Source organism: Phocaeicola coprocola DSM 17136 (assembly GCF_000154845.1).
Classification (GTDB): Bacteria; Bacteroidota; Bacteroidia; order Bacteroidales; family Bacteroidaceae; genus Phocaeicola; species Phocaeicola coprocola.
This window is the reverse complement of sequence record NZ_DS981457.1, coordinates 173,015-230,685: the sequence shown is the minus strand read 5'-3', so window position 1 is coordinate 230,685 and position 57,671 is coordinate 173,015. Positions and strand designations below refer to the sequence as shown.

Here is a 57,671-nt window from a genome sequence, read left to right as displayed (position 1 = left end):
GTAAGCACTGTTGGGATGAACGAGACCGTTTTTATTATAGTGTAGACTTAAATCTTCTTCTAGTAGAAAAACCGGATATCGAAGGATTGTACCCGGGAGATTTATACTTGCATGTGGGACAGCCCAGAACATACGACTGCTTGATCCAGCGATTTAGTGTATGGAGTGGTTTTATGGCAATGTGGGCTCAAGTAGCAACGCCGGAACAAGCCCGGCAAATGGTACAGATACATTTTTGTGATACAACTTCTTTTAATGCTCTTGCAGGTATTCGTACGCTTTCCCCGTTGGAAAAAATGTATAATGTGCGAGCGAGTGGTAATCCGTCTTCATGGGCAGGACCTATATGGATTAATGTAAATTATCTTGTTTTCAGAGGGTTGCTGCAATATGGCTATGAAAAGGAAGCCCGAGAAGTTGCTGAAAAAACAATACTTTTACTGGGACGTGACTTTGAGCGCTTCGGGGCGTTGCATGAATATTATCTGCCCGATAATGGAGAGCCTGTTCTGAATAGAGGATTTCAAAATTGGAATTTCCTGGTCTTGAATATGATTGCTTGGATGGAAGGTCGTCCAGTTGTGACAGAATTCTGACAAAATAATTAAATAATAAAACACATTACTGTCCCGTAAAAGTGGATAAATAGTTCTTTGAAATAACTGAAATATAGCTTATTATACTCTATTTGTAAAGCGCGACGATTTGAAATTGTACCTTTGAAACCAAATCAAATGGCTTCAAATGAATCAAGACAAATATGTTTTCGCTCAATTGGTAGAGTTTTTGAACAACAATAAATTCAGAAGAATCGTGGACAAATACGATGGAAATCGTTACGTCAAACATTTCACTTGCTGGAACCAGCTTCTTGCTATGATGTTCGGACAGCTAAGCAATCGTGAGAGCCTACGCGACCTGATTGTTGCATTGGAAGCACATCAAGCCAAGTGTTATCATTTGGGATTGGGTCGTGAACCCTTGGCCAAAACCACACTTGCATCAGCTAACCAAAATAGGGATTACAGAATCTTTGAAGATTTTGCATTCTTCATGATGAAAGAAGCCAGTGATAAACGAGCTACTCATATTCTGGATATCGAAGGAAAGAAGTACGCTTTTGATTCAACCACCATTCCGTTATGTTTGGCAACATTTCCTTGGGCTAAATTTCGAAGTAAAAAAGGTGGAGTCAAGGCACATGTCCTTTATGACATTGAGGCTCAGGTTCCGGCTTTTTTTACAGTAACCACAGCTTCAAAACATGACTCAACAGCAATGTCTGCAATTCATTATGAACCAAATGCATACTATATTTTTGATAGAGCGTATGATTCGTTTAAGGAACTATATCGGATTCATCTTACTGGCTCTTTCTTTGTCGTAAGAGCCAAGTCGAATCTTAAATTTAAGTTCTGCAAATGGAAACGCAGACTACCAAAGAATATACTATCTGATGCTGAAGTGAAATTATCAGGATATACCTCTGAAAAGAAGTATCCGGAATCATTCAGGATTATCAGGTTCTATGATGAAGAAGATGATCGTGAATTTACCTTCCTGACAAATGCCAAACATATATCTGCACTTGATGTAGCTAATCTCTATAAAAAGAGATGGCTTGTAGAACTGTTCTTCAAATGGTTGAAGCAGCACCTTAAAATCAAAAGGTTCTGGGGCACCACAGAAAACGCAGTCCGTATTCAGATAAGTGTGGCTATTATCACTTATTGTTTGGTAGCTATTATCCAACATGATTTGCACTTAAGCCGTTCGACCTATGAGGTCCTACAGATTTTGAGCATTTCATTAACGGATAAAACACCTTTACAAGAGTTGTTCAATAAGACTAATTTCAATGATGTCAAAGAGCAATTAAATCCCCTTTTCCCGGGGTTGTTTGATTAATATTTAATTCGTCCCGATTTTAACGGGACACTAATGAATAAAACACACAAAATGAAAAATAAATTTGTAACCTTGCTGGCTTCGGTTGGTATGTGTGCTTCATTAGGAGCACAGACTTGGATTTGGTATCCGGGGGATTATGAGATTTGGCTGGGTAACCAGATGAATAACCGTCGTACGGAAAGAGGAGCTTTTTTCCCTCCTTTCTGGAAAACGGATAGTCATTATGTCGTTGTTGAATTCAGTAAAGAAGTCGATTTGCCTGAAGCTGAAACGATACAGCTGAGTGTGGAAGGACGGTACAATGTTAAGTTGGATGGCAAATTACAGTTTGGCATGCCTGATAAACTGATTATTCCAGCGGGAAAGCACAAAATTAATATTAAGGTATGGAACCAGCTTACTCCTCCGGCTCTTTATGTCGACGGGTGGACGATAAAAAGTGATGCCAGTTGGAAGGTTACTTACGAAGATAAAGAATGGATAGATGAAAGCGGAAAAGCAAGTGATACTTCGGCTACTGTTTATATGGATGCTGGAAGCTGGAATTTTAATTCGAAAACAAGCCGTCCGTCTTTGTTTCGTTTACCCTGCAAACCTTTGCTGGCTGTTTCTTCAATTTCTGTAGAGAATGGTATTCTTTATGATTTTGGTCGGGAAACTTTCGGATATCTTGATTTTTCAGAAATGCGAGGAGAAGGAAAGGTATTGATTTATTATGGTGAAAGTAAAGAAGAAGCTTTGGACACCGAGCGTTGTGAAACTATGGATATCTTGTCTGTCCAGGATGGAAAAGTGACCGATCTTGCGCTGCGTACTGTTCATCCTCTGACAAATGATTGTTATATGATGGAGAGCAGTAAGGCTTTCCGTTATGTATATGTGGTATGCGATGAACAGATTTCTGTTGGAAAAGTTTCGATGCAATACGAATATATGCCTGAAACCTACCGTGGAAGTTTTCAGTGTGACAATGATCTGTTAAATAGAATTTGGGAGATAGGTGCTTATACGATGCATCTTACCACTCGGGAATTTTTCATTGATGGTATCAAACGTGATCGCTGGGTGTGGAGTGGAGACGCTATTCAAAGTTATCTGATGAACTATTATCTGTTCTTTGATTCGGAGACTGTAAAGCGTACCATCTGGCAACTGAGAGGAAAGGATCCGGTAACTTCTCATATTAACACCATCATGGATTATACTTTTTACTGGTTCCTGAGTGTGTACGACTATTATATGTATACGGGAGATGAGAAGTTTGTCAAGCAACTGTATCCGCGGATGAAATCGCTTATGGAGTATGTATTGGGACGGACTGACAGTGATGGCATGGTGCAGGGCATGACAGGCGACTGGGTATTTGTTGACTGGGCAGATGGTTATCTCGACAAAAAAGGACAGTTGGCATTCGAGCAAGTACTTTTCTGCAAGAGTTTGGAAACGATGGTGCTCTGTGCTCGCCTTGCCGGTGAGATGCAAGATGCCAGGGGGTATGAAAAACTGTCCTCTTCTTTACGAAAGAAACTGGAACCTGCATTCTGGAGTGAGGATGCAAAGGCCTTGGTGCACAATCGGATTGGAGGAAAGCAGAGTACTAGTGTGACACGTTATGCCAATATGTTTGCTGTATTTTATGATTATCTTTCAGAAGAAAAGCAGCAACTTATCAAGCAAAGTGTGTTGCTGAATGATAGTATCCTGAAAATTACAACTCCGTATATGCGTTTTTACGAACTGGAAGCTCTCTGTGCCATGGGCGAGCAAGAGCAAGTTATGGAAGAAATGCTGGCTTACTGGGGAGGTATGTTAAAAGAAGGAGCAACATCATTTTGGGAAAAATATAATCCGGATGAGAAAGGAGCGGAACATCTTGCCATGTATGGGCGTCCGTATGGAAAGAGTCTTTGCCACGCATGGGGAGCCAGTCCTATATATTTGTTAGGAAAATATTATTTAGGAGTGAAGCCGGTAAAACCTGGATATGAAGAATATGCAGTGACTCCCGCATTAGGCGGATTGAAATGGATGAAAGGCAGTGTCCCTGTCCCGGGAGGAGAAATAACCGTTTATATGGACCGCAAGACGATTCGCCTGAAAGCCGACAAAGGTAAAGGTTATCTGTATGTTGCAGCCAAGAAGCTACCCAAGGCATCTGTAGGAGAGTTTCAGAAAGTCGCTGAGGGAAAATATCGTCTTTGGATAGATACCAATCAGGAAGTAACGGTACATTATTGAAAACCATCATGTATATTTGCATGGATTATTTGTTTTAATCTTAAATGTATAATTTTTTAATTGCAGCAAAATGAAATATTTGACAAAACTGGCAGGAATTGTATTATCTTGTCTTGCCGTAGCATCAACTATGAATGCACAGTTGCCGTGGAAAAACGGCAAGTTGGAGGTGTCTGCCGAAGGGCGTTACCTGAAACATCAGAATGGACAGCCGTTTTTCTGGCTGGGAGATACCGGATGGCTGATGCCACAACGACTGAACCGTGAGGAGGTGGCTTTTTATCTGGACAACTGTAGCCGTGCCGGATTTAATGTAGTACAGGTGCAGACATTAAATGGAGTTCCCTCTATGAATGTCTATGGACAGTATTCCATGACGGACGGATTCGATTTCAGCCATATTGATAAAAAAGGAGTATATGGTTATTGGGACCATATGGATTATATCATCCGTACGGCTGAAAGCAAAGGTATATATATAGGTATGGTATGTATCTGGGGAGGACTGGTAAGAAGTGGGCAGATGGATGTAGAAGAAGCGAAAGCATACGGAACCTTCCTTGCCGAAAGATATAAGGACAATCCGAATATAGTGTGGATAATCGGAGGAGATACACGAGGCGATGTGAAAACAGAAGTTTGGGAAACCCTGGCACGTACAATTCGTTCCATCGATAAGAACCATTTGATGACTTTCCACCCATTTGGTAGAACCATGTCTGCAACCTGGTTCAATGATGCCGACTGGCTCGACTTTAATATGTTCCAGAGTGGACATCGCCGTTACGGGCAAACCAAAGGTGATGGAGATAATCTGGCCGATAGTAATGTAGCAGAAGACAACTGGCGCTATGTGGAAGCAAGCCTTTCCAAGAAGCCCTTGAAGCCGGTGCTGGATGCTGAACCCAGTTATGAAGGGATTCCGCACGGACTGCACAATCCGAAAGAATGTCGCTGGACAGCAGATGATGTACGACGTTATGCATATTGGTCGGTTTTTGCTGGTTCTTTCGGACATACTTATGGAAATAATTCTATTATGCAGTTTTATCGTGAAGGATATGCACCAGCATATGGAGCCCAGGAAACATGGCAGGAAGCATTGAAGGACAAAGGTTTTAACCAAATGAAATATTTAAAGGAGCTGATGCTTCGTTTCCCTTTCTTTGAACGTATTCCAGACCAGAGTGTGATAGCTGGAACTAATGGCGAACGTTACGATCGGGCAATTGCCACACGAGGCAATGACTATCTGCTGGTGTATAACTACAGTGCACGTCCCATGCAGATAGACTTGACCAAAATCAGTGGTGAAAAAAAGAAAGCTTGGTGGTTCAATCCACAGAATGGAAGTATGACGTATATCGGTAAATTTGAGAATAAGGTTGCTGATTTTCAATATGATGCACCGTATATGAGGGGAGAAGACCGGGTGCTTGTCGTTACTGATGCATTAAAAGACTACGTGAAAGAGTAAATTAATATAATAAACAGAGAGGCTGTCAAAATAGAAATACAAAAGTAAAAATCTTATAGATTGAAACTTTGTAACAAAAAACTCCTGCTTTAGCCCTTATTTATTACAATTATAGGACTAAAAGTAGGAGATTTTTATGTTGTGGCTTATCGATTGTAAGTAAACTTATCTCTGTTTTTATTTTGAGATAGCTTCTTCGTTTATCTTCTTCTATGTATGTAAAGAAAAACGTCGTGTTCTTTTCTAAAAAAATGTTTGTGACATTTTTCTTTGTACAAAAAATGTCACAAACATTATGACGTTATTTGGAAGACTCAGTATCTAGTTTTGATAAGAAACGTTTGTGGTCTACGATATAACGGATATGTATTCCTTCACCAATAATTCCTTTAGAATCGGAAGCGGAAACCTTAAACGTCAACTTTCTGCCTTCTTCCTCTTCCAGTATGGCTGTGGCTGAAATTACTTCACCAAGTCCTGAAGGTTTGATATGTGAAGTTTGAATCATTGCTCCTACCGTTGTGGAATCTTTCGGCAGATATGGTTTGACAGCATTCATGGCAGCATTCTCCATAAGTGCGACTAAAGCAGGAGTAGCAAACACTTCCATGTCGCCCGATCCTAAAGTTAGGGCAGTGTTTCCTTTGCAGACAGTTGTTTGGGAGGTATAAGTTAATCCTTTTTCCATAATTGCTTTTTTTATTTGATGGTTGTACTTAAGTCGTTTCCTGAAGGACGTTGGAATATTCGCAAGCCGAATTCGGGAATTACAGCAAGAATATGATCGAAGATTTCTCCTTGAATTTGTTCATACTCGGGCCATACAGTGGTGTTCGAGAAACAATATATTTCCAATGGAAGTCCTTCAGAAGTAGGTTGCATCTGACGTACCATGATCATTAATTCTTTATGTGTACGAGGGTGTTCTCGCAGGTAATTCTGGAGATAGCTGCGGAAAACATATAGGTTTACCACTTGTGTTTCAGGTTTAGCTTGTGCTTCATCTATCCATCCGCGAGAGGCAAACATTATCTTTTCTTTGTCGGAACAGAAATGTACGGTTGTCATGTCTATGAATATTGAACGTTTGATGCGTCGTCCTCCTGTTTCACGCATTCCTCGCCAATTCTGAAATGAATCGCTGACTAGTGCGTAGGGAGGTATGGTTGTAATCGTCTTGTCGAAGTTACGTACCTTGACGGTAGTCAGTGAAACTTCCAGTACATCACCGTCTGCTCCGTACTTGGGCATGGTAATCCAGTCTCCCGGGCGCAGCATATCGTTGGCCGAAAGCTGTACGCCTGCTACAAGTCCCAATATACTGTCTTTGAAAATCAACATCAGGACAGCGGCCGAAGCTCCCAGACCAGCTAGGATGGTTGCTGCATTTTGGTCGATCAGTATGCTGATGATTAATATGATTCCTATACCGATGGCAACCAAATTAATCATCTGATAGATTCCTTTCAGCGGGCGGTTGCGTAGCGTTTCATGCTCATTGGAAATTTCGTATAGTGAATTTAAGAACGAATTAACAAGCATGAGAGTTGTGATTACCAGATATATAAGACATCCTTTTAATAATATATCAAGGACTTGGGGTATATTGTTAAAGACGAATGGCAGTAACAAGTAAAACATGATAGGAGGAATCATGCGGCAAAAGCTGGTCATCATTCTTTCGTTGAACAAGTAGTCGTCCCATGTAGCTTTGGTGCGAGATGTTATTTTGTGAACTGCTGGTATGACCAAGTGTCTGAATAATTTGGTTATGATATATGAAATCAGCAGGATAAGTGCGATAAGTGTAAGACGGGTGCTCCAGCTTATATTCTCTTTGTCAATGCCCATATCTGATAATTGTTGGGCTATCTCTACATACAAATCTTCCATGATTATGCGTATTTTATATATGTTACGGGCAAATATACGAAGGTTTTTTTATATATTTATCGGCAAGTAATTATAGATTAGAAGAATGTTTCATGTTTATCGTTCGTTAATTTTTATACTTTGCAGCTTGCTATGTCTGCCGTCGTGTATTCGTGACGATTCGCCATCCGGTGCGGAAGAAGTTCGTCCTGGAAACAGACTGCCCGATTTTACAGTTTCTTTAAATGATAATACCCTTGTGGTTGCTTCCGACCTGCTTGGCAAGGTTGCTGTTTTAGTGTTTTTTCATACGGAATGTCCCGACTGCCAGAAAGAATTTCCTGTCGTACAACGGCTTTATGATTATTACAGAGATAATTCTACGGTAAAAATATATTGTATCAGCAGAGAAGAACCTGCTGACGAAGTTGCTGCATATTGGCAGGAAAACGGACTTACTATACCTTATTCTCCTCAGTCGGGCAGGGAGGTATATAACTTGTTTTCTGAACGAGGTATCCCTCGAATTTACGTTTCGGACAAGCACCTTGTGGTATATTCAGTCTATTCCGATAATCCGATTGCTACATTCGAACAGTTGAAATCGGATGTAGAATATTGCTTGAACGGAAATTAATTTGCATTGCACGAATATATGCTATATGTGCATTTTTTTATCATATCTTTTTGCAAAACAAATGGTTTCATTAAATTTGCCGTCAATTAAACTACTAATACTAATAAATATATTATCTAATGAGCTTGAAAATTGTTGTATTGGCAAAGCAAGTACCTGACACTCGCTGTGTAGGGAAAGATGCCATGAATGCCGACGGTACAATTAACCGTGCGGCTCTTCCGGCTATCTTCAATCCGGAAGACCTGAATGCTTTGGAACAAGCGCTCAGACTGAAAGACACACATCCGGGTTCTACCGTAACCATCTTGACGATGGGACCGGGACGTGCCGCTGAAATCATTCGTGAAGGATTATACAGAGGAGCTGATAATGGCTATTTGTTGACTGACCGCGCTTTTGCAGGTGCTGATACGCTGGCTACTTCGTATGCGCTGGCTACGGCTATCCGTAAGATTGGTGAATATGATATCATTGTGGGTGGTCGTCAGGCTATTGATGGTGATACTGCACAGGTAGGTCCTCAGGTAGCAGAAAAGTTGGGATTACCTCAGGTTACATACGTTGAAGAAATTCAAGAGGTAAAAGACGGGCGTATCCGTGTGAAACGTCATATCGACGGTGGTGTGGAAACAGTAGAAGCTCCACTTCCGATTGTCTTGACTGTAAACGGTAGCGCAGCTCCTTGTCGTCCGCGTAATGCAAAACTGGTTCAGAAATATAAACGTGCTTTGGGCGGACAGGAAAAAGCTGCCATTACAAAAGATGGAGCAGAGTTGCCTTATGCTTCTTTATACGAAAGCCGTCCTTATCTGAATATTATAGAGTGGAGTGTTGCCGATGTGAATGGTGATACGAAACAATGTGGTTTGTCGGGCTCACCTACTAAGGTGAAGAAGATTGAAAATATCATCTTCCAGGCTAAGGAAAGCAAAACTATTACAGGTAGCGATGCTGATGTAGAAAACTTGATTGTAGAACTGTTGGCTAACCACACTATTGGATAAAGACTATGAATAACGTATTTGTATATTGTGAGATGGAAGGCAAGCATGTTGCCGATGTCAGTCTCGAACTTTTAACCAAAGGTCGTAAGTTAGCCAATCAGTTGGGATGCCAGCTGGAAACAATCTGTGCCGGCAGCGACCTTGCCGATGTAGAAAAACAAGTTTTGCCATACGGAGTAGACCGTGTTCATGTATTCGATGCTCCGGGCTTGTTCCCTTATACTTCACTTCCTCATACTTCTATTCTTGTCAACTTGTTTAAGGAAGAAAAACCACAAATCTGTCTGATGGGAGCTACCGTTATCGGTCGTGACCTGGGACCGCGTGTTTCTTCAGCTCTGACAAGTGGTTTGACTGCCGACTGTACTCAGTTGGAAATCGGTAATCATGAAGATAAGAAGAATGGGGTTACTTATGAGAATCTGTTGTATCAGATTCGTCCAGCTTTTGGTGGTAACATTGTAGCTACTATCATCAATCCGGAACACCGTCCGCAGATGGCGACTGTTCGTGAAGGCGTGATGAAGAAAGAAATTGTTGATGCTAACTACCAGGGTGAGGTTATTCGTCACGACGTTGCGAAATATGTACCCGAAACAGATTATGTGGTAAAGGTTATCGACCGTCATGTTGAGAAAGCTAAACATAACCTGAAAGGTGCTCCTATTGTGATTGCAGGTGGTTACGGTATGGGAAGTAAGGAAGGATTCGACATGCTGTTCGAACTTGCTAAGGAACTTCATGCAGAAGTAGGCGCGAGCCGTGCTGCTGTAGATGCTGGTTTCTGCGAACACGACCGTCAGATTGGTCAGACAGGTGTAACAGTACATCCGAAACTGTATATCGCATGTGGTATTTCTGGTCAGATTCAGCACATTGCTGGTATGCAGGATGCAGGTATCATTATATCAGTGAACAATGATCCTAATGCACCAATTAACACCATCGCTGATTATGTAATCAACGGAACAGTGGAAGAAGTGATTCCGAAAATGATTAAGTATTATAAAAAGAACAGTAAATAATGGCAAACTTTTATACAGAACATCCGGAACTCAAGTTTCACTTGAATAATCCGATGATGGAGCGTATCTGTCAGTTGAAAGAACGCAATTACAGAGATAAAGACGAGTACGATTATGCACCGCTGGATTATGCGGATGCAATCGACTCTTATGATAAAGTATTGGAAATTACCGGTGAAATTACCGGTGAGGTGATTGCTGCAAATGCAGAAGGAGTAGACGAAGAAGGTCCGCATTGTGCAAACGGTCGTGTGGAATATGCTTCTGGTACAAAGGCTAACCTGGATGCAATGGTAAAGGCTGGTCTGAATGGTATGACAATGCCTCGCCGATTTGGTGGCTTGAACTTCCCGATCACTCCGTATACCATGTGTGCGGAAATCGTGGCTCAGGCTGATGCTGGTTTCGGTAATATCTGGTCACTTCAGGACTGTATCGAAACACTTTATGAATTTGGAAACGAAGATCAGCACAGTCGTTTTATTCCACGTATCTGCGCAGGTGAGACCATGTCTATGGACTTGACTGAACCGGATGCAGGTTCTGACCTTCAGAGCGTAATGTTGAAGGCTACTTACGATGAGGCTAATAACTGCTGGCGTCTGAATGGTGTGAAACGTTTTATTACAAACGGTGATGCCAACTTGCACTTGGTATTGGCTCGTTCGGAAGAAGGTACACACGACGGTCGTGGATTGTCTATGTTTATTTACGACAAGAATGACGGTGGTGTAGATGTACGCCGCATCGAAAACAAACTGGGTATTCATGGTTCTCCAACTTGTGAATTGGTTTACAAGAATGCAAAGGCTGAACTTTGTGGTGAACGCAAGCTTGGTTTGATTAAATATGTCATGGCTTTGATGAACGGTGCTCGTTTGGGTATCGCTGCTCAGTCAGTTGGTTTGAGCCAGGCTGCATACGATGAGGCTTTGGCTTATGCAAAAGACCGTAAGCAGTTTGGTAAAGCCATTATCGAGTTCCCGGCTGTATACGATATGCTGGCTACCATCAAGGCAAAACTTGATGCTGGTCGTGCTTTGTTGTATCAGACTTCTCGCTATGTAGATATCTATAAAGCTTTGGATGATATCGCTCGTGAACGCAAGCTGACTCCGGAAGAACGTCAGGAACAGAAACGCTATGCAAAACTGGCCGACAGCTTTACTCCACTGGCAAAAGGTATGAACTCTGAATATGCTAACCAGAATGCATACGATTGTATTCAGGTACATGGTGGTTCTGGTTTCATGATGGAATATGCTTGTCAGCGTATTTACCGTGATGCTCGTATCACAAGCATTTACGAAGGTACTACTCAGTTGCAGACTGTTGCTGCTATCCGTTATGTAACTAACGGAGCTTATGCTGCTACTTTGCACGAATACGAACTGATTCCTTGTGCGCCAGAATTTGAAGGCTACCTGAATCGTATTAAAGATATGACTCGTAAATTGGAAGCTTGTACAAATGCAGTAAAAGAGGCTCAGAATCAGGAACTGCTCGACTTCGTAGCACGTCGTCTGTATGAAATGGCAGCTGTCTGTGTAATGAGTCATTTGTTGCTTCAGGATGCAACGAAAGCTCCAGAACTGTTTGCTCAGTCATTGAATGTATATGTAAATTATGCAGAATCGGAAGTTGAAAAGCATTTCAACTTTATCCGTAAGTTCAATGCTGAAGAACTTGCTAGTTATCGGAAATAATTAACAGCTCCTTTTTACATAGAGAAAGCCCGGTGTGTAGCCGGGCTTTTTTAATGACACTTCTTGAAGGCATATTGCAATTATCAGTTTATCTCTATAATAGATGCTTGAACTTACGTCTTAACCAGCGGTCGAAAATTCTCAGTAAAGGTAGTGCAATCAGCATCGGAAGATAAAAAAGGAGTGATGAAGGCTCTGGCAGATTGTTGACCGACGCATGTAATCCTTCGGATATTTCTTTTCCATACATCCATATAATCATACCCAGACATCCTCCTGTCATCAGCATGACAGTGATAATCATTAATATAAATAAGCGTTTTTCTTGTCGTTTTTCACGCAGATACATTTCTTCTCCGATTCGTTTCATCATGCGATAGGTGAAATTACTAGGAAGCTGGGGAGTCTTACTTTGTTTGGCAGCTTTCTTTAGCCCTTGGTCTTTATATTCTGTCATTTTTAGTCCTCCTTTTGCATTAATACATATAATTTCTTGCGTAAGCGGTGTAGCTTGACTTTAATATTTCCTTCGTTCAAATTCAGAATCTGTGCAAGTTCTTGAATGGAATGTTCTTCTTCATAAAACAAAGTGACCAGTGCCCGTTCTTCGGCTGTTAGCTTGGTTAATGCCTGTTGCAGTTTTTCTATTTGTTCTTCCGATTCATTGTTTAATGCGTCATCTATTTGTGTATCCGATATTCGATTCCACTGATTATCATCTATAACTGTTTGCTCTACATTCTTTTTTCTAAGAAAAGATAGGGCGGTATTATAGGCGATACGGTAAATCCACGTAGAAAAACTACTTTTCCCATTGAATGAAGATAAATGTTCAAAGGCTTTCATTAATGTATCCTGAGTCAACTCTTCAGCATCTTCTTCGGAATTGACCATACGGACAATCAGTGAAAAAACCGGTTGCCCATAAGTATCGAGGAAGTAAGCATACTCTTCTGTTTTTCCTGCCAGGATACGCGTGATGATATATGATTCGTCTTTTTCCATTTGTTCTTTTAGACGCTTCTTCAAAAGGAAGGTTACAGCAGTTTAAGAAAAAATTTTTTCTTTATTTTTATGTAACCTTTTGGACCTTTTCTTCGTCTAAACGGACAAAGAAACAAAATTATTCACTTTAAAGAAAAACGATATGGATGAATTGACAATTGTTGCTAATGTAGCGATAGTTTTTGGAGTTATTTACAAGTTGTTCGAACTGTTTGTCGGTAGAAAAGAACGTATGATGCTGATAGAAAAACTTCCAGCAGAAGCTCTTGCTGACGGGAAATTGAAAAATGGGTATTTATCCTCTTTATTTAACTGCATGGGAGGTGGACTGGTTTCATCTGTATCTCTCCGTTTTGGTTGTTTATTGGTAGGACTTGGGTTAGGTTTGTTAATAGGATATTGTATTGTAGTAGAAACTCAGCCTGGATATTTTATGGAAAATGTTGGGTATGCTGTACGTGAAACAGTATCTATTATTTATGGAGCAAGCGTGTTGCTCGGAGGAGGGCTTGGACTGATTGTTGCATTTGTTATTGAGGTTATGCGTGCTTCACGAAATAAATGATATAAATTCAATGTGAAATCAGATAATAGTAAGCAGCCCGCCATTGATGAAAATTGCATTGATGGTGGGCTGCTTTTTTTGAAAAAATAGTGACTGTAAGCTTGCTTATGTTGAATTTCAGTCATAAATAAAAGTTTATATCCTGAGCTTTTATAAAGTCTTTGTATCTTTGTCTGTATAATCAAATTGAATTTATGGCAAAGAAAGAGGAATATAAACAGCGGAATATTGATTTTCTAAAAGAAATTTCGCAAAAAGAAGGAGTGCAAAGACATCCTTCCGGCATTATGTATCAGATTGTTCAGCAGGGAACTGGTACGCAATCGCCTAATTTGAGAAGCATTGTTTCTGTACATTATCGGGGTACGCTGATAAATGGTCGTGAGTTTGATAATTCGTGGAAGAGAGGATGTCCTGAAGCATTGAGAGTTTCTGATGTAATAGAAGGTTGGCAGATTGCTTTGCAACAAATGCATGTTGGGGACCGTTGGGTGATTTATATTCCTTCAGAACTTGGGTATGGTAGTCGGACTTCAGGCCCTATCCCAGCTTGCTCTACATTGATATTCGAAATAGAATTGTTGAATGTTTTTTAATGTTGAAGATGCTTGATAAGGTGATTCTATAATTTGTTACCTCTTATTTTTTATAAGAAATTCTTCTGTTCAAGTGTCTTTCTCATAATTGGCATTTTGTAAAGATCTCCAATTGATTGATTCTGGCTTAGATTTGAACAAGCAACTTCTGTTGGTGAAGTTAATGTGAAAATACTTATATTTTAGGTAATTATAGATGCTTGAAAGAAAGCTTGTCAGATGACGGCATTTTTCTGATAACTCGCAGATAATATCTGATAAAATAAAAGCCATAGCAGCTTGCCGATTTAACTGGTGAATGCTATGGCTCTTATTTTTATAAATCAATTCTATCTTCTTATATCATTATAACTTTCAGTAAGTATATAGAATTTTGAATATGAAGATAGACTCTTATTTTACTGTTTTTCCATTTATCTGAAGATTTTTCATTGTGATATCCGTTACATTTTCTATCCGGTTACCACCTTTCTTTACATTGTTAAATTGTGAATCTTCAACAGATATATTATATACACAATCTTTGTTTGGTAGTCCTACTGCATAAATTCCATATTGGCTGTTTTCGCAAGTGATGTTTTTTAAATGTACATTTCGTACAATAGGAGGGAAGGCTCGGTTGCAGTTTTCTTTACTTTCATATAGCAAATTAATTTTTAAAACAGCTTCATGACATTGGCCTACTTTGATGTTTCTTACAAAAACGTTTTCTACGATACCTCCACGGCAGTCATTTGTTTTAATTCGGATAACTCTGTCCAGTTGTGGGCTATCCATTACGCAGTTTTCAACATATAGGTTACGGTAACCTCCAGAAATCTCACTGCCAATAACAACACCTCCATGTCCGTTTTTCATTTCGCAGTTGCGTACAATGATGTTTTCACTTGGTCGATTCCATTTTCTTCCGTCTTCATTTCGTCCGGACTTGATGGCAATGCAGTCATCTCCTGTATCGAAACGACAGTTCTCGATTAATACATTCTTACAAGATTCCGGGTCACATCCGTCTCCGTTGGGACCACGATTGTAGATTTTAACTCCACGCACAATCAGACTTTCGCAAAGAAGGGGATGAATTACCCAGAACGGTGAATTGAGCAAAGTAACATCTTCTATTAAAATAGTATTGCAAAGGTAGAAGTTGATGAGTTGTGGGCGTAAAGCATCTTCAGGTGTCATAGCTCGTTCATAAATAGGGCGTTTTAACTCAGCATAACCCATAAGGCGTTCGCGGCTTCCTAGTTTTTGACTGTGCATGCCTTCTTTCCATCCGTAGTGTGCAGCACCACACATTGGCCACCAGGTTTCATTCGACCCTTGTCCGTCGATAGTTCCTTTTCCTGTAATAGCGATGTTTGATTCTCCGTAGGCATAAATCAATGGGCGTGCATTGTAGCAGTCTAAACCTTCCCAGCGTGTAATAACTCCCGGAAAATATAGTTTCTGATCTGTTGAAAACTTCAATGTAGCCCCTTCTTCAAGATGCAGGTTTACATTACTTTTCATTGTAATAGGACCTGTATAAAAAGTTCCTTTAGGGATAACGACGGTACCTCCTCCTTCCTGATTGCAGGTTGTAATTGCCAAATTGATCTGTTCATGACATGGCTGATCGGGGGTATCTGTCGTGGCTCCAAAGTCTTTAATGTTGTAAGCTTTCCCCGGGAAACTGGTTCGTTTAATTTGTTGTTCGATTTTTACACTTTCTTTAAATGCTTTATCAAAATTGATTGGCTCGGAAGCAAATAAAGAAATACATAGAAATACCATCAGGCTAGTCACCCCTAATTTTTTCCAGTTAGATGGAAAACGTAGTTTTGTACAAATGTTTTCTTTCATGGTAATAAATTTTTTGTTTTAAATTTGTTAGTGTTCTCAAAGATACAATTTTTTAATATTGTGGTCGTTCACGGAATACTTATTTCTTTCGATTTGTTTCAAAAGTAATGAAATTGGTAAAAAATACGTTGTTTTCGGCTCCTACGAGAGAGGCTATCAGGTCTGAGCATTTGTAAACATATACTCGCTTTTTGATTTTGGGGAGGATACTGCTTGTTTTGCGTACTTTGATTCTGCATTGCCTAGTATGTGAGGTTTTTCGTTTGTTTTTTTATTTGGTAATGAATGGTGAAAAATATTTTCTGATGATACATTCTGTTTTTAAGTTATATAAATATGCTGGGCAGATTATTGGGTATGCGTATGGTTTTTAATATACAATGGGCTAGACTTGCTTTTTCGAAATACCTATTATTTTTATCCTTCATTTATGCTGCTGTTTTTCTTTTTATTAGTTGCTGATAATCAGTCTGTTCATTATGCTGAAAAAAATATGCTGTAATTTTTAAAAAAGAAGGTGTATTTTAGGTGAAAACATGCCGTTGTTTTAATGAAGAGAAGGCGTTGTTTTTCCATTGTGCCGCTTTTGCGGATAATGCGGTGTGTTTTCCTTCGCGCACATGCGCCCGCCCGCGCAATAAATATTATTGTGCATGTTTTCCTCCTCCTTCTGCGTCCGGTAAAAAAATATGCCGCGTAACATACCTGTTTTCCAGTGTCTTACGAAAAAACTTTCAGGAAAAGTCAAAAAAAAGTCGTGTAAAAGTTGGAGTTTGCGAAAAAGTGCGTAATTTTGCACCCGCTTTCGAGAGAGAAACGCGCTGAAGCATTGACAGAGTGAACGTGAGGTTTCCGGTTTTTCGGGTGTTGCCTTGTATCTTACCTTAGCCGTGCTAAGGGAGCGAGAAGGGCTTGCGGTTCCGGTTTCTGACCGCTGGAAAATTTTTTCGAAAAAAAACTTCGAAAAAATTTGGTGGTTAAGAAAAAACCTCTTACCTTTGCAAACGCTTTCGCTAACAAACGGAAGCTTAGAAATAAGAGATAGTTCTTTGAAAGACTTTAGATAAACAAACGAAATGTAGTACAAGCAGTAGTCATGTGATATATATATATAATGTGTATCCGTGATGAAGTGATAAAACCGTCAATCTGATTAAACAATCAAGAAACATTCGGTCACCTGAACAGAGACAAAAAGTACTCGCAAGAGTAAAAAGATATTTTACAATGAAGAGTTTGATCCTGGCTCAGGATGAACGCTAGCTACAGGCTTAACACATGCAAGTCGAGGGGCAGCATGAACTTAGCTTGCTAAGTTTGATGGCGACCGGCGCACGGGTGAGTAACACGTATCCAACCTTCCGTTTACTCAGGGATAGCCTTTCGAAAGAAAGATTAATACCTGATAGTATGGTGAGATTGCATGATGGCACCATTAAAGATTTATTGGTAAACGATGGGGATGCGTTCCATTAGGTAGTAGGCGGGGTAACGGCCCACCTAGCCTGCGATGGATAGGGGTTCTGAGAGGAAGGTCCCCCACATTGGAACTGAGACACGGTCCAAACTCCTACGGGAGGCAGCAGTGAGGAATATTGGTCAATGGGCGAGAGCCTGAACCAGCCAAGTAGCGTGAAGGATGAAGGTCCTACGGATTGTAAACTTCTTTTATACGGGAATAAAGTTTCCTACGTGTAGGATTTTGTATGTACCGTATGAATAAGCATCGGCTAACTCCGTGCCAGCAGCCGCGGTAATACGGAGGATGCGAGCGTTATCCGGATTTATTGGGTTTAAAGGGAGCGCAGACGGGAGATTAAGTCAGTTGTGAAAGTTTGCGGCTCAACCGTAAAATTGCAGTTGATACTGGTTTCCTTGAGTGCAGTTGAGGCAGGCGGAATTCGTGGTGTAGCGGTGAAATGCTTAGATATCACGAAGAACCCCGATTGCGAAGGCAGCTTGCTAAACTGTAACTGACGTTCATGCTCGAAAGTGTGGGTATCAAACAGGATTAGATACCCTGGTAGTCCACACGGTAAACGATGGATACTCGCTGTTGGCGATATACTGTCAGCGGCCAAGCGAAAGCATTAAGTATCCCACCTGGGGAGTACGCCGGCAACGGTGAAACTCAAAGGAATTGACGGGGGCCCGCACAAGCGGAGGAACATGTGGTTTAATTCGATGATACGCGAGGAACCTTACCCGGGCTTAAATTGCAGACGAATTACGAGGAAACTTGTAAGCCGCAAGGCGTCTGTGAAGGTGCTGCATGGTTGTCGTCAGCTCGTGCCGTGAGGTGTCGGCTTAAGTGCCATAACGAGCGCAACCCTCGTGGTCAGTTACTAACAGGTTAAGCTGAGGGCTCTGGCCAGACTGCCATCGTAAGATGTGAGGAAGGTGGGGATGACGTCAAATCAGCACGGCCCTTACGTCCGGGGCTACACACGTGTTACAATGGGAGGTACAGAAGGCCGCTACCCGGCAACGGGATGCCAATCCCCAAAACCTCTCTCAGTTCGGACTGGAGTCTGCAACCCGACTCCACGAAGCTGGATTCGCTAGTAATCGCGCATCAGCCACGGCGCGGTGAATACGTTCCCGGGCCTTGTACACACCGCCCGTCAAGCCATGAAAGCCGGGGGTACCTGAAGTGCGTAACCGCAAGGAGCGCCCTAGGGTAAAACCGGTAATTGGGGCTAAGTCGTAACAAGGTAGCCGTACCGGAAGGTGCGGCTGGAACACCTCCTTTCTGGAGCGTGACCTGAATAAGGGTTTTGTCCCTTGTGCTGCATGGGAGTTTGTTTAACGATATAGAAGAGAGAAAGATGAAGCCGAGTCGGTAACAGACTAGGTTGAACTGAATCACAAAAGCTAGTCCTATAGCTCAGTTGGTTAGAGCGCTACACTGATAATGTAGAGGTCGGCAGTTCAACTCTGCCTGGGACTACCCGAAAGGAAGGAAGAAAAAAACTTCCTTAAAAATTTGCGGGAACGAAGGAAAACGCTTACCTTTGCAGCCGCAAAAAAACGGGGGATTAGCTCAGCTGGCTAGAGCACCTGCTTTGCACGCAGGGGGTCAACGGTTCGAATCCGTTATTCTCCACCATAAAGATAGGTCTATGACATGATGTAACAAGCAAAAAGTAATTTTAGTACGAAAGCTAAAAGTATATATCATCCCGCACTATAATATATAGTGTGCACGTGATAAGGAAAGTAGGAAAGGGCGCATGGCGGATGCCTTGGCTCTCGGAGGCGATGAAGGACGTGATAAGCTGCGATAAGTCACGGGGAGGTGCAAATAACCCTTGATCCGTGAATCTCCGAATGGGACAACCCGTTACCTTGAAGAGGTAACATCCATCAATGATGGAGGCTAACGCAGGGAACTGAAACATCTTAGTACCTGCAGGAAAAGAAAATAACAATGATTCCCCCAGTAGTGGCGAGCGAACGGGGAAGAGCCCAAACCGTTCATGTTACGGCATGGACGGGGTTGTAGGACCGCGTCGTTGCAAGAAATTTTGCGAGAAGAACGATCTGGAAAGTTCGGCCGAAGACGGTGACAGCCCGGTATTCTAAGCAAGACGAAGCATAGCGGTATCCTGAGTAGCGCGGAACACGAGGAATTCTGCGTGAATCTGCCGGGACCATCCGGTAAGGCTAAATACTCCCGAGAGACCGATAGTGGACCAGTACCGTGAGGGAAAGGTGAAAAGCACTTCGAACAGAAGAGTGAAATAGTACCTGAAACCGTGCGCCTACAAGCGGTCGGAGCACGAAAGTGTGACGGCGTGCCTTTTGCATAATGAACCTACGAGTTGCCGTCTTTGGCAAGGTTAAGGGACATGAGTCCCGCAGCCGAAGCGAAAGCGAGTCTGAACAGGGCGTCAAGTCAGCGGCGGCAGACGCGAAACCAAGTGATCTACCCTTGGCCAGGATGAAGTCTGGGTAACACCAGATGGAGGTCCGCACCAATAAGCGTTGAAAAGCTTCTGGATGAGCTGAGGGTAGGGGTGAAAGGCTAATCAAACTTGGAGATAGCTCGTACTCCCCGAAATGCATTTAGGTGCAGCCTTGCGGGTTACTGATGTGAGGTAGAGCGACTGATTGGATGCGAGGGCTTCACCGCCTATCAAGTCCTGACAAACTCCGAATGCGCATCAGTTCTACCGCAGGAGTGAGGGCATGGGTGCTAAGGTCCGTGCCCGAGAGGAGAAGAATCCGGACCACCGGCTAAGGTCCCGAAATGACAGCTAAGTTAAACTAACGAAGTCTGATTGCTAAGACAGCTAGGATGTTGGCTTGGAAGCAGCCATTCATTTAAAGAGTGCGTAACAGCTCACTAGTCGAGGAATCGGGCGTGGATAATAATCGGGTATGAAGTTGTCTACCGAAGCCGTGGGATCAGCAATGATCGGTAGGGGAGCATTCCATTCCGCGTCGAAGGCGTGGCGTGAGCCATTCTGGAGCGTATGGAAAAGCAAATGTAGGTATAAGTAACGATAAAGGGGGTGAGAAACCCCCTCGCCGAAAGACTAAGGTTTCCTGATCAACGCTAATCGGATCAGGGTCAGTCGGGTCCTAAGGCTCAGCCGAACGGCGAGGCCGATGGCAGAAACGGTTAATATTCCGTTACTACCTTTGAGGGTGACGTGGGGAAGCAGTAGTGACACTGCCGCGGGCTGACGGAATAGCCCGTTAAAGAGTGTAGGCGTTGATTTCCGCAGGCAAATCCACGGAAAGAGCCGAACTTGACAGTATGGAGCGTCCTTCGGGACAATCCAACAGCGCAGGTAATCAGACTGCCGAGAAAATCCGCTAAACATAACTTCAGAGGTACCCGTACCGCAAACGGACACACGTAGTCGGGTTGAATATACTAAGGCGCTTGGGTGAATCACGGTTAAGGAACTAGGCAAACTGACCCTGTAACTTCGGGATAAAGGGTCCCTCCTCGCAAGAGAGGGCGCAGAGAATAGGTCCAGGCAACTGTTTAACAAAAACACAGGGCTGTGCGAATATGAAAGTAGAAGTATACAGCCTGACACCTGCCCGGTGCTGGAAGGTTAAGAGGAGATGTCATCGCAAGAGAAGCATTGAATTGAAGCCCCAGTAAACGGCGGCCGTAACTATAACGGTCCTAAGGTAGCGAAATTCCTTGTCGGGTAAGTTCCGACCTGCACGAATGGTGTAATGATCCGGACGCTGTCTCAACCGTGAGCCCAGTGAAATTGTAGTATCGGTGAAGATGCCGATTACCCGCGATGGGACGAAAAGACCCCGTGAACCTTTACTATAGCTTAGCATTGAATTTGGGCACGCGATGTGTAGGATAGGTCGGAGGCTTTGAAGCAGGCACGCCAGTGTTTGTGGAGCCGCTGTTGAAATACGACCCTTTGTTTGTTTGAATTCTAACTCTTGGTAAGAGGACATTGCTTGGTGGGTAGTTTGACTGGGGTGGTCGCCTCCAAAAGCGTAACGGAGGCTTCTAAAGGTGCCCTCAGGACGATCGGTAACCGTCCGCAGAGTGTAATGGCAGAAGGGCGCTTGACTGGGAGACAGACAAGTCGAGCAGGTAGGAAACTAGAGCATAGTGATCCGGTGTTTCCGTATGGAAGGGACATCGCTCAAAGGATAAAAGGTACTCCGGGGATAACAGGCTGATCCCTCCCAAGAGCTCATATCGACGGAGTGGTTTGGCACCTCGATGTCGGCTCGTCACATCCTGGGGCTGGAGAAGGTCCCAAGGGTTGGGCTGTTCGCCCATTAAAGTGGCACGCGAGCTGGGTTCAGAACGTCGTGAGACAGTTCGGTCTCTATCTATCGTGGGCGTATGAAATTTGCGTGGCTCTGACACTAGTACGAGAGGACCGTGTTGGACCGACCTCTGGTTTACCGGTTGTGCCGCCAGGTGCATCGCCGGGTATCTAAGTCGGGATCGGATAAGTGCTGAAAGCATCTAAGTACGAAGCCGGCCACAAGATTAGATTTCTCAGGGTCGTCAAAGACGATGACGTTGATAGGATGCAGGTGTAAAGGTAGAGATACCAAAGCCGAGCATTACTAATTGCCCGTATGCTTTCCTTGTCAGGAAGGATGGGTGATATATACTTTCAGCTTCTTGAGAAGTGCTTGAATTACCTGCTTGTTAGTCATGAATACATAAAGGATATTCAGGTGACTATTGCACGAAGGTTCCACCTCTTCCCATTCCGAACAGAGAAGTTAAGCTTCGTCACGCCGATGGTACTGCGCAAGTGGGAGAGTAGGTAGTCGCCGTCTTAGGAGAAGCCCTGCAGCATCACAAGTGCCGCGGGGCTTTCTTTTTTTCTGCATACTCAGAATTTTATTGTATCTTTGGAAAACCAAATCTAATTTCTCATTTATAAATTTATTGGAAGAATATGAAAACACGTGCTTTTCGTTTTTGGCAAGCTATTTGCTTAAGTGGCCTTTTGGGGATATCTTCTCTTTATGCGCAGAATTCAGAAGCAGATTATGTACCTGCTCCAGAGAATCTGCAAGCTAGAAAAGAATTTCAAGACAGTAAGTTTGGTATATTTCTCCATTGGGGAATTTACAGTATGTTTGGGCAAGGAGAGTGGTATATGCATAATGCCGATATTGATTGTCACGAATATGCTAAGGTTGCATCAGGCTTTTACCCTTCACGCTTCAATGCACACGATTGGGTTGCAGCTATAAAGGCTTCTGGAGCTAAATATATTTGCTTCACCTCTCGTCATCATGACGGATTTTCCATGTTTGATACTAAATATGCTGATTATAATGTTGTAGATGCTACACCTTTTAAGCGGGATATTATTAAAGAATTGGCGGAGGAGTGTCAGAAACAGGGAATAAAATTACATCTGTATTATTCACACTTGGATTGGAGTAGAGAGGATTATTATCCTTTAGGTAGAACTGGCCATGGAACTGGACGTACCTCCCATGGCGAATGGAGTACATACTATCAGTTCATGAATAACCAGTTGACTGAGTTACTGACCAATTATGGGCCGATAGGAGCTATTTGGTTTGACGGTTTATGGGATCAGCCAGACGATTTTAATTGGGGACTGGATAAACAGTATGCTTTGATTCATAAATTACAACCTGCTTGTTTGATCGGAAACAATCATCACAAATCTCCTTTCCCAGGAGAAGATTTTCAGATGTTTGAACGTGATCTTCCCGGAGAAAATAAAGCTGGACTTTCTGGTCAGTCTATCAGTACTTTGCCATTGGAAACTTGTGAAACAATGAATGGTATGTGGGGATATAAGATCAAAGATCAGAATTATAAGTCTGTTAATGAGTTGATTCATCTGTTGGTGCGTGCTGCCGGAAAAGGAGCCAATTTATTGATGAATATTGGCCCTCAGCCTAATGGAGAATTACCTGCAGTAGCTGTTGAACGTTTGAAAGGAGTAGGTGAGTGGATGTCGAAGTATGGAGAAACAATTTACGGTTCTACTTCCGGCAATGTTGTTACAGCTTCTTGGGGAACTACTACCAGAAAAGGAAACACACTCTATATACATATTTTATCACAGAAGATGCCTGAATTTGTTACTTTGCCATTGAACGAAAAGGTGATATCTGCTACCTTGTTTGATACGGGAGAAAAGGTAAAATATGAAAAAATTCAGGGAGGTATAGTTCTGCATACAGCCAATTTGAAACCTTCGGTAGACTGCATAATATCACTTAAGTTGAAGTAAAATGTATAGGAAATGATTTTTCTTGTTTATCTTTACAAAAAGAAATAAAAGTGATGTTATGGTAATAAAAACAATTTTAGATACAGACTTGTATAAGTTTACTACTTCATATGCATATATAAAACTCTTTCCTTATGCATTAGGTACGTTTACTTTTAAAGATAGAGATGAAACAGAATATACAGAAGGTTTCCTGGAAGCATTGAAAAACGAGATTCATAATCTGTCACTGGTTGCATTGCGTAAAGAGGAACTGGAGTATATGTATACACATTGTCGTTTCCTGCCGCATGTTTACTGGGAGTGGCTGTCTTCTTTCCGTTTTGATCCTGAAAAGATAGAAGTGTATCTGGACGAAGAACACCATTTGCATATCGAAGTTACAGACTACCTCTATAAAGTGACACTTTATGAAGTTCCTTTGCTGGCTATTGTTTCTGAGATAAAAAACCAGTTCCTGAACCGGATACCGGATAAAGAATCAATTATAGCTAAGTTGGCTGGGAAAGTTGAATTATCCAATGAGCATCAGATGCCGTTCTCAGAATTTGGAACACGTCGTCGTTTCTCATTTGATGTACACGATATTGTTGTCGCTTATCTGAAAGAACATGCTCGTTATTGTACCGGAACGTCAAACTGCTATCTTGCCATGAAATATGACATGCGTCCGATGGGAACCCATCCGCATGAATGGTTTATGTTCCATGGAGCACAGTTCGGTTATAAGCATGCCAATTATATGGCTTTGGAAAACTGGGTGAATGTATATGACGGAGATCTGGGAACAGCTCTTTCGGATACATATACTTCCGATTCATTTTTGTCGAACTTTAGTCGGAAGCAGGCAAAGCTTTTCGATGGAGTGCGATGCGATTCAGGAGATGAATTTGAATTTATTGACCGCTTGATTGCCCGGTATAAAGAACTGGGTATTGATCCGCGGACGAAAACAATTATTTTCAGCAATGCACTTGACTTTGAGAAGGCTTTGCATCTTTTCGATTATTGTAAAGGCAAGATAAACTGTTCTTTCGGTATCGGAACGAATCTTACAAATGATACGGGATATCATCCGTCAAATATTGTTATGAAATTATCCCGTTGTAAGATGAATCACAACCAGGAATGGAGAGAATGTGTTAAACTGTCAGATGATATGGGAAAACACATGGGAAGTAACGCTGAAGTCGAAGCATGCTTGTATGAATTACGCTTAAAATAGTATGCTAAATACTAATTTGTTGCTAAAATGAATAAAAAACTTTCATTTTATTTTGTATTGTCGAAATATTCTCTACCTTTGCAAGCGTTTAGAACAAGTAACAGATAATTATGAATACATTTCTTATACATATTTTGCTAGGCGGTATTATTATTCTATTGGTGAAACCAGTGGGAAGTGAGCCGTGTGCATGACGGTATAAGATTTATGATATAAAGCCTTTCTCACTTCTGGTGCGAAAGGCTTTTTCTTTAAAATGAAACAATAAAAGATATACGTTTATGAGTGACAGATTATTTATTTTTGATACGACATTGCGCGACGGAGAACAAGTTCCCGGATGTCAGTTGAATACAGTCGAGAAAATTCAGGTTGCCAAGCAACTCGAAGCTTTGGGAGTGGATGTAATTGAGGCAGGATTTCCTATTTCAAGTCCGGGAGATTTTAATTCGGTAATTGAGATTTCAAAGGCTGTAACCTGGCCTACTATCTGTGCACTGACTCGTGCCGTACAAAAAGATATCGACGTTGCAGCCGAAGCTTTGAAGTATGCCAAACACAAACGTATTCATACAGGAATCGGAACTTCAGATTCTCATATCAAATATAAATTCAATTCTACCCGCGAGGAAATTATAGAGCGTGCGGTTGCTGCCGTAAAATATGCTCGCCGATATGTAGACGATGTGGAGTTTTATGCTGAAGACGCAGGTCGTACAGACAATGAATATCTGGCTCGTGTGGTAGAAGCTGTTATTAAGGCAGGGGCAACAGTAGTGAATATTCCGGATACAACGGGATATTGTTTGCCCGATGAATATGGTGCAAAGATCAAATATCTGGTTGACCATGTAGACGGTATCGACAAAGCCATTATTTCTACCCACTGTCATAACGATTTAGGTATGGCAACAGCCAACACTATCAGCGGTGTGTTGAATGGAGCTCGTCAGGTAGAAGTTACCATCAACGGTATCGGTGAGCGTGCCGGAAATACTTCACTGGAAGAAGTTGCCATGATTTTACGTTGTCACAATGACATTGACATTGACACAAATATTAATACTCAGAAAATCTATCCTACCAGCCGCATGGTTTCTAGCCTGATGAATATGCCGGTTCAGCCCAATAAGGCTATTGTAGGAAGAAACGCTTTTGCACACTCTTCAGGTATTCATCAGGATGGTGTATTGAAGAATGTACAGACGTATGAAATTATCGATCCGAAAGATGTTGGTATCGACGATAATGCAATTGTACTGACAGCCCGCAGCGGTCGTGCAGCGTTGAAACACCGTTTGCATGTATTGGGTGTAGAAATGAATCAGGAAAAACTGGACAAAGTGTACGAAGACTTCCTGAAACTGGCTGATAAGAAGAAAGATATCACCGATGATGATATTCTCGTACTTGCCGGAGCCGATCGCAATGTAAACCATCACATTAAGCTGGAATATCTTCAAGTCACCAGCGGTGTCGGAGTACGTTCGGTTGCCAGTCTGGGACTTAACATCTCCGGTGAACACTTTGAAGCTGCTGCAACGGGTAACGGTCCGGTAGACGCAGCTATCAAGGCAGTAAAACAGATTATTAAACGTCAGATGACCTTGAAGGAATTTACAATTCAGGCTATCAGCAAAGGTAGTGACGATGTTGGTAAAGTTCACATGCAGGTGGAATATGACGGACAGATGTATTATGGTTTCGGAGCAAATACCGACATCATTGCAGCATCAGTAGAAGCTTATATAGATTGTATCAATAAATTCAGAAAATAACTAAATGAGATTTTAAGTATGGCTAATACATTATTCGACAAGATATGGGATGCACACGTTGTGCAGAAGGTGGACGAAGGACCTACCCAGTTGTATATCGATCGTCTTTATTGCCATGAGGTGACCAGTCCTCAGGCTTTTGCGGGAATGCGTGCCCGTGGATTGAAATGTTTCCGTCCGGAAAAGATTTACTGCATGCCCGACCATAATACTCCGACACACGATCAGGATAAGCCTATCGAAGATCCGGTTTCGCGTACGCAGGTAGATACGCTTGCCAAAAATGCTGCCGATTTCGGACTGACTCATTTCGGTATGATGAACAAGAAGAATGGTATCATTCATGTGGTAGGTCCGGAAAGAGGACTTACTTTGCCGGGAATGACCATCGTGTGTGGTGACTCACATACGTCTACTCACGGAGCGATGGGAGCAGTTGCTTTCGGTATCGGAACCAGTGAAGTAGAAATGGTAATGGCTTCTCAATGTATTCTTCAGGCTCGCCCCAAGACCATGCGTATTACCATCGACGGAAAACTGGGCAAAGGTGTGACAGCCAAGGATGTGGCACTTTATATGATGTCGAAAATGACAACAAGCGGTGCAACCGGATATTTTGTGGAATATGCAGGAGAAGCTATTCGCAGCCTGACCATGGAAGGACGTCTTACTTTGTGTAACCTGAGTATCGAAATGGGAGCACGTGGAGGTATGATAGCTCCCGATGAAGTAACTTTTGAATATATCAAGGGACGTGAGTATGCACCGAAGGGGGCTGAATGGGACAAGGCTCTCGCATACTGGAAAACGCTGAAGAGCGATGAAGATGCAGTGTTCGATAAAGAAGTTCGTTACGACGCTGCCGATATTCAGCCGATGATTACTTATGGAACCAATCCGGGAATGGGAATGGCTGTTACCGATCATATCCCTACTACTGAAGGTATGAGTGATGTAGAGAAAGGCTCATTCGAAAAATCCATGCAGTATATGGGCTTTCAGGCAGGTGAATCTTTGCTTGGTAAGAAAGTGGACTATGTATTCCTCGGAGCATGTACAAACGGACGTATCGAAGACTTCCGTGCATTTGCCTCTATCGTAAAGGGACGTAAGAAAGCCGACAATATTACAGCATGGCTTGTTCCTGGTTCGTGGATGGTAGACGAGCAGATTCGTCAGGAAGGTTTGGATAAAGTTTTGGAAGAAGCCGGTTTCGAAATCCGTCAGCCGGGATGTTCGGCTTGTCTTGCCATGAATGATGACAAGATTCCGGCAGGAAAATATTCCGTATCTACCAGCAACCGAAATTTTGAAGGACGTCAGGGACCAGGTTCTCGCACCTTGCTTGCCAGTCCGCTGACTGCAGCCGCCGCTGCTGTGACCGGAGTAATAACCGACCCCAGAACACTTATGTAATTCGTAAAATTGTGCATCATTATGAAACAGAAATTCAACATCATAACAAGTACTTGTATTCCTTTGCCTTTGGAGAATGTGGATACAGACCAGATTATTCCGGCACGTTTCCTGAAAGCAACTACCCGCGATGAAAAATTCTTTGGCGACAATCTCTTCCGCGACTGGCGTTATAATCCGGACGGTTCGCTGAATAAAGATTTTGTGCTGAACAATCCTACATATAGCGGACAGATTCTGGTTGCCGGTAAGAATTTCGGTAGTGGCTCCAGTCGTGAACATGCTGCATGGGCTATTGCCGGATATGGCTTTCGCGTAGTCGTATCGAGCTTTTTTGCCGATATTCATAAAAACAATGAACTGAACAATTTCGTATTGCCGGTAGTTGTCAGCGAGGCTTTCCTGAAAGAATTGTTCGATTCTATTTATGCCGATCCAAAAACAGAAGTCGAAGTCAATTTACCCGAACAGACCATTACCAATAAAGCGACAGGCAAGTCTGAAAAGTTTGAGATTAATGCATACAAGAAACATTGCCTGATGAACGGACTCGATGACATCGATTTTCTGGTAGAGAATAAAGATAAAATAGAGGCTTACGAAAAAGCTCGTAACTAATTAGATAAATTCAATGAACAATCATCCGAGAATAGAAATCATGGATACCACACTCCGCGACGGTGAACAGACCAGCGGAGTGTCATTCGTACCACATGAAAAATTAATGATAGCCCGTTTGCTGCTGGAAGACCTGAAGGTCGACCGTATTGAAATAGCTTCGGCACGTGTGTCCGAAGGAGAGGCGAAGGCAGTAAAAATGATTTGCGACTGGGCAGCTCGTCGGGGAATGTTATCTCGGGTAGAAGTGTTGGGCTTTGTCGACGGAAACATGTCTGTCGACTGGATTTACAATGCAGGATGCCGGGTTATCAATCTGCTGACAAAAGGATCTGAAAAACATTGTACGTTTCAGTTGAAGAAAACATTAGACCAGCATTTGGCAGATATTCTGGGTGTAGTCCGTTATGCTCATGGAAAAGGAATGGATGTCAATGTATATCTGGAAGACTGGAGCAACGGAATCAAAGATTCTCCCGATTATGTGTTTGGCCTGGTAGATGGACTGAAAGATTGCGGAATAAAACGTTTCATGCTTCCCGACACCTTGGGGGTACTGAATCCGTTACAGGTAATCGAGTTCATGAGGAAGATGAAAAAATGCTATCCCGACTTGCATTTCGATTTTCATGCGCATAATGATTATGATTTGGCTGTAAGTAATGTGCTGGCTGCCGTGCTGAGTGGAGTAAAAGGCTTGCATACTACTATCAACGGTTTGGGAGAGCGTGCCGGAAATGCACCGCTTGCCAGTGTACAAGCTATCTTGAAAGACCATTTCCATGCAATCACCAATATCGATGAAAGTCGTCTGAATGTAGTGAGCCGACTGGTCGAATCGTATTCAGGAGTTACCATTCCGGCAAATAAACCGATAGTGGGCGACAGTGTCTTTACTCAGGTAGCCGGTGTACATGCCGATGGTGATAATAAAAATAACTTGTACTGCAATGACTTGCTTCCCGAGCGTTTTGGCAGAATACGCGAATATGCGTTAGGTAAAAATTCCGGAAAAGCAAATATCCGGAAAAATCTGGAGAGTCTGGGACTTGAGCTGGATGAAGAGTCGATGAAGAAAGTAACCGACCGTATCATCGAGCTTGGAGACCGCAAAGAGCAGGTCACACAAGAAGATTTGCCCTATATTATATCTGATGTGCTGAAGCACGATACAGCAGAAAATAAGGTAAAACTTTTGAGCTATTTTGTAACCTTGGCAAAAGGTCTTAAACCGATGGCTACATTGAGTATAGAGATCAACGGAAAGGTTTATCAGGAAAGCTCATCCGGCGACGGACAGTATGATGCCTTTGTACGGGCGTTGCGTAAAATTTACAAAGGAACACAGGAACGTACATTCCCGATGCTGGTCAACTATGCGGTAACAATTCCTCCCGGAGGACGTACCGATGCCTTTGTTCAGACAGTTATTACCTGGAATTACGGTGACAGAGAGTTCCGCACCCGTGGATTTGATGCTGACCAGACAGAAGCAGCTATCAAAGCAACAATGAAGATGCTTAATATGATTGAAGATGAATATTCCAATTCGAATTGATTTTTTATCAAGTTAAATCATGAATAAAATGAAGTCTTGGCAAAGGTATATCCTGGTGTTTACCGTGTCGTTTACTTTGATTGTTTTTTTACGCAGGGTGATTCCTTGTGATGATATAAAAGATGGAAATTTATTGGTGAATTTGGTATTAGCATCTTTTCTGACTGGGTGTTTTATTATTATACATTATTTGTATAATATGTATAATAGAAGATTTAAAGATAAATAGACTATTTACTAAAGAATAAACAATAATTATGGATTTTAAGATAGCAGTGTTGGCTGGCGATGGAATCGGTCCTGAAATCTCTGTTCAGGGAGTAGATGTAATGTCGGCTGTATGTGAGAAATTTGGTCATAAGGTAAGTTACGAATATGCTTTGTGTGGTGCGGATGCAATTGATAAAGTAGGCGATCCGTTTCCGGAAGCAACTTATGAAATATGTAAGAATGCAGATGCTGTATTGTTTTCTGCCGTAGGTGATCCTAAATTCGACAATGACCCGACAGCAAAGGTCCGTCCGGAACAAGGATTGTTAGCCATGCGTAAGAAACTGGGACTGTTTGCCAATATCCGTCCGGTTCAGACATTCAAATGTCTGGTACACAAATCTCCGTTGAAGGCAGAACTTGTTGACGGTGCAGACTTCCTTTGCATCCGTGAGTTGACAGGAGGTATGTATTTCGGTGAGAAGTATCAGGACAACGATAAGGCTTACGATACAAATATGTATACACGTCCTGAGATTGAAAGAATATTGAAGGTCGGTTTTGAATATGCCATGAAGCGTCGCAAACACCTTACCGTAGTCGATAAGGCAAACGTACTTGCATCTTCTCGCTTGTGGCGTCAGATTGCTCAGGAAATGGCTCCTCAGTATCCGGAAGTTACTACAGACTATATGTTTGTTGACAATGCAGCTATGAAGATGATTCAGGAACCAAAGTTCTTCGATGTGATGGTGACAGAAAATACTTTCGGCGATATCCTTACAGACGAAGGATCAGTAATCAGTGGTTCTATGGGATTGCTTCCTTCAGCTTCTACAGGCGAAAGTACTCCGGTATTCGAACCTATCCATGGTTCATGGCCGCAGGCTAAGGGATTGAACATTGCCAATCCGCTGGCACAGATTCTGTCGGTGGCAATGCTTTTCGAATATTTCGATCTGAAAGAAGAAGGTGCACTGATCCGCAAGGCAGTAGATGCATCACTCGATGCTTATGTGCGTACTCCTGAAATTCAGGTAGAGGGACAGCCTAAATACGGAACCAAGGAAGTTGGTGCATGGGTGGTCGATTACATTAAAAAAGCGTGACAGTAAGAATCGTATCAGCTATTGTTTGATACACAGAACCCCGAAAGTTTTTATGCTGACTTTCGGGGTTCTGTCTTTTTTATAGTTCGGATACGTTTGTTGCTGATGGATCGGGTCAGAATTTTTTAACTCGGATATGGCAGTAAGGTTCTCCTCCTGTCTTATCGTAATAGTGCTGATGATATTCTTCTCCTTCCCAGAACGTTGTGGCGGGAGTGAGTTTCGTATTCACCTCATATCCTTTTCCCCTTAGCAGGGCGATGACTGCTTCTGCCTCTTCTTTTTGCTTGTCATTCAGATAAAATATCTCGCTGCGATACTGCGGACCGATATCAGGACCTTGTCCGTCGGTCTGTGCCGGATCGTGAATCTCAAAAAAGAGTTTACACAGTTCTGTAAACGATGTTTGTTCTGCATCAAATTCTACCAGTGTTGCTTCTGCATGTCCGGTAGTGTGTGCCTTTACTTCTTCATAAGCCGGATGTTCCTTGTGTCCGCCTATGTAGCCTACTGTGGAGCGTACCACTCCTTTGGCATGTTCAAACTGATACTGTGCTCCCCAGAAACATCCGCAGGCAAATATAGCTTTTTCCAGTTTCATGATAGTTCTTGTTTATAATGATTGTTCAAACTTACAAAAACTTTTTAATATACATCCCACTCCACAGATTATTCCATTACCTTTGCTTTCGAATTTAATTAAAATTATATCCGGATGAAAAGAATACTCCTGTGTTTGATATGTATTTTCTCGTTGCTGGGCAGTAAGGCACAATCGTATAATGAACTGGTGGAAAAAGCTATGGACTATACTTTCAAGGATAGTCTGCAACAAGCTGAGGAACTCTTTCGCGAGGCTTTACGGCTCGATCCTTACAATGCCCGGAATGCGTTGCTTTTTTCTAACTTGGGAACCGTGCTGAAGCGTCAGGGAAAGATAGACGAAGCAATAGATTCATATACGATGGCACTGAACATTACTCCTTATGCAACTGCCATTCTGCTGAACCGTGCCACACTTTATATGGAAAAGAATCTGACGGAAAAAGCCTATTTGGACTATTGCAATGTAATCGATCTCTTGCCGAACGATAAGGAGGCTCGTCTGTTTCGTGCTTATATCTATATGAAACGGCGACAGTATAAGGAAGCACGCATCGACTATAATGTGATACTGGGATTAGATGCGAAACATAAGGCTGCCCGTCTGGGACTGGCTATGCTGGATCAGAAAGAAGGACGGTATATCGCGGCACGCGATGGTATGAACCTGCTTATCGAAGACTATCCGAAAGATGCTTCCCTATATAAGATGAGAGCTAATCTGGAACTGGAGCAGAACTTGCCCGATGCTGCCTTGCTCGATTTGGAAGAAGCCTTGAAACTGGATGCCCGTGATGCTGATACGCATGTGATGATGGGAGATATTTATTTACAGATGGAGAAGAAACACGAGGCACGTGAGGCTTATGAGAAGGCTGTTTCGCTAGGTGTTCCTCGTATGGAACTGATGGAAAAATTGAAAAAGTGTAAGTAGTTGAAAACGAATAATTTGTCAGTTTGCAAAAATTTTGCATGATATTTTTAAAAAACATGCAGAGATTTTCGGTAAAACGTCAGCATATTTTGGAAAAGATATGCTGACGTTTTATTATAATGAATCCCTGTCTTTTTTATGTCAGATATGATGTGCGGTCAGGTGGAGAAAATTTTTATTCGGACATTAACTTTTCAGGTTGTTTTGTCGGTAAAAAATACTGGCAAATAGTTGTATGGGTTATCTGGTAAACTTCCGGATGACCTCAATAAAGTCTTTTCCGTATTTATCTCTTTTATATTCACCGATACCACTTATTTCACCGAAAGCTTCTACCGTAGTAGGACGTGAAGAAGCCAGGAGATGGAGCGTCTTGTCCGAAAGAACAATGTAAGCCGGTATAGCCTGTTGGTCGGCAAGTTTTTTTCGTAACTGGCGAAGTTCTTCGAACAGCTGTTCGTCTTCGTTGTCGAATACCATAGGGGTAGGGAACAGTGCTTCTGTTGCAAGGGGCTGTTTTTGTTTTTTTCTCGTTCCTTTGGCAGCGTATTCTTCACGCTTAATAACTACCAGCAGGGCTCGTTCATGCCCGAACAGTACTTTTCTTCCGGCTTCGGTTATCTTCAGGTGGTTCTTTTCGTTGTAGGCAACCTCAAAATATCCCAGGTTCAACATTTGCAGCAGATAATCCTGCCAGTCGCGTGCCGGAATATCCCGTCCTACGCCGTAAGTTTTCAGCTTATCGTATCCCCGTTCGATGATTTCCTGTGTGGCTGCACCTCTCAGAATATCTATCAGCGTGTTGATAGACACTTGCTGGTCGGCACGTGCGATGCCGCTCAACGCCTTTTGTACAATAATTGTCCCATCGAAACGTTCGGGAGGATTACGGCATACGTCACAGTTACCGCAATCGTGATCCATTGTTTCACCGAAATAGTTCAGTAAGATTCGCCGCCGGCAGATATCCGTTTCTGCATATTGCTGCATGCGGTTCAGTTTCTCCATATTGATTTCCTGCTGGTTGCTTTCGGCTGCAAATTTCGAGAGCAGGACGATATCGCCGAAAGAGTAAAACAGCAGGGTGTCGCTGGGAAGTCCGTCGCGTCCGGCACGTCCAATTTCCTGGTAAAAACTTTCGATACTTTTAGGAAGGTTGTAGTGAATGACCCATCGTACGTTCGATTTGTCTATTCCCATGCCGAAAGCAATCGTTGCACAGACCACCTGAACACGGTCATTGATGAAATCATCCTGTGCAGCTTCGCGTGCGGCAGTACTGAGTCCGGCATGATAGACAGCAGTTGCAATACCATGCTCTTCCAGCATTTCCGCCACCTTTTCGGTTTTGCTGCGGCTCATGCAGTAAATGATTCCACTTTCTCCGCGGTGTCGTGCAATGAAATCGAATATCGTACGCATTTTTTCTTTCTGCTGAAAACCTCGCTTGACGTCCAGACTCAGATTCGGACGGTCGAAAGAAGAGATGAAAATTTGAGGGTCTTTCATTGCCAGCTGTCTGATGATATCTTGTCGTGTAATTTTATCGGCTGTAGCAGTCAGTGCAACGACCGGAACATCCGGAAACTGCTGGCGAAGTATTTTCAACTGTGTATACTCCGGACGGAAATCATGTCCCCACTGTGAGATACAGTGTGCTTCGTCGATGGCGAACAATGAAATGCGGATATCCTTCATCAGAAAGTTGACCTCGCCCATGAGTCTTTCCGGTGAGATATATAGCAGTTTGACCCTTCCCTGCCTGCATTCGAAACGGATATTGGCATCTGTGGTCTCATCGTTCGTGCTGTTCAGGGCACGGGCAATGATGCCGTTTGCCTGCAAGCTTTCCACCTGGTCTTTCATCAGCGATATCAGGGGGGAAACTACAATGGCAGTTCCTTCCATGAGCAGAGCCGGAAGCTGGTAGCAAATAGATTTTCCGCCGCCGGTAGGCATGAGTACAAGTGTATCTTTTTTATGTAAAATTTGAGTGATGATTTCTTCTTGCAGTGGCCTGAATTGAGTGTATCCGAAGTATGATTTCAGCGTTTTTAGTATCATTTTCTATATTTATGTAATTAGCGGGCAAAGATAGTTCAATCTTTTAAAATATCGGTTATCTTTTATTTTTAGCCTGTTTTAAATGTAAAAAAATGATATTCTAGAAAAATAAACTCGTAAATATGTTGTAAAATACAAAAAGTCTTAGCAAATTTGTATAATTATAGTATTTCGGGGAGAAGAAACAACCATTATCTAAATATAAAGACAGATGAGAGAAGAGGAGAAATTAATGACCGAGCAAGGTCAAGTTTTAGAAAAAAAGCCCTATAATCTTCGGGAGAGGAAGATAAAGGACGCACCTTACCGTAACATGATTCGTGCCGAACTGGCTGATGAATTGTATGACCGAATTATGAACATTATTGTTCTTCAGAAGAAATACAAGGATCCTAATTATTCGGCGAAAGATCTTGCGAAAGAACTTAAAACCAATACTCGTTACTTGTCGGCTGTCATCAATTCCCGCTTCGGAATGAACTATTCATGCCTGGTAAATGAGTACCGAATCAAGGACGCTTTGCATATGTTGATCGACAAGCGTTATGCGGAAAAGAATGTAGAAGAAATCAGTGCAATGGTCGGTTTTGCCAACCGTCAGTCGTTTTATGCGGCTTTTTATAAGAATGTTGGCGAAACACCTAATAACTATAGAAGACGAAAGCTGGAAAATAATAGGTAACGGTTAAAGAAAATAGAACTTATAAAAACAACAGATGTCATTCTAAACGGGAGAAAGTACATGCAAGGCTTTTCCGAGTATACTTTCTTTTCGTTTAGAATGACATTTAGTTTGAGGGCTTTTTATAAGTAGATAATGGATGGTTATAAAAAAGAAGAATATATATGTTGCAAGATTCATTTTCATATACAGTAGAACAGTTTGCGGATTTGCAGATTTTGCGTTACCGGGTTCCCGGATTTGAAAACTTGCCCTTACGGCGCAAGCAGTTGATTTATTATCTATCTCAGGCTGCTCTTGAAGGAAGAGATATATTGTTCGATCAGAACGGAAAATACAACTTGCAGATTCGTCGTCTGCTGGAAGCCGTTTATATACATTTCAAAGGTGACCGTACCAGTGAGCAGTTTCTTGCACTGGAAGTTTATCTGAAACGTGTATGGTTTGCAAACGGTATTCATCATCATTATGCATGCGACAAGTTCGTACCGGCATTTACATCTGCTTATCTGGAAGAAGTTGTCAACTCACTGCCTGAAGAGGTGCTTCCGCTCGAAGAAGGTGAAACATGTCAGGCTATGTGCGATAAGCTGTTTCCGGTAATCTTCGATCCAAGCGTTATGCCCAAGCGGGTGAACCAGTCGGATGGGGAAGACCTGGTGCTCACTTCTGCTGCCAATTATTATGAAGGGGTTACTCAGCAGGAAGCAGAAGCCTTTTATGCAGCCCAAAAGAAAGCAGACGATCAGGAACCGGTAATGTATGGTATGAACAGTCGTCTGGTAAAAGAAAACGGACACGTGTACGAACAGGTATGGAAAGTTGGAGGAATGTACTCGTCTGCCATTGAAAAAATTATTTCGTGGTTGCAAAAAGCTGAAGATGTAGCAGAAAATGACGCACAGCGCGAAGTTATCCGTCTGTTGATAGAGTTTTATCGCACAGGAGATCTGAAACTGTTTGATGCTTATTCCATAGCCTGGCTGAAGGATACTGACTCGTTGGTGGATTTTGTGAATGGCTTTATCGAAAGCTACGGCGATCCGCTGGGAATGAAAGCAAGTTGGGAATCGATTGTCAACTTTAAGGATATGGAAGCTACTCACCGTACAGAAACCATCAGCAGTAATGCCCAGTGGTTTGAAGACCACTCGCCGGTAGATGCCCGCTTCAAGAAAACAGAAGTGAAAGGCGTTTCGGCAAAGGTTATTACAGCAGCTATTCTGGCCGGCGATCTATATCCGTCGACTGCTATCGGTATCAATCTCCCGAATTCCAACTGGATTCGTAGTGTACATGGCTCGAAGTCGGTGACGATTGGCAATCTGACCGATGCTTATAACAAAGCTGCCCGAGGTAATGGTTTCCGCGAAGAATTTGTATATAGTGAAACAGAACGCCAGTTGCTTGAGAAGTATGCCGATATAACCGACGACTTGCATACTGATTTGCATGAATGTCTGGGGCATGGTTCAGGAAAACTGCTTCCGGGAGTAGATCCGGATGCTTTGAAAGCGCATGGTTCTACGATTGAAGAAGCACGTGCCGATTTGTTCGGTCTTTACTATTTGCCCGACGCTAAAATGATAGAACTGGGACTTGTGCCGGATGCTGAGGCTTATAAGGCTGAATATTATTCGTACATGATGAACGGCTTGATGACGCAGCTGGTACGTATAGAGCCCGGGTGTACGGTAGAAGAGGCACATATGCGCAACCGTCAGCTGATAGCTCGCTGGGCACTGGAACATGGACAGGCAGAGCATGTGGTGGAAATGGTGAACCGTGACGGAAAAACTTATGTACGTATTAACGATTATGCCAAGTTGCGTATGCTGTTTGGTAAACTGCTGGCCGAAATTCAGCGCATCAAGAGCGAGGGAGATTATGAGGCAGCCCGTCAGCTGGTTGAAACGTATGCTGTACAAGTCGATCCGGTATTGCATGCCGAAGTCTTGCAACGATATCGCAGTCTGCATCTGGCTCCTTATAAAGGTTTTGTCAATCCGGTGTATACGCCACAAACCGATGCGGAGGGAAACATTACCGATGTGCATATTTCTTATTCGGAAGGGTATGCAGAGCAGATGCTCCGATATAGCAGAGATTATTCTAATTTATAATATACTTCCGTTGTAGAATACGAAGTCTGCAACGGAGGATTTTATGATTGCTTTTTATTATGGACAATAATATACACGAAACGATTAAAGATATCAAGTCGAAATTCCGTCTTTTCATGAACGGCATGGTTTCGCAAAGCATGCGTGAAAAAGGGATGGAGTACAAACTGAATTTCGGTATTGAATATCCCCGTATCAAGGAGATAGCTGCGGGATATGAACCCGACCATGAACTGGCTCAGGCACTGTGGAAGGAAAATATCAGAGAATGTAAGATTCTGGCTGGTCTGCTTCAGCCGGCAGATACGTTTTATCAGGAAATAGCTGATATCTGGATAGAGGGTATGGACTATCCTGAACTGGCAGAATATACGGTGATGAATCTGTTCCAGCGTTTGCCTTATGCATCGGAAGTTGTGTTCCGTTGGATGGCAGATGAACGCGAGATGTTCCAGCTTTGTGGCTTTTTACTGATGGCACGTTTGTTGATGAAAGGAGAAAAACTGAATGAGCGTGCTGAGGCTGAATTTCTGGATCAGGCCTGTACGGCTGTAGAAGGAGATTGCGGTCCGGTTCAGAAGGCGGCATCCGTGGCATTGCGCAAGTATGCACACCAGTCGCGTGACAATAAAAGAACCGTAAGCAAGCAGTTGGGTATCTGGGCAAAATCGGAGAAGCCGGCTGTCAGGGCATTGGCAGAAGATATTAAGGCAGATTTGGAATTCTGATGTTTTAGAGATTCCTGATTAGAGAAATTTTTCTTTTATTGTTTTTCTTAATTGCATAAAAAAGATTAACTTTGAACCCTGAACGAATTACCGGATGGAAGAGAATATAAAAGATAAAGCAAAACAGATTCTGACGGATTATCTTCAGAAGAACGGGCATCGGAAGACACCCGAGCGTTATGCTATACTCGATACAATCTATACCATAAAGGGACATTTTGATATAGATATGCTCTATTCCTATATGGCTGAAAAAGAAAAGTTCCGTGTAAGTCGTGCTACTCTTTATAATACAATCATACTCCTGATTGATGCGGGGCTGGTGATCAAACATCAGTTCGGCAATACTTCACAGTACGAACGTTCGTACAATAATGAAACTCACCATCACATGATATGCACCTCGTGCGGAAAAGTGTCTGAATTTGAAGATGAAACTTTGAAGCAGGCTATTGCCGACACAAAGTTGAAAGGTTTTCATGCTTCGCACTATTCCTTGTACATATACGGGTTGTGCAACAAGTGTATGGCGGCTAAACGTAAGAAAAGTAAATAAACTTATTATAAAAGTTGGAAATCATGAAAGTAGATGTTTTGCTAGGTTTACAATGGGGCGACGAAGGAAAAGGGAAAGTAGTCGATGTCTTGACTCCGCGCTATGATGTTGTTGCTCGTTTTCAGGGAGGACCGAATGCAGGTCATACTCTTGAATTTGAAGGTCAGAAATATGTACTCCGCTCTATTCCTTCCGGAATATTTCAGGGAGATAAAGTAAATATTATCGGAAACGGTGTTGTTCTTGATCCGTCTTTGTTCAAGGCAGAAGCCGAAGCGCTGGAAGCAAGCGGTCATCCTTTGAAAGAACGTTTGCACATTTCAAAGAAGGCTCATTTGATTTTGCCTACTCACCGTATTCTGGATGCTGCTTATGAGGCTGCAAAAGGAGCTTCTAAAGTAGGTACTACAGGTAAGGGTATCGGTCCTACTTATACTGATAAGGTAAGCCGTAACGGACTTCGTGTAGGAGATATCCTGCATAACTTTGAAGAAAAATATGCAGCAGCTAAAGCTCGTCACGAACAGATTCTGAAAAGCCTGAACTATGAGTATGACATTACCGAACTGGAAAAACAGTGGATGGAAGGTATTGAATACTTACGTCAGTTTAATTTGGTAGACAGCGAACATGAAATCAATAATTTGCTGAAAGCAGGCAAGAGTGTGTTGTGTGAAGGTGCTCAGGGTACAATGCTGGATGTTGACTTCGGTTCTTATCCGTTTGTTACTTCTTCTAACACAATTTGTGCCGGTGCTTGTACAGGTCTGGGTCTTGGCCCGAATAAAATCGGTGAAGTGTATGGTATCATGAAAGCTTACTGTACACGTGTTGGAGCAGGACCGTTCCCAACAGAATTGTTCGATGAAACAGGTAAGACTATCCGCGATCTGGGACACGAATATGGTGCAGTAACTGGTCGTGAACGTCGTTGTGGTTGGGTTGACCTGGTAGCTTTGCGTTATGCCATTATGGTGAATGGAGTTACTCAGCTGATTCTGATGAAGAGCGATGTGCTCGATGGATTTGAAACTATCAAGGCTTGTGTAGCTTATAAGGTAAACGGTGAAGAAATAGATTACTTCCCATTCGATATTACCGAAGGAGTTGAACCTGTATATGTAGAAATGCCGGGTTGGAAGACCGACATGACTAAGATGACAAGTGAAGATGAATTCCCAGAAGAATTCAATGCTTATATTGCTTTCCTTGAAGAACAGTTGGAAACTCCTGTCAAGATTGTATCTGTAGGTCCGGACCGTGCACAGACTATCGAACGTTACGTTGAAGATTGATTCGGAAATCTGAGATATAATAAATAATATAACGAAAGCCCGTTGGTAATATTCCGACGGGCTTTGTTTTTATCTTCCTAATAAAGCAGGCATACACAGTATTTCTGTGGTGCTTTCAGGGAGATTGCTTTTCCTCCTTTTAGACGTGTCTGCTCTTTTCTGAATATTTCTCCGTTTACCGGATTGATCCATACTATCTTGTATGTCTTCCGGTCATGACTCAGGTCCAGGTGGATATCTGTTTCAAGACAATATACGAGGTATCCCTTTTGGGCTTTTCCCATCACCCATTGCCGGTTGCTTTCCGTAAGTGAAGCGACAGGCTGAAATTCTGAAGCCAGTGTATATACATCCATAGCTTCGATAGGAGGAACTTTTGCCAGTGAACCGCCTGCCATGAAAACAGCCCAGTTGGCTGCATTACCTTCGACGTTGCGTGGCATGGCAGCGTTGTAGGTTACCGCTTTTTCCGGATAACGGGAACGATATTCGTATACAGCCCGATAAATGCTTTCACAAGACGTTGTACCGGGATCGATGAGTCGTGCCCACTGTCGGGGAGCCAGACTACATCCTCCTTGGGGCTCATACAAGCTTCCGTCGTTACGATAGTGCCATTGCCGGATGTCGATGATGTCTACCATTTTATTATAGAGAGAATCTTGCAGAACGGCATCCTGCACATCCTTGGTTGCAGTCAGAGCTACCAGTTGATGGTTGGGGCAGGAAGCGATTTCTTCCAGCCAGAACTTCATGAAATGTAACGGACCGGTATATTCCATTCCGATGCTGTGTATGACTCCATTGTTGTCGTGGAACGTATTAACGCTTTGTCGGATAAACAACTGATGATATTTTCTGATAACCGGACGGGTGATGTCATAAAATTGTTCGGCCATATATACACGCTTGTCGCCTGCAAACAATGTTTTCTCGGGGAATCCAAGATTGTTGATGTTGTTTGCCGAACGCCAGGGATAGTCACACCAGTGCGCTCCTTCTTCTATGATATTATGCTGGTTGTAATGGTCGTGCCAGAGTAACAGATTCTTTTTGTCGGCAAGGTCGACAAACTGTTTGAGTCTGTACCAATACCAGGGATTGAATTTATTTAAATCGTATTTACTCAGTCGGTCTTGTGCTTCTCCTGTTCCACTGCGACTGTATGGATATTCGTTGAAAGGAGCCCAGACCTCCGAGTCAGCCTGCATGTTCCGTTCATGATCGTTTCGCCGGCGTTCGTACCATAATCCCGTGCGGTGGTGCAACACATGGCTTCCCGATGCTTCCAGTTGCCGGGCAATGCTGTCCGGTTCTTCCGTATATCCGTGTCCGGTTCTTCCCGGATAAAAAAGTGTGAGTGAACCAATGCCCTGCCATCCTGTTGTTCTCGGTTCCGACTTATGTGGATAAGTGCCTCTGGTCATAATCTGACTTCCTCGTGTCACCCATCCGTTGCGGATAGTGAGTGGAGCAGACTTTACGGCATCAGTATGTTCTTTTCTCGGTTTATATTTTACTTGTGAAATTTCCGGAATGTCATGTATGCTGCAATCTATTGGGTATGACACAATCATGCTGTCTATCCATTTATCCATTCGGATATCAGGGTGTAATGATTGCTTAGACATCCATGCTGCATATTCTACCGTAGGTTTGGCTGTTTCGAGTGTCTGATAGACAAAAATCTTATTTTCTTCCAGCTCTTGTTTCTTCCCTGTACGTTCTGTCAGCTGTGCGTAAAATATGCTTTCCGGTTTTATGAATGTATGGGATAACTGATAATATCCGTTGCCGTAAGGCTGAGTCCACATACCATAAGCCCAGTTGTGTGCTGTCGGAGGGGTAACACAGTGAGTCTGTGAAGCCCGACCTTGCCAGAAAAGAGAATTGGCGGCTGTCCATCCTGCTCCCTGATCGGATATGTCGCGATAGCCATACTCCAGGTTTCCCCCGGATACGGTAATCTTGTCCATCAGAATACCGTTCGAAAATCCTCCGGTAGACCCGCTGAAACTGTAAGGACATTCCGAATGACATTGTACAAAGGCATTGGGCCCCGGCACACCTTTTCCGACACTGAAATCACGATAGCCGTTTTCGGAATAGCAACGCTGGAAAAGTGTTTGCTGGCCGAGAGTGTGAAAGGCATACCGCCTATGATTTGCTATTTCTGAAACCGGCTCCAGAAACTTACAGTCTTCTACGGTTATCTGGCTGCTTCCTTCCAGCAACATCACTGCCGAACCGGCAAAATGCTTGGCTGTTACTCTTCTTACCCATCCGTCTTGTATGTGATTGAAAGTAATAGCCTGCCAGCGGTGATTTTCATCTTTGGGATTGGCCGCATCAAAATCGGAAATGCAGCATAAGTTTTCTATACCTATATTATATATACGTCCGGTCCATTTCAGGGGAGTGACATATCCTCCTCCATATTCAGGATCAAGGCTCATGGTAATTGGCACGTCTATTTCGATACCTTCCTTACTGACTTGAGTGACATTACGTTCCCATGCCATTGTATACTGTCCGGGCTGCCATTTCGAAAAGTTGTACTCCTGCTGGTTACCCAGACGGTCTGTTCCTAGCTCTGCAAGCCACTCGGGAGTACACGGGCGTATTACTCGTATTTTATCTCCAACCTTTAAATGCTTGTCGGCCGAAGCTAAAGGAATGAAAGTTGCATTTACAGGAACATATTTGTCGGAAACTTTCAGGCTGTCGGATGTTTTGGCATTGTCATATCCCAGTATACGGATTAATTCGTTTTTTGTAAATCCTTTTGCTTGCAAAACTGTTCCTCCTGAAGCATTGCATCCGCTACCACGTAGTACAATACCACTTTTGCGTATCAATAACTGTCCTTCGATGTGGTATATGCCCGGAAGCAGCTGTATAGCTCCCCGGAACTGATTATCCTGCAAGGGGAGAGAACTGACATAATCAATTGCCCGCTGGATGACGGCTGTTGCATCACCTTGAGGCGGATGAACATAGACTTTGGCTTCTATATAAGGAATGGGATGTTCCGATCGCTGATATCCGCAATATGAAAAATCAGGAACCCGGTCGCCGTTAGGGTAAGCATAATATACGATTTTTCCTTCTTCCGTTATGTGGATAGGCATGCCCGGATGTGTTTTAAAATGTCCGCTTGAGTGACAGCAAATACATATGCCGGCGGATAATAGAAGAAATTTTTTTGTCGCGTTTTTCATAAATAAGTAATATAATGATTGATTTGTATAAGCAAATGTATAAAATAAAAGGAAATAAATGCTACCTTTGCCTGCACTTTGTAAAGTTGGAACGAATATATGATTTCTATTGAAGGACTGAAAGTTGAGTTTGGAGTTACTCCTTTGTTCGAGGATGTTTCATTTGTTATAAATAAGAAAGACCGTATAGCATTAGTAGGTAAAAATGGTGCGGGAAAATCGACCATGCTGAAGATTCTGGCAGGCCTGCAACAACCTACTGAAGGTAATGTTGCTGTACAGCGAGGAGTGACAATCGGATATTTGCCTCAGGTGATGATTCTGAGTGATACGCGTACGGTAATGGCTGAGGTCGAAATGGCATTCGAACATATATTCGAGTTACAGGATAAGTTGGCAAAAATGAATCAGGAACTTGCCGACCGTACGGATTACGATTCGGAAAGTTATCATGAGCTGATAGATCGGTTTACTCACGATAACGAACGCTTCCTGATGATGGGCGGTACAAATTACAGAGCGGAAATAGAACGTACCTTGGTCGGACTCGGATTCAGCCGGTCTGATTTTGATCGTCCTACCAGTGAGTTCAGTGGAGGATGGCGTATGCGTATTGAGCTGGCAAAGCTGTTGTTACGCCGCCCTGATGTATTGTTGCTGGACGAGCCGACCAACCATTTGGATATTGAAAGTATTCAATGGCTGGAAAACTTCCTGAAAATGAGTCCCGGTGCTGTTGTGCTGGTCAGTCACGACCGTGCTTTCATCAATAACGTAACAAACCGGACTATCGAGATATCTTGTGGACGTATTTATGACTATAAGGTTGCTTACGATGAATTTGTCGTCCTCCGTAAAGAACGTCGCGAACAGCAGTTGCGTGCGTACGAAAATCAGCAGAAGGAGATAAAAGATACTGAAGACTTTATAGAGCGTTTCCGCTATAAAGCGACAAAAGCCGTTCAGGTACAAAGCCGTATCAAGCAACTGGAGAAAATAGTTCCTATTGAAATAGATGAAGAAGATAACTCAGCACTTCGTTTGAAATTTCCTCCTGCCATGCGTTCCGGCAATTATCCGGTAATTTGCGAAGGGGTAAAGAAAGCATATGGCGACCATGTTGTGTTTCATGATGTAACCTTGACTATCAATCGTGGAGAGAAAGTTGCTTTCGTTGGAAAGAACGGTGAAGGTAAGTCAACTCTCGTGAAATGTATCATGGATGAAATTCCATACGAAGGAAAGCTGGTAATAGGACACAATGTACAGATCGGCTATTTTGCGCAGAATCAGGCGCAGCTGCTTGATGGAAATCTGACTGTTTTTGATACGATAGATTCTGTGGCCAAAGGAGATATACGCTTGAAAATACGCGATATATTGGGAGCATTTATGTTTGGCGGGGAAGCTTCCGACAAGAAAGTAAAGGTGCTTTCGGGAGGGGAGCGGAGCCGACTGGCGATGATAAAGCTGTTGCTGGAACCGGTAAACTTCCTGATACTGGACGAACCTACCAACCACTTGGATATGCGTTCCAAGGATGTGCTGAAAGAGGCTATCCGTGAATTTGACGGTACGGTGATAGTAGTTTCTCACGACCGTGAATTTTTGGACGGACTGGTTACAAAGGTTTATGAGTTTGGAGGAGGTGTAGTGAAAGAACATATTGGAGGGATTTACGATTTCTTGCAGAAAAAGAAAATGGAAAACCTCAATGAACTTCAGCTTTCTCAGTCGCCTACTGTTTCTGCTGCGAAGAAAGAAGAACCGGTACAGGCCAGTGACAATAAACTTTCGTACGAAGCACAGAAAGAGCAGAACAAAAAAATCCGTAAACTGGAAAAACAGGTTGCAGATTGTGAAACGCTTATTGAACGTCTGGAAAAAGAAGTTGCCGAACTGGAAGAACGGATGGCTACTCCAGAAGGGGCATCGGATATGAAATTATACGAACAGCATCAGCAACTCAAAAAACAGATTTCGGATGCTGAAGAAGAATGGGAGAATGTTTCTCTTGAACTGGAAGAACTTAAAAGTTAAAACTGCTAATTATAATTGATTATGAAAACAAAACTTTTTGCTGCTATGGCAGTGCTGGTTGCTGCTGCCATGACAGGTTGTGCCGGACAAAAGGAAGCTAAAACTACTTCCGGTATCAACTTGGAAAATCTTGACACTACAGTTGCTCCTAGTCAGGATTTCTATCGTTATGCATGTGGCGGCTGGATGAAGAATCATCCTCTCACAGACGAGTATTCTCGTTATGGAACATTTGAAGTGCTGATTGAAAACAACCGCAAACAATTGCAGGAACTTATCGAAGGACTGGCTTCTAAGCAGAATGAACCGGGTTCGCTGGCTCAGAAGATCGGGGATGTGTATAACATGGCAATGGATAGCGTGACTCTTAACAAAGAGGGCATGGCTCCGGTAAAGGCAGAAATGGATAAAATTGCTGCTTTGAAGGATAAAAAAGAAATTATCCCTATGGTAGTAGAACTGCTGAACTGTGGTATCGGAACTTATTTCTCAAGCTTTGTTTATGCAGATCCGAAAAACAGTGATGTCAATATGTTCCAGATTGCTCAGGGTGGATTTAACTTGGGTGAGAAAGAATATTACCTCGACAATGACAGCGCAACTGTAAATGTGCGTGAAAATTACAAGAAATATATTGCTAAACTCTTTACTCTGGCAGGATTCTCTGAAGCTGAGGCTCAGCAGAAAATGGCTGATGTAATGGAAATAGAAACTTCTATCGCTAAGGAAGCTTTCAACGCTGTACAGCAACGTAATCCAGAGGCTAACTACCATAAGATGTCGTATGCCGATCTGAAAAAGACTTTCTCTGGTATTGACTGGGATACTTATTTGAAAGGCTTGGGCATCAAGGAAGTTACTGAATTGAACGTGATGCAGATAGAACCTCTGAAAGAAGTTGAAAAACTGATCAACACACTTCCTGTATCAAAACATATCTCTTATTTACAGTATAATTTGCTGGACGCTGCTGCTCCTTATCTGAGCGATGACTTTGTAACAGCTCGTTTCGATTTCTATGGAAAGGTATTGTCTGGACGTCAGCAGAACTCTCCTCGCTGGAAGCGTGCCGTTAGCGCTGTAGAAAGCATGCTGGGTGAAGCTGTAGGACAAATGTATGTAGAAAAATATTTCCCTGCAGCAGCCAAAGAACGTATGGTTAAGCTGGTTAAGAATTTACAGGATGCTCTTGGAGAACGTATTAAGGCTCAGGAATGGATGAGTGACAGTACGAAGATGGTTGCTTTGGAAAAACTGTCTACTTTCCATGTTAAGGTGGGATATCCTGACAAGTGGAAAGATTATTCAAATCTGGACATCAAGAAGGACTCTTATTGGGCTAATGCTTGCCGTGCAAACAAATGGGGATTGGATGACATGTACAGCCGTCTGGGAAAACCTGTTGATAAGGATGAATGGCTGATGACTCCACAGACTGTAAATGCTTATTATAATCCTTCTACTAACGAAATCTGCTTCCCGGCAGGTATCCTGCAATATCCGTTCTTCGATATGAACGCTGATGACGCATTCAACTATGGTGCTATCGGTGTAGTAATCGGTCATGAAATGACTCACGGATTCGATGATCAGGGTCGTCAGTATGACAAGAATGGTAACCTGACCGACTGGTGGGCAGAAGGTGATGCAGAACGTTTCGATGCTCGTGCAAAAGTGATGGTTGATTTCTTCAACAATATCGAAGTATTGCCGGGACTGAAAGCTAACGGACAACTGACTTTGGGTGAAAATCTGGCTGACCATGGAGGTCTGAATGTTTCATATCTTGCATTCCAGAATGCAATGAAAGAAAATCCTCTGGGTGATGTAGACGGATTTACTCCGGAACAGCGTTTCTTCTTGGCTTATGCAACTGTATGGGCTGCCAATACTCGTGAAGAAGATATGCGTTCTCGTACAAAATCAGATCCTCATTCATTGGGCGAATGGCGTGTAAATGGTGCTCTGCCTCATATTCAGGCTTGGTATGATGCCTTCAATATCACTCCGGAAAGTCCGATGTATATTGCTCCTGAAAACCGTGTAAATATCTGGTAATACAGTTCTTTATATATCTTAGAAAAGGTCATGTCAAGGCAATTTGGGTTTGCCGTGGCATGGCCTTTTTTATTGTATTTAGTCTGATGCCGTAGAGGGGAAAAAGATGAATCTTGACGTTTTCTGTCTAAAAACATAGTTTAGTAACACGAATAAATTTGTTGCATTTCTGCTCATTAATTTCTAATTTGCGCATCACTATGTTAGAGATATGAAAAGCATATCCTTTTGTTCAATAATTAAATCTTGAAATACCATGAAAGTATATCAGACCAACGAAATTAAAAACATTGCCCTGCTTGGCAATGACGGATCAGGTAAAACCACCCTCACAGAAGCGCTGCTCTATGAGAGTGGTATTATAAAACGTCGCGGCAGAATCACTGCCAAAAATACAGTCAGCGACTATTTTCCGGTAGAGCAGGAGTATGGTTACTCGGTCTTCTCTACCGTTTATCATGTAGAGTGGAATGGCAAAAAACTGAATATCATCGACTGTCCGGGAAGTGATGACTTTGTGGGAGCTGCTATTACAGCATTGAACGTAACGGATACGGCTATTTTATTGTTGAATGGTCAGTATGGTCCCGAAGTAGGTACACAAAATCATTTCCGTTATACTGAAAAGTTGGGAAAACCTGTGATTTTCCTGGTAAACCAGCTTGATAGTGAAAAATGTGATTTCGATCATGTATTGGAACAGTTGAAGGAAAATTACGGTTCTAAAGTTGTTCCGGTTCAGTATCCGTTGGCTACAGGACCAGACTTCAATTCGTTGATCGATGTACTTTTGATGAAAAAATATTCATGGGGTCCTGACGGTGGAGCACCGACTATCGAAGAAATTCCTGCTGAGGAAATGGAAAAAGCTCAGGCTTGGCATAAGACTCTGGTAGAGGCTGCTGCCGAACATGATGAAGCTTTGATGGAGAAATTCTTCGAATCTGAATCGCTTACAGAAGACGAAATGCGTGAAGGTATTCGTAAAGGATTGGCTGCACGTGGTATGTTCCCTGTTTTCTGTGTATGTGCAGGTAAAGATATGGGAGTTCGCCGACTGATGGAATTCTTGGGTAATGTCGTTCCATTTGTTGATGAAATGCCTACTGTACATAATACACGTGGTGTTCCTGTTGCTCCTGATGCAAACGGACCTACTTCTTTGTATTTCTTTAAAACAGCAGTTGAACCACATATCGGAGATGTACAGTACTTCAAGGTTATGAGTGGAGTTGTACACGAAGGTGATGATTTGAATAATGCCGATCGTGGTTCTAAAGAACGCATGGCACAGCTTTATGTGTGTGCCGGAGCTAACCGTGAAAAGGTAGACGAACTTCGTGCGGGAGATATCGGATGTACAGTGAAACTGAAAGATGTGAAGACAGGAAATACCTTGAATGGTAAAGACTGCGAAAATCGTTTTAACTTTATTAAGTATCCGAATCCGAAATATACTCGTGCTATTAAGCCGGTCAATGAAGCTGATACAGAAAAGATGATGGCTGTATTGAACCGCATGCGTGAGGAAGATCCGACTTGGGTAGTAGAACAGTCTAAAGAGTTGAAACAGATTTTGGTTCATGGTCAGGGTGAATTCCACTTGCGTACCTTGAAATGGCGTCTGGAAAACAATGAAAAGCTTCAGGTACAGTTCTATGAACCTAAGATTCCATATCGTGAAACTATTACAAAAGCTGCTCGTGCCGATTATCGTCACAAGAAACAGTCGGGAGGAGCTGGTCAGTTTGGTGAAGTTCATCTGATTGTAGAACCTTATTATGAAGGAATGCCTGCTCCTGAACTGTATAAATTCAACGGCCAGGAATTTAAGATGAATGTAAAGAGTACAGAAACAATTGATCTGGAATGGGGCGGTAAATTGGTATTTGTTAACAGTGTAGTAGGTGGTGCTATTGATACTCGTTTCATGCCGGCTATTTTGAAAGGTATCATGAGCCGTATGGAACAGGGACCTTTGACCGGTTCGTATGCCCGTGACGTACGTGTAATTGTTTATGACGGTAAGATGCATCCGGTAGATTCAAATGAAATTTCTTTCATGCTGGCCGGACGCCAGGCCTTCAGTGAAGCCTTTAAAAATGCTGGTCCGAAGATTCTGGAACCTATTTATGACGTAGAAGTATTCGTACCAAGTGATAAACTGGGTGATGTTATGAGTGATATGCAAGGCCGTAGAGGTATGATTATGGGTATGAGCAGTGAAAAAGGCTATGAAAAGCTTGCTGCAAAGGTACCTTTGAAAGAAATGTCTAATTATTCTACAGCATTGAGCTCACTTACAGGAGGACGCGCTTCGTTCATTATGAAGTTTGCAAGTTATGAACTTGTGCCGACTGATGTTCAGAATAAGTTGATGAAAGAATTCGAAGAACAAGAAAAAGAAGAGGTATAAACTTTCTAGTTGTTGTTTTTATAGGTTGCAAAGGTCGCATTTCTTAAAAATGCGACCTTTTTTATTTAACGAAGCTTAAACAATTAGCATACTTTGTTTGTTATTAATTTAAAATTTTATTATTTTTGCATTAAAGCAGGGTAATGTGTGGCGTAAAGTTTTTAAAATAACATGTAAATATCCGCTTTTCGTTAATATAAGAGAATCACGGATTAAAACATGTTAAGCAGAGTATCTTGTAAGTGATAGCTGTTTAATTTTGCCTTCATGAAAAAGTCAACTATTTGGATATTAGGTATTGTAATGGGACTCTCTTTTCTTAGCTTGCTCTATTTGCAGGTAAGTTATATAGAAGAGATGGTCAAGATGCGCAAGGAGCAGTTCGAAGAGAATGTAGGACGGAGTCTTGCTCAGGCTGTTCATAACTTAGAGTTGGTGGAAACGAAAAAATATCTTGAAAAAGATGTTGCGGCCACTGAACGTGCTGCACAGCTTTCTCAACAATTTCAAGGTCAACATCAGTCTCAGTCTGGTGGAAGTGTATTGATCGGTTCTTCCGATGGAAGTACGATTTCTACTTTCGAGTGGAAAACTGTGATAAATCGTCCTTCTAGTATTCCTAAAGAGATTATTTCAACCGGAAAGAATATTCCTCAGACTTCACGTACGTTGCAGGAGATCGTAAAAGAACGTTATATCTATCAGCGTGCTTTGTTGAATGAGGTAGTTTACAATATTCTTTATACGGCGAGTGATAAGCCGTTGAAAGAACGGGTAAATTTCAAACAGCTGGATTATTTTCTGAATTCGGAATTAAAGAATAACGGGGTAGACATACCTTATCATTTTACGGTAACAGACCGTGACAATAAAGAAATTTATCGTTGCTCTGACTATGAATACGATAACGAAAAGGTTTACTCTCGGTTGCTGTTCGAAAAAGATCCTCCCGCAAAGATGGGATTTGTAAATGTCTTTTTCCCGACAATGGACAATTACATTTTCAGTTCTGTACGGTTCATGATACCATCTATTATTTTTACGCTGGTATTGTTGGTGACTTTTATTTTTACCATATACATCATTTTCCGTCAGAAGAAACTGACAGAGATAAAGAATGATTTCATTAACAATATGACTCATGAATTCAAGACACCTATCTCTACTATTTCTTTGGCTGCCCAGATGTTGAATGATCCGACCGTAGGTAAATCGCCTGCCATGTTTAAGCATATTTCTGGGGTTATAAATGATGAAACCAAACGATTGCGTTTCCAGGTAGAAAAGGTTTTGCAGATGTCTATGTTCGAACGACAAAAGGCAACACTGAAGAAAAAAGAGGTTGATGCCAATGAACTGGTTTACGGTGTAACCAACACATTCCGCCTGAAAGTGGAAAACTGTAACGGAACTTTGGATGTTGCTCTGGATGCCGACGATCCGTTCATCTATGTAGATGAAATGCATTTTACGAATGTAATATTCAATCTTTTGGATAATGCATTGAAATATAAGAAACCGGATGTTAATATTCATCTGAAAGTCCGTACTTGGAATGAATCAGGCAAGCTTCATATATCGATAGAAGATAATGGTATCGGTATAAAGAAAGAAAACCTGAAAAAAATATTTGAAAAGTTCTACCGGGTTCATACAGGCAACTTACACGATGTGAAAGGCTTTGGTTTGGGCTTGGCCTATGTAAAGAAGATAATTACAGATCACAAGGGAACTATACGTGCCGAAAGTGAACTGAATGTAGGAACTAAATTTATTATTGTATTACCTTTATTTAAAGAAGATTGATATGGACGAAAAATTGCGTATTTTGTTGTGCGAGGATGATGAGAATCTTGGCATGCTTTTAAGAGAATATTTGCAGGCAAAAGGATATTCGGCAGAGTTGTTTCCTGACGGTGAAGCTGGTTTCAAGGCCTTTTTGAAGAATAAATACGATTTGTGTGTACTTGATGTAATGATGCCTAAGAAAGATGGTTTTACTTTGGCACAGGAAATACGTCAGGCAAATGCTGAAATTCCTATTATTTTCCTTACAGCCAAAACACTGAAGGAAGATATCCTAGAAGGATTCAAGATTGGTGCTGATGACTATATTACTAAACCTTTCAGTATGGAAGAGCTGACTTTCCGTATCGAAGCTATTTTACGTCGTGTACGTGGAAAGCGCAATAAGGAAAGCAACATGTATAAAATCGGACGTTTCACATTCGATACTCAGAAACAGATTTTGTCTATTGGCGATAAGCAGACTAAACTGACAACTAAAGAGTCTGAATTGTTAGGATTGCTTTGCGCTCATGCTAATGAAATTCTTCAGCGTGACTTTGCATTGAAGACTATCTGGATAGATGATAATTACTTTAACGCACGAAGCATGGATGTGTATATTACTAAATTGCGTAAGCATCTGAAAGATGATGATTCTATCGAGATTATCAATATCCATGGTAAAGGATATAAATTGATTACCCCAGAACAAGAATAAGAAATAACTGATAACTGAAATAAAAAAGCCTGAGTTTATAAAACCCAGGCTTTTTTATTTCTCTTTTTTGTTAGCTCAATATTAATCGGCAATACGTTTATTCAGAACGATATGAGAAATTAATCCAACGATGATGAGAACCAAAGAAGTTGCCAAAATCGCATTGTCGTTTACGTTGCCTCCATAGTAGCAAATAATCAGGATTACTGCTCCGATAATAACCAGTAACAATCCTAAGTTCTTTAATAAGCTTTTCATGTGTGTCTTCTATTTTATGGTTTATTTTTTCTTGGTTACAAATTAAAGGATAATTCTTGTATTGAAGAAATTATTTGATGAAAAAAAATAAAAAAGCTTACTCTTAGTCTTTTGTATTGGTAAAGATTTTGCGCAGAACTTCCTGGCTCACTCTTAATTCCTCCAATGTCAGACCGTGAAGAGCCTCCTTTAATGTTTTGTTGGCTATAAAGCGTGCCATTTCTTCCAGTTCCTTTCCTGTTTTTGTAAGATGTATCAAATTGGTACGTCGGTCTTTTTTATCCGATATACGTACTACCAGATGCTGGCGCTCCATGTTGTCTATCAGACGAGTCATGCTAGGTTTGTCCTTAAAAGTCGCATTACATAACTCCTGCTGGGTAACTCCGTCCTTTTCCCATAAGAACAATAATACGGTCCATTGTTCAGGGGTTATCTCCATTCCATTCTGTCGGAAATTACGGCTTAGCTTACGGTTGATTGCAGCAGAAACCTTTCCGTTTAGGATCGCAAAAATGAGCTGTATGTCAAAGTTAAACTGTTCTATCATGTAATTATTGTTTAAACAACTACGCAAATATACGATACTTTGATGTAAATGGTATATGAAAATGCCTCAAAATAACATTCTTTATCATATAAAAAGAATGCAATGGTTTGTATATTAGAGAAAAAGTCGTAACTTTGCGCCGCATTTAAAAAATTTATTATTAATAATTTAATTAACGTATAGTATGAATCAATACGAAACCGTTTTCATTTTAACTCCCGTTTTGTCTGATGTTCAGATGAAGGAAGCGGTAGAGAAGTTCAAAGCTATCCTTACACAGGAGGGTGCGGAGATCATTAATGAAGAAAACTGGGGATTGAAGAAATTGGCTTACCCAATTCAGAAGAAATCTACAGGTTTCTATCAACTGATTGAATTTAAAGCAGAACCGTCGGTTATTGAAAAACTTGAAGTAAACTACCGTCGTGACGAACGTGTTATCCGTTTCTTGACTTTCAAGATGGACAAATACGCTGCAGAATACGCTGCTAAGAGAAGAAATGTAAAATCAACTAAAAAGGAGGAAAACTAATCATGGCACAGCAACAATCAGAAATCAGATATTTAACTCCGCCTTCAGTAGACGTTAAGAAGAAAAAATACTGCCGTTTCAAAAAGAGTGGTATTAAGTATATCGACTACAAAGATCCTGAATTCTTGAAAAAATTCTTGAACGAACAGGGTAAAATCCTTCCGCGCCGTATTACAGGTACTTCATTGAAGTTCCAGCGTCGTATTGCGCAGGCTGTTAAGAGAGCTCGTCACTTGGCTTTGCTGCCTTTCGTAACTGATATGATGAAATAATTAAAGGAGGAGTAAGAGTATGGAAATTATTTTGAAAGAAGACGTAGTTAACTTGGGCTACAAGAATGATATTGTAACCGTTAAGTCAGGTTATGGTCGTAACTATCTTATTCCGACAGGCAAAGCAGTTATCGCTTCTCCAGCTGCAAAGAAAATGTTGGCTGAAGAATTGAAACAGCGTGCTCATAAATTGGAAAAGATTAAGAAAGATGCTGAAGCAGTAGCAGAATCTTTGAAAGATGTATCTTTGAAGATCGCTACAAAAGTTAGCGCAACTGGCGTTATCTATGGTTCAGTTGGTAATATTCAGATTGCTGAAGAATTGGCTAAATTGGGTCACAACATCGATCGTAAGATTATCGTTGTTAAGGATTCTGTAAAAGAAGTTGGTCATTACAAAGCAGTCGTTAAACTTCACAAGGAAGTTTCTGTTGAAATTCCTTTCGAAGTTGTTGCAGAAGAAGCTTAATTTTGCAGTCTGTAAATACTTGATAGGATTCCGAGTAGATGAAAATCTGCTCGGGATTTCTTTTTGTATGCTCGGCATGAGTATTAGCTAACGGGTGCAAGTCCCCAATGAGCCCTAATAGCGGGAATCATACAGCCAAAAGCAAGGGTGTCCATCGCGAGTTGGAATCTGAAAGAAGCTGGCGGCAAACATCTGGTCTGACGAACAGAAACTTCATATAAGGCATATGACCGTGGGTAAGGTTGCGAAACAAACTAAAGCCCTATAGCTATTCGGGACGGTTAGTGTAAATGGAGCAGACATAAGATTGAAAGTTAATACCCTTATCCGAGGAGGTCTCACGGACATATGGTGAGGATGAATGATTCGAAGTACCATGATGGAGTAAAGCTTGCCGTGAGAAGTCAGCAGAGGTCGTAGTACCCAAGGCATGTATGCCTATAGGGAAGGACCAAACTTTATTTAAACGGCATAACTGAAAACTACCGTTTGTTGGAACGAATGCATAAAACCAAAACAGAAGTATTGGGCTACCTTTAAAGAGATAGGACGGAATCCGAAGGGTATAAAGGAGCGCAGACCTACAAATGGATGGTTGAAGAAGATGTCGTGGAAGTGTCTTTCGAAGAATACGAAAGGCATCCATAGTAAAGAACCGCCGTATGCCGAACGGCACGTACGGTGGTGTGAGAGGTCGGAAAACGAAAGTAGGAAGAAAACTACTTCGTTTTCCTCCTACTCGTTTTATTATCTTAATAAGTATATTCAAAATTGCTTGATTGTTGGTTATGTTTATGCTGGTGGATCTTGCTGGTTGAAGTAATGACCAGTGATTATTTTTAAGGAGGTGGTAAAGAATAGAAGGGGTTTTGTAAAAGGTAGTATTTATAGTGTTTTTCTTTTTACTAAATGAGGGGCTGGATTTTTTTTATTTCTCTAGTGGAATAGATGGGGTGTTACAGAAATTTGTGGATATACTGATTTATTCTTCCTCAAGAGTCTGGAAAAATATCAGGATATTTTTGAAATTTTTGTACGAATGTCTTTCTCTTTTGTACAAAAAGAGAAGTAAACAAGAGCATGTTTTTGGTGAAAGAATATGATTGGTAGAGAATTTACTACGTAAATATAGGGAAAGGTGGTAAAGGAAATATTTCTTATCGCTCATTAGAGGATATAAAAGGGCATAAAAAAAGTCTGAATGCTTTCGCATGCCAGACTTTCAATTCTCTCGAATGTTGTTCGAAATTATTCAGCTACTACTGCTGCAGAATCAACTGCTGCTGAGTCAGCTACTACTGCTGTAGAATCAACAACTGGAGCTGCTTCTTCTACTGTTTCAACTGCTGCAGTTGAGTTAACTGTTGATTCATTGTTAGCTGCTTTGTTACCGCAAGATGCGAAAGATACAGCAGCGAATGCTACGAACAAAAATACTAATTTTTTCATTTTCTTTGCTTTTTAAAATCTGTAATACTTATGTTGTTTTCTTAAAACGATGCAAAGATATAGACTTTTTTAATACGTTGTTCTCTTTAGGGCATTTTTTTTCAAAAAAAATATGTTTTAAAATACTTTTCTTCATAAAAGATGTTTTCGGATATGGGAATATGGGGGAATATTCGTATATTTAAACGATTTTTCTGCATGTTTTTAGGGGAGATGTTTTTTCGGTGGTGAAAGCTCTCTTCCTTATCTTTGTGTTCCGATAATAATACGTAACTTTGCATTCAAATTATTATATTTAAAGTATGACAGATACAACTATTTTTCAAAATAAAAAGGCTGTTTATTATACATTAGGCTGTAAACTGAACTTTGCGGAAACTTCTACCATTGGAAAAATGCTTAAGGAAGTAGGAGTCCGTACCGTACGTAAAGGTGAGCAGGCTGATATTTGTGTAATTAATACCTGTTCGGTCACTGAAATGGCAGATAAAAAATGCCGTCAGGCTATTCATCGTTTGGCGAAAGAGCATCCGGGAGCTTTTATCGTAGTGACTGGATGTTATGCGCAGCTGAAGCCTGGACAGGTAGCAGATATTGAGGGAGTCGATCTGGTTTTGGGTGCTGAACAGAAAGGCGATCTGATGAAATATTTGGGAAATTTGGAGAAGCATGAGCATGGTGAAGCTATCACTACTGCCACAAAGGATATACGTACCTTTGTTCCTTCATGTTCTAGAGGTGACCGTACCCGTTATTTCCTGAAGGTACAAGACGGATGTGATTATTTTTGTTCGTATTGTACTATACCTTTTGCGCGAGGGAGAAGCCGTAATGGTAAAATTGCTGATCTGGTAGAGCAAGCTCGTCAGGTGGCAGCAGAAGGTGGAAAAGAAATTGTACTTACTGGAGTAAATATAGGTGATTTCGGAAAAACTACAGGAGAAAGTTTCTTCGATTTGGTAAAGGCACTTGATGCGGTGGAAGGCATTGAGCGGTATCGAATTTCTTCCATTGAGCCTAACCTGCTTACCGATGAGATTATAGAGTACGTAGCACGGTCACGTCGTTTTATGCCTCATTTCCATATTCCGTTGCAGTCAGGATGTGATGAGGTGCTTAAATTGATGCGTCGCCGGTATGATACTGCGCTTTTTGCTTCCAAGATACATAAAATCAAGTTTCTGATGCCCGATGCCTTTATCGGTGTAGATGTGATTGTCGGTACAAGAGGAGAAACGCCCGAATACTTTGAACAGGCTTATGAGTTTATACAAGGGTTGGATGTAACCCAGCTTCATGTGTTCAGTTATTCGGAACGCCCTGGTACTCAGGCTTTGAAAATAGATTATGTAGTTTCTCCCGATGATAAATATCAAAGAAGTCAGCG

Annotated in this window: 44 protein-coding genes, 2 tRNA genes and 3 rRNA genes (2 of these 49 running past the window's edge); 37 read left to right on the top strand and 12 right to left on the bottom strand. The window is 41.9% G+C overall.

Annotated features, from left to right (window positions below):
* The 4 genes from BACCOP_RS05015 to BACCOP_RS05000 form a co-directional block, all read left to right on the top strand.
* Positions 1 to 596, top strand: the final stretch of a protein-coding gene (locus BACCOP_RS05015; RefSeq protein WP_007566974.1) for an MGH1-like glycoside hydrolase domain-containing protein. It extends 787 nt beyond the left edge of the window; only the last 596 of its 1,383 coding nucleotides appear in the window; its start codon lies beyond the left edge, outside the window; the stop codon is at positions 594 to 596.
* A 148-nt stretch (positions 597 to 744) separates the two neighbouring features.
* The gene (locus BACCOP_RS05010; protein ID WP_007564783.1) at positions 745 to 1,908 is read left to right on the top strand and encodes an IS4 family transposase; all 1,164 of its coding nucleotides are present in this window, start codon (positions 745 to 747) and stop codon (positions 1,906 to 1,908) included.
* A gap of 51 nt (positions 1,909 to 1,959) precedes the next feature.
* A complete protein-coding gene (locus BACCOP_RS05005) occupies positions 1,960 to 4,149 on the top strand; it encodes an alpha-L-rhamnosidase-related protein (protein WP_040311820.1) in 2,190 nt (729 codons plus the stop codon).
* Between the two features lie 130 nt (positions 4,150 to 4,279).
* Positions 4,280 to 5,626: a glycoside hydrolase family 140 protein gene (locus tag BACCOP_RS05000; protein ID WP_227994759.1), complete on the top strand. Its 1,347-nt coding sequence runs from the start codon at positions 4,280 to 4,282 to the stop codon at positions 5,624 to 5,626.
* Between the two features lie 301 nt (positions 5,627 to 5,927).
* On the opposite strand, the gene BACCOP_RS04995 is transcribed toward BACCOP_RS05000, so the two are convergent.
* Both BACCOP_RS04995 and BACCOP_RS04990 read right to left on the bottom strand, forming a co-directional pair.
* Positions 5,928 to 6,314, bottom strand: coding sequence for a thioesterase family protein (locus BACCOP_RS04995; protein WP_007566968.1), 387 nt, complete (start codon positions 6,312 to 6,314; stop codon positions 5,928 to 5,930).
* 11 nt (positions 6,315 to 6,325) lie between these two features.
* Positions 6,326 to 7,519 (bottom strand): mechanosensitive ion channel family protein, encoded by a 1,194-nt coding sequence (locus BACCOP_RS04990; protein ID WP_007566966.1) that lies wholly within the window; start codon positions 7,517 to 7,519, stop codon positions 6,326 to 6,328.
* 85 nt (positions 7,520 to 7,604) lie between these two features.
* On the opposite strand from BACCOP_RS04990, the gene BACCOP_RS04985 reads away from it, so the two are divergent.
* The 4 genes from BACCOP_RS04985 (at position 7,605) to BACCOP_RS04970 (ending at position 11,873) form a co-directional block, all read left to right on the top strand.
* The gene (locus tag BACCOP_RS04985; protein WP_007566964.1) at positions 7,605 to 8,135 is read left to right on the top strand and encodes a TlpA family protein disulfide reductase; all 531 of its coding nucleotides are present in this window, start codon (positions 7,605 to 7,607) and stop codon (positions 8,133 to 8,135) included.
* A gap of 119 nt (positions 8,136 to 8,254) precedes the next feature.
* A complete protein-coding gene (locus tag BACCOP_RS04980; RefSeq protein WP_007566962.1) occupies positions 8,255 to 9,142 on the top strand; it encodes an electron transfer flavoprotein subunit beta/FixA family protein in 888 nt (295 codons plus the stop codon).
* 5 nt (positions 9,143 to 9,147) lie between these two features.
* The gene (locus tag BACCOP_RS04975) at positions 9,148 to 10,167 is read left to right on the top strand and encodes an electron transfer flavoprotein subunit alpha/FixB family protein (RefSeq protein WP_007566960.1); all 1,020 of its coding nucleotides are present in this window, start codon (positions 9,148 to 9,150) and stop codon (positions 10,165 to 10,167) included.
* The gene (locus BACCOP_RS04970; protein ID WP_007566958.1) at positions 10,167 to 11,873 is read left to right on the top strand and encodes an acyl-CoA dehydrogenase family protein; all 1,707 of its coding nucleotides are present in this window, start codon (positions 10,167 to 10,169) and stop codon (positions 11,871 to 11,873) included. The genes BACCOP_RS04975 and BACCOP_RS04970 overlap by 1 nt, the downstream gene beginning before the upstream one ends.
* 94 nt (positions 11,874 to 11,967) lie before the next feature.
* On the opposite strand, the gene BACCOP_RS04965 is transcribed toward BACCOP_RS04970, so the two are convergent.
* Together BACCOP_RS04965 and BACCOP_RS04960 are read right to left on the bottom strand one after the other, a co-directional pair.
* Positions 11,968 to 12,330, bottom strand: a complete 363-nt coding sequence (locus BACCOP_RS04965; RefSeq protein ID WP_007566956.1) for a hypothetical protein — start codon at positions 12,328 to 12,330, stop codon at positions 11,968 to 11,970.
* 2 nt (positions 12,331 to 12,332) lie between these two features.
* The gene (locus tag BACCOP_RS04960; RefSeq protein WP_007566954.1) at positions 12,333 to 12,878 is read right to left on the bottom strand and encodes an RNA polymerase sigma factor; all 546 of its coding nucleotides are present in this window, start codon (positions 12,876 to 12,878) and stop codon (positions 12,333 to 12,335) included.
* Positions 12,879 to 13,020: 142 nt separating this feature from the next.
* Between BACCOP_RS04960 and BACCOP_RS04955 the strand changes: the two genes are divergently transcribed.
* The gene (locus BACCOP_RS04955; RefSeq protein WP_007566953.1) at positions 13,021 to 13,443 is read left to right on the top strand and encodes a DUF6249 domain-containing protein; all 423 of its coding nucleotides are present in this window, start codon (positions 13,021 to 13,023) and stop codon (positions 13,441 to 13,443) included.
* Between the two features lie 194 nt (positions 13,444 to 13,637).
* Complete coding sequence (locus BACCOP_RS04950; RefSeq protein ID WP_007566951.1) at positions 13,638 to 14,039, top strand: FKBP-type peptidyl-prolyl cis-trans isomerase; 402 nt, start codon at positions 13,638 to 13,640, stop codon at positions 14,037 to 14,039.
* 393 nt (positions 14,040 to 14,432) lie between these two features.
* Here the strand turns inward: BACCOP_RS04950 and BACCOP_RS04945 are convergent, their stop codons facing one another.
* Positions 14,433 to 15,812 carry a glycoside hydrolase family 28 protein gene (locus tag BACCOP_RS04945; protein ID WP_040311818.1) on the bottom strand — a complete coding sequence of 460 codons (1,380 nt, stop codon included), beginning with the start codon at positions 15,810 to 15,812 and terminating at the stop codon, positions 14,433 to 14,435.
* 1,293 nt (positions 15,813 to 17,105) lie between these two features.
* Between BACCOP_RS04945 and BACCOP_RS04935 the strand changes: the two genes are divergently transcribed.
* The 12 genes from BACCOP_RS04935 to leuB all read left to right on the top strand — a co-directional run bounded on the left by BACCOP_RS04935 (position 17,106) and on the right by leuB (position 31,528).
* A 16S ribosomal RNA gene (locus BACCOP_RS04935) occupies positions 17,106 to 18,633 on the top strand.
* A 124-nt stretch (positions 18,634 to 18,757) separates the two neighbouring features.
* Positions 18,758 to 18,831: transfer RNA gene (locus tag BACCOP_RS04930), tRNA-Ile, on the top strand.
* Positions 18,832 to 18,913: 82 nt separating this feature from the next.
* Positions 18,914 to 18,990, top strand: a tRNA-Ala gene (locus BACCOP_RS04925).
* A 104-nt stretch (positions 18,991 to 19,094) separates the two neighbouring features.
* Positions 19,095 to 21,974, top strand: a 23S ribosomal RNA gene (locus BACCOP_RS04920).
* Positions 21,975 to 22,060: 86 nt separating this feature from the next.
* Positions 22,061 to 22,169: ribosomal RNA gene (rrf, locus tag BACCOP_RS04915) — 5S ribosomal RNA — on the top strand.
* The 16S, 23S and 5S rRNA genes sit together here with 2 tRNA genes alongside, the layout of an rRNA operon.
* A gap of 122 nt (positions 22,170 to 22,291) precedes the next feature.
* On the top strand, positions 22,292 to 23,614 hold the full coding sequence (locus BACCOP_RS04910) for an alpha-L-fucosidase (RefSeq protein ID WP_007566945.1): 1,323 nt from the start codon (positions 22,292 to 22,294) through the stop codon (positions 23,612 to 23,614).
* Between the two features lie 58 nt (positions 23,615 to 23,672).
* Positions 23,673 to 24,839 (top strand): nicotinate phosphoribosyltransferase, encoded by a 1,167-nt coding sequence (gene pncB, locus BACCOP_RS04905; RefSeq protein ID WP_007566944.1) that lies wholly within the window; start codon positions 23,673 to 23,675, stop codon positions 24,837 to 24,839.
* A 281-nt stretch (positions 24,840 to 25,120) separates the two neighbouring features.
* On the top strand, positions 25,121 to 26,617 hold the full coding sequence (locus tag BACCOP_RS04900) for a 2-isopropylmalate synthase (RefSeq protein WP_007566942.1): 1,497 nt from the start codon (positions 25,121 to 25,123) through the stop codon (positions 26,615 to 26,617).
* 18 nt (positions 26,618 to 26,635) lie between these two features.
* Positions 26,636 to 28,033, top strand: coding sequence for a 3-isopropylmalate dehydratase large subunit (gene leuC / locus BACCOP_RS04895; protein WP_007566940.1), 1,398 nt, complete (start codon positions 26,636 to 26,638; stop codon positions 28,031 to 28,033).
* 21 nt (positions 28,034 to 28,054) lie between these two features.
* Positions 28,055 to 28,651, top strand: coding sequence for a 3-isopropylmalate dehydratase small subunit (gene leuD, locus BACCOP_RS04890; protein ID WP_007566937.1), 597 nt, complete (start codon positions 28,055 to 28,057; stop codon positions 28,649 to 28,651).
* Between the two features lie 13 nt (positions 28,652 to 28,664).
* Positions 28,665 to 30,209: an alpha-isopropylmalate synthase regulatory domain-containing protein gene (locus tag BACCOP_RS04885; RefSeq protein WP_007566935.1), complete on the top strand. Its 1,545-nt coding sequence runs from the start codon at positions 28,665 to 28,667 to the stop codon at positions 30,207 to 30,209.
* A gap of 257 nt (positions 30,210 to 30,466) precedes the next feature.
* Positions 30,467 to 31,528: a 3-isopropylmalate dehydrogenase gene (leuB, locus tag BACCOP_RS04880; protein ID WP_007566931.1), complete on the top strand. Its 1,062-nt coding sequence runs from the start codon at positions 30,467 to 30,469 to the stop codon at positions 31,526 to 31,528.
* 115 nt (positions 31,529 to 31,643) lie between these two features.
* Here the strand turns inward: leuB and msrA are convergent, their stop codons facing one another.
* The gene (gene msrA, locus BACCOP_RS04875; protein WP_007566930.1) at positions 31,644 to 32,129 is read right to left on the bottom strand and encodes a peptide-methionine (S)-S-oxide reductase MsrA; all 486 of its coding nucleotides are present in this window, start codon (positions 32,127 to 32,129) and stop codon (positions 31,644 to 31,646) included.
* Between the two features lie 114 nt (positions 32,130 to 32,243).
* Here msrA and BACCOP_RS04870 point away from each other — a divergent pair, with 114 nt between their 5' ends.
* Complete coding sequence (locus BACCOP_RS04870) at positions 32,244 to 33,065, top strand: tetratricopeptide repeat protein (RefSeq protein WP_007566929.1); 822 nt, start codon at positions 32,244 to 32,246, stop codon at positions 33,063 to 33,065.
* Positions 33,066 to 33,305: 240 nt separating this feature from the next.
* On the opposite strand, the gene recQ is transcribed toward BACCOP_RS04870, so the two are convergent.
* Complete coding sequence (gene recQ / locus BACCOP_RS04865) at positions 33,306 to 35,126, bottom strand: DNA helicase RecQ (RefSeq protein WP_040311837.1); 1,821 nt, start codon at positions 35,124 to 35,126, stop codon at positions 33,306 to 33,308.
* Between the two features lie 214 nt (positions 35,127 to 35,340).
* Here recQ and BACCOP_RS04860 point away from each other — a divergent pair, with 214 nt between their 5' ends.
* From BACCOP_RS04860 to BACCOP_RS04840, 5 genes are all read left to right on the top strand, one after another.
* Positions 35,341 to 35,811, top strand: coding sequence for a helix-turn-helix domain-containing protein (locus BACCOP_RS04860; RefSeq protein ID WP_007566926.1), 471 nt, complete (start codon positions 35,341 to 35,343; stop codon positions 35,809 to 35,811).
* A gap of 164 nt (positions 35,812 to 35,975) precedes the next feature.
* Entirely contained in the window at positions 35,976 to 37,934 is a 1,959-nt protein-coding gene (locus BACCOP_RS04855) for a dipeptidyl-peptidase 3 family protein (protein WP_007566925.1), read from the top strand.
* Positions 37,935 to 37,993: 59 nt separating this feature from the next.
* A complete protein-coding gene (locus BACCOP_RS04850; protein WP_007566924.1) occupies positions 37,994 to 38,662 on the top strand; it encodes a DNA alkylation repair protein in 669 nt (222 codons plus the stop codon).
* Between the two features lie 94 nt (positions 38,663 to 38,756).
* Positions 38,757 to 39,218, top strand: a complete 462-nt coding sequence (locus BACCOP_RS04845; protein ID WP_007566923.1) for a Fur family transcriptional regulator — start codon at positions 38,757 to 38,759, stop codon at positions 39,216 to 39,218.
* A gap of 23 nt (positions 39,219 to 39,241) precedes the next feature.
* Positions 39,242 to 40,513 (top strand): adenylosuccinate synthase, encoded by a 1,272-nt coding sequence (locus BACCOP_RS04840; RefSeq protein ID WP_007566922.1) that lies wholly within the window; start codon positions 39,242 to 39,244, stop codon positions 40,511 to 40,513.
* Between the two features lie 77 nt (positions 40,514 to 40,590).
* On the opposite strand, the gene BACCOP_RS04835 is transcribed toward BACCOP_RS04840, so the two are convergent.
* Positions 40,591 to 43,644, bottom strand: coding sequence for a DUF6298 domain-containing protein (locus BACCOP_RS04835; RefSeq protein WP_007566921.1), 3,054 nt, complete (start codon positions 43,642 to 43,644; stop codon positions 40,591 to 40,593).
* A 189-nt stretch (positions 43,645 to 43,833) separates the two neighbouring features.
* On the opposite strand from BACCOP_RS04835, the gene BACCOP_RS04830 reads away from it, so the two are divergent.
* The 5 genes from BACCOP_RS04830 to rprY all read left to right on the top strand — a co-directional run bounded on the left by BACCOP_RS04830 (position 43,834) and on the right by rprY (position 52,754).
* Positions 43,834 to 45,774, top strand: coding sequence for an ABC-F family ATP-binding cassette domain-containing protein (locus tag BACCOP_RS04830; RefSeq protein ID WP_007566920.1), 1,941 nt, complete (start codon positions 43,834 to 43,836; stop codon positions 45,772 to 45,774).
* Positions 45,775 to 45,795: 21 nt separating this feature from the next.
* Positions 45,796 to 47,832, top strand: a complete 2,037-nt coding sequence (locus BACCOP_RS04825) for a M13 family metallopeptidase (protein WP_007566919.1) — start codon at positions 45,796 to 45,798, stop codon at positions 47,830 to 47,832.
* Between the two features lie 256 nt (positions 47,833 to 48,088).
* Positions 48,089 to 50,248 carry an elongation factor G gene (locus BACCOP_RS04820; RefSeq protein ID WP_007566918.1) on the top strand — a complete coding sequence of 720 codons (2,160 nt, stop codon included), beginning with the start codon at positions 48,089 to 48,091 and terminating at the stop codon, positions 50,246 to 50,248.
* Between the two features lie 267 nt (positions 50,249 to 50,515).
* Complete coding sequence (locus BACCOP_RS04815; protein WP_007566917.1) at positions 50,516 to 52,054, top strand: sensor histidine kinase; 1,539 nt, start codon at positions 50,516 to 50,518, stop codon at positions 52,052 to 52,054.
* Position 52,055: 1 nt separating this feature from the next.
* Positions 52,056 to 52,754 (top strand): response regulator transcription factor RprY, encoded by a 699-nt coding sequence (rprY, locus tag BACCOP_RS04810; RefSeq protein WP_021970280.1) that lies wholly within the window; start codon positions 52,056 to 52,058, stop codon positions 52,752 to 52,754.
* An 81-nt stretch (positions 52,755 to 52,835) separates the two neighbouring features.
* Here the strand turns inward: rprY and BACCOP_RS20640 are convergent, their stop codons facing one another.
* A complete protein-coding gene (locus tag BACCOP_RS20640; protein ID WP_007566915.1) occupies positions 52,836 to 53,012 on the bottom strand; it encodes a hypothetical protein in 177 nt (58 codons plus the stop codon).
* A 103-nt stretch (positions 53,013 to 53,115) separates the two neighbouring features.
* The gene (locus BACCOP_RS04805) at positions 53,116 to 53,562 is read right to left on the bottom strand and encodes a MarR family winged helix-turn-helix transcriptional regulator (protein ID WP_007566914.1); all 447 of its coding nucleotides are present in this window, start codon (positions 53,560 to 53,562) and stop codon (positions 53,116 to 53,118) included.
* 184 nt (positions 53,563 to 53,746) lie between these two features.
* On the opposite strand from BACCOP_RS04805, the gene rpsF reads away from it, so the two are divergent.
* The 3 genes from rpsF to rplI are packed head-to-tail and all read left to right on the top strand — an operon-like array spanning position 53,747 to position 54,835.
* Positions 53,747 to 54,094 carry a 30S ribosomal protein S6 gene (gene rpsF, locus BACCOP_RS04800; RefSeq protein ID WP_007563184.1) on the top strand — a complete coding sequence of 116 codons (348 nt, stop codon included), beginning with the start codon at positions 53,747 to 53,749 and terminating at the stop codon, positions 54,092 to 54,094.
* A 2-nt stretch (positions 54,095 to 54,096) separates the two neighbouring features.
* On the top strand, positions 54,097 to 54,366 hold the full coding sequence (gene rpsR / locus BACCOP_RS04795; protein WP_005841178.1) for a 30S ribosomal protein S18: 270 nt from the start codon (positions 54,097 to 54,099) through the stop codon (positions 54,364 to 54,366).
* A 19-nt stretch (positions 54,367 to 54,385) separates the two neighbouring features.
* On the top strand, positions 54,386 to 54,835 hold the full coding sequence (rplI, locus tag BACCOP_RS04790) for a 50S ribosomal protein L9 (protein ID WP_007566912.1): 450 nt from the start codon (positions 54,386 to 54,388) through the stop codon (positions 54,833 to 54,835).
* A gap of 268 nt (positions 54,836 to 55,103) precedes the next feature.
* Here rplI and BACCOP_RS21375 read toward each other — a convergent pair whose 3' ends face one another.
* Together BACCOP_RS21375 and BACCOP_RS04785 are read right to left on the bottom strand one after the other, a co-directional pair.
* Positions 55,104 to 55,604 carry a hypothetical protein gene (locus tag BACCOP_RS21375; RefSeq protein ID WP_007566910.1) on the bottom strand — a complete coding sequence of 167 codons (501 nt, stop codon included), beginning with the start codon at positions 55,602 to 55,604 and terminating at the stop codon, positions 55,104 to 55,106.
* Between the two features lie 479 nt (positions 55,605 to 56,083).
* The gene (locus tag BACCOP_RS04785) at positions 56,084 to 56,284 is read right to left on the bottom strand and encodes a PG1828 family lipoprotein (protein WP_007566906.1); all 201 of its coding nucleotides are present in this window, start codon (positions 56,282 to 56,284) and stop codon (positions 56,084 to 56,086) included.
* A 302-nt stretch (positions 56,285 to 56,586) separates the two neighbouring features.
* Here BACCOP_RS04785 and mtaB point away from each other — a divergent pair, with 302 nt between their 5' ends.
* Positions 56,587 to 57,671, top strand: the 5' portion of a protein-coding gene (gene mtaB / locus BACCOP_RS04780; RefSeq protein WP_007566904.1) for a tRNA (N(6)-L-threonylcarbamoyladenosine(37)-C(2))-methylthiotransferase MtaB. It continues 232 nt past the right edge of the window; 1,085 of the gene's 1,317 nt are visible here — the first part of the coding sequence; it begins with the start codon at positions 56,587 to 56,589; the stop codon falls past the right edge of the window.

Coding starts and splice junctions, on each gene's coding strand:
- rpsR (WP_005841178.1), top strand. CDS start 54,097: ATGGCACAGCAACAATCAGAAATCAGATATTTAACTCCGCCTTCAGTA.
- BACCOP_RS04985 (WP_007566964.1), top strand. CDS start 7,605: ATGTTTCATGTTTATCGTTCGTTAATTTTTATACTTTGCAGCTTGCTA.
- BACCOP_RS04815 (WP_007566917.1), top strand. CDS start 50,516: ATGAAAAAGTCAACTATTTGGATATTAGGTATTGTAATGGGACTCTCT.
- BACCOP_RS04990 (WP_007566966.1), bottom strand. CDS start 7,519: ATGGAAGATTTGTATGTAGAGATAGCCCAACAATTATCAGATATGGGC.
- BACCOP_RS04805 (WP_007566914.1), bottom strand. CDS start 53,562: ATGATAGAACAGTTTAACTTTGACATACAGCTCATTTTTGCGATCCTA.
- BACCOP_RS04850 (WP_007566924.1), top strand. CDS start 37,994: ATGGACAATAATATACACGAAACGATTAAAGATATCAAGTCGAAATTC.
- BACCOP_RS04910 (WP_007566945.1), top strand. CDS start 22,292: ATGAAAACACGTGCTTTTCGTTTTTGGCAAGCTATTTGCTTAAGTGGC.
- BACCOP_RS04980 (WP_007566962.1), top strand. CDS start 8,255: ATGAGCTTGAAAATTGTTGTATTGGCAAAGCAAGTACCTGACACTCGC.
- rpsF (WP_007563184.1), top strand. CDS start 53,747: ATGAATCAATACGAAACCGTTTTCATTTTAACTCCCGTTTTGTCTGAT.
- BACCOP_RS05005 (WP_040311820.1), top strand. CDS start 1,960: ATGAAAAATAAATTTGTAACCTTGCTGGCTTCGGTTGGTATGTGTGCT.
- BACCOP_RS04975 (WP_007566960.1), top strand. CDS start 9,148: ATGAATAACGTATTTGTATATTGTGAGATGGAAGGCAAGCATGTTGCC.
- BACCOP_RS04885 (WP_007566935.1), top strand. CDS start 28,665: ATGAACAATCATCCGAGAATAGAAATCATGGATACCACACTCCGCGAC.
- BACCOP_RS05000 (WP_227994759.1), top strand. CDS start 4,280: ATGAATGCACAGTTGCCGTGGAAAAACGGCAAGTTGGAGGTGTCTGCC.
- BACCOP_RS04825 (WP_007566919.1), top strand. CDS start 45,796: ATGAAAACAAAACTTTTTGCTGCTATGGCAGTGCTGGTTGCTGCTGCC.
- msrA (WP_007566930.1), bottom strand. CDS start 32,129: ATGAAACTGGAAAAAGCTATATTTGCCTGCGGATGTTTCTGGGGAGCA.
- BACCOP_RS04960 (WP_007566954.1), bottom strand. CDS start 12,878: ATGGAAAAAGACGAATCATATATCATCACGCGTATCCTGGCAGGAAAA.
- BACCOP_RS04950 (WP_007566951.1), top strand. CDS start 13,638: ATGGCAAAGAAAGAGGAATATAAACAGCGGAATATTGATTTTCTAAAA.
- BACCOP_RS05010 (WP_007564783.1), top strand. CDS start 745: ATGAATCAAGACAAATATGTTTTCGCTCAATTGGTAGAGTTTTTGAAC.
- BACCOP_RS04945 (WP_040311818.1), bottom strand. CDS start 15,812: ATGGTATTTCTATGTATTTCTTTATTTGCTTCCGAGCCAATCAATTTT.
- BACCOP_RS04830 (WP_007566920.1), top strand. CDS start 43,834: ATGATTTCTATTGAAGGACTGAAAGTTGAGTTTGGAGTTACTCCTTTG.
- BACCOP_RS04840 (WP_007566922.1), top strand. CDS start 39,242: ATGAAAGTAGATGTTTTGCTAGGTTTACAATGGGGCGACGAAGGAAAA.
- BACCOP_RS04860 (WP_007566926.1), top strand. CDS start 35,341: ATGAGAGAAGAGGAGAAATTAATGACCGAGCAAGGTCAAGTTTTAGAA.
- BACCOP_RS04835 (WP_007566921.1), bottom strand. CDS start 43,644: ATGCCTATCCACATAACGGAAGAAGGAAAAATCGTATATTATGCTTAC.
- pncB (WP_007566944.1), top strand. CDS start 23,673: ATGGTAATAAAAACAATTTTAGATACAGACTTGTATAAGTTTACTACT.
- BACCOP_RS04855 (WP_007566925.1), top strand. CDS start 35,976: ATGTTGCAAGATTCATTTTCATATACAGTAGAACAGTTTGCGGATTTG.
- BACCOP_RS04785 (WP_007566906.1), bottom strand. CDS start 56,284: ATGAAAAAATTAGTATTTTTGTTCGTAGCATTCGCTGCTGTATCTTTC.
- rprY (WP_021970280.1), top strand. CDS start 52,056: ATGGACGAAAAATTGCGTATTTTGTTGTGCGAGGATGATGAGAATCTT.
- leuD (WP_007566937.1), top strand. CDS start 28,055: ATGAAACAGAAATTCAACATCATAACAAGTACTTGTATTCCTTTGCCT.
- BACCOP_RS04955 (WP_007566953.1), top strand. CDS start 13,021: ATGGATGAATTGACAATTGTTGCTAATGTAGCGATAGTTTTTGGAGTT.
- BACCOP_RS04965 (WP_007566956.1), bottom strand. CDS start 12,330: ATGACAGAATATAAAGACCAAGGGCTAAAGAAAGCTGCCAAACAAAGT.
- BACCOP_RS04900 (WP_007566942.1), top strand. CDS start 25,121: ATGAGTGACAGATTATTTATTTTTGATACGACATTGCGCGACGGAGAA.
- rplI (WP_007566912.1), top strand. CDS start 54,386: ATGGAAATTATTTTGAAAGAAGACGTAGTTAACTTGGGCTACAAGAAT.
- BACCOP_RS04870 (WP_007566929.1), top strand. CDS start 32,244: ATGAAAAGAATACTCCTGTGTTTGATATGTATTTTCTCGTTGCTGGGC.
- leuB (WP_007566931.1), top strand. CDS start 30,467: ATGGATTTTAAGATAGCAGTGTTGGCTGGCGATGGAATCGGTCCTGAA.
- BACCOP_RS04995 (WP_007566968.1), bottom strand. CDS start 6,314: ATGGAAAAAGGATTAACTTATACCTCCCAAACAACTGTCTGCAAAGGA.
- BACCOP_RS04820 (WP_007566918.1), top strand. CDS start 48,089: ATGAAAGTATATCAGACCAACGAAATTAAAAACATTGCCCTGCTTGGC.
- BACCOP_RS20640 (WP_007566915.1), bottom strand. CDS start 53,012: ATGAAAAGCTTATTAAAGAACTTAGGATTGTTACTGGTTATTATCGGA.
- BACCOP_RS04970 (WP_007566958.1), top strand. CDS start 10,167: ATGGCAAACTTTTATACAGAACATCCGGAACTCAAGTTTCACTTGAAT.
- leuC (WP_007566940.1), top strand. CDS start 26,636: ATGGCTAATACATTATTCGACAAGATATGGGATGCACACGTTGTGCAG.
- BACCOP_RS04845 (WP_007566923.1), top strand. CDS start 38,757: ATGGAAGAGAATATAAAAGATAAAGCAAAACAGATTCTGACGGATTAT.